We start from the raw sequence: 57,001 nt of genomic DNA on the forward strand, positions 1-57,001 counted from the left end.
CTCTGAGTCCCGGGCACGGCGAAGGCCGCACCCCACGTCCAAGGGTGCGGCCTCCGCGTACGCAACGACTGTCGTCAGACCAGCGTCACGGTGATGTTCCCGCGAGTCGCCTTCGAGTAGGGACACACGTCGTGGGCCTTCTCGACGAGCGACCGCGCGGTGCCCCGGTCCACCTTGGGAATGTCGGCGGAGATCTCCACGATGATCCCGAACCCGTCGCCGTTCTTCCCGAGGCCGACCTTGGCGGTGACGGTCGACCCGGTGAGGTCGGCCCCCTCCTGACGTGCGACGACGCCGAGAGCTCCCTGGAAACAGGCGCTGTAGCCGGCGGCGAACAGCTGCTCCGGGTTGGTCCCGGCGCCACTGCCGCCCATCTCCTTCGGCGGGTTGACGACGACGTCGAGCTTGCCGTCGTCGGTGGCGACCCGTCCGTCGCGCCCGCCCTCGGCGGTGGCGACGGCGGTGTACAGGACGTCGGACTGCTGGATGGGCATGCGGTTGTGTTCCTTCGGTCGTCCGCCGCGGCTCGCGCCCGGGCCGAGCGGATTCGGAAAAAACTTACCGCATACCGGAATGCATCAGAAGGTCAGAGCTTGACGATCATCTTCCCGGTGTTGTCACCGCGCAGCACACCCAGGAACGCCTCGAGGTTGTTCTCGATGCCCTCGACGACGGTCTCCCGGTACTTCAGCTCACCGGAGGCGACCCAGGGGGCGACCTCCTGCACGAACTGCGGCTGAAGGTCGTAGTGGTCGCTCACGAGGAAGCCCTCCATACGGCCACGGGTCGCGATCAGCCGGGGGAGGTTCTTCGGACCGGGAACGGGCTCGGTGTTGTTGTAGACGGAGATCATCCCGCAGATGGCGATCCGCCCGCCCTCGTTGAGCGCCCCGAGAGCGGCCTCCAGGTGATCACCGCCGACATTGTCGAAGTAGACGTCGATCCCGTCGGGAGCGGCGGCGCGCAGCTGCTCGCTCACGGGCCCGTCCTTGTAGTTGAAGGCGGCGTCGAAGCCGTACTCCTCCGTGAGGAGCTTCACCTTCTCGTCCGACCCGGCGGAGCCGATGACCCGCGAGGCGCCCTTCAGCCGGGCGATCTGCCCGACCTGGCCGCCCACGGCACCTGCGGCACCGGACACGAAGACGGTGTCGCCCTCCTTGAAGGAGGCGGTCCGCAGCAGCCCCGCGTAGGCGGTGAGGCCGGTCATGCCCAGCACGCCGAGGTACGTCGACAGCGGCGCGGCGTCCGGGTCCACCTTCACGGCGTTCTTCGCGGCCACGACGGCGTACTCGCGCCATCCGAGGAAGTGCAGTACGTGATCGCCGACGGCCAGCCCCTCCGCGTTGGAGGCGACGACCTCGCCGACGGCACCGCCCTGCATGGCCTTGCCGAGCTCGAACGGGGCGACGTAGGACTTCGCGTCGCTCATACGGCCGCGCATGTACGGGTCCACGGAGAGGTACTTGTTCCGCACGAGGACCTGACCTTCACCCGGCTGCGGAACCTCCGCCTCGACGAAGGCGAAGTCCTCGGGCTTCGGCCAGCCGACGGGGCGGCTGACCAGGTGCCACTCGCGGCTGACGGCGGGGAGGGTGGGGGTGTCGGTCATGATGCGCCTTACCTCACTGGCTCGATGCGAATGTTTCAGTACCTGAAACAACCATGCTCCTGAAAATTTCAGGTTGTCAAATAACCGGGTACCCTCGATTCCATGGCCTCCACCACATCCACCTCCCTGAACAGCCACCGCCCCGATCCGCTGACCCTTGAGGTCGTCGAGCTCATCGGGGAGGTCGTGGCGCGGTTCCATGAGGACTACGAGGAGGCGGCGGCGGAACATGCCCTGACCGGGGCGCAGGCCCGGTTGCTGAGCCTGCTGTGCCTTGAGCCGCTGCCGATGAGAAGGCTCGCCCAGCGGCTGAAGTGCGAACCGTCGAACGTCACGGGGATCGTGGACCGGCTGGAGGCGCGGGGGCTGGTGGAGCGGCAGCCGGATCCCGCGGACCGCAGGGTGAAGGTGGCGGCGGCGACGAGCGAGGGGCGGCGGGTGGCCCGCAGCCTGCGGGAGTCACTGCGGTTCGCCCGGGAGCCGCTGGCCGGGCTTTCCGAGGGGGAGAGGGTGGCGCTGCGGAATGCGTTGCGGGGGATGCTGGGGTGAGGCCGGGGTGGTGCGGGGTGTTGCAGGGTGCTCGGCGTAGCCGCTGAGGCCGGGTGGGTCCGCAGCCCGGCGGAACGGGGTGCTGCTGCGCCCACCCGTGCCGCCCTTAGCGGCACGATTGCCCGCAGCTAGGCGGGACCGGCGGCCTGCGGCAGCTGAGCCACCACGCACCCGCACCCGCCGACGCACGGAAGGGGACGTGTCGGGGGGTGTCCGCCCGCAGCGGTTGGCGCGTCAACGGACGGTTAGTCGGTATCCGACCCCATCGCGCCGTTCCGAGGACGGACACCCCCCGGCGCGGCCCCGACCCACCACCCGGCGTCAGGCGCTACGCGCACCACCACAGGAAGCGGTTGCACGTCTCCGAGGGGGACGGTTCCGGCGCCGGAGGCCGGGGCGTCGGGTCCTGGGTTCGGGTGGGTGCCGGGGCTGGGGCCGGCCGGGCGGTCGTAGGGCCCGATGTCGGGCCGCTGGCGGGCGTGTCCGTCGACGTCGAGTCGGAGCCCTTCGGCGTCTCGTCGTCCTTCGCGTCCTCGGACTTGTCCGGCTTCGGGGACTTGGAAGCCGACGGGGAGTCAGACACGCTGGGCGTAGGGGATGGTGATGACGCCTCAGCCCGGGCCCCCTCCCCCTGGCCGCCCGTCTCCCCCGCCTCCACCGACGCGTCGCCGTCCGCCGACTCACCCCCCGCCGCCGCCGGCTTCGGCGTCGACTTGGGCGCGTCCATGCCGAGCTCCGCGAGGCTCAGCCCACCCGCCGCCAGCACGAACCCCGCCGCGACGAACAGCGTCCGGCGCCGCCGCCGGCGATGCGCCGCGGCCTTCCGGTCCCGCCGGCTCGTCCCACCGCCCTGCCCCTCACCCGGACCCTCACCGACCGGCCCGTGCTCGCGCTCACGCCCGCGTCCACGTCCGCGCCGTCGAGCGGCACGCCCCAACGGCTCTCCCTCGTCGCCGAATTCACCATCGGGGCCGTCGGACTCATCGGGCTCACCAGACCCGTCGCCAGACCCGTCGTGCACGCCGTGCACATCATGCACGCCGCCCCCGCCATCCCCGCCATCCCCGCCCGCAGGAACGGCGTCATACCCGCCGTACTCCGGCTCACGCCAGCGCAGCGCATCGGCTGAGGTGCCACACCCCGGGCAGGCGAGCGCGCCGTTGAGGTGCCGTCGGCACGGGTCGCAATAGTCCATGACGCGGGAAGATTAAGTTCCGCGCCGGTCACGTTCCTAGATCCAGCTGTGAAGGTTCTGTAGGGACACGCCGCCGCCATGGTTTCGAAACTGTCGAAACCGTTATGCGCGCGACCCATTGACACCCCCACCGCCGCGTCCTTACTGTCACGCCAGCATTTCGAACGTGTGCCGAAATCTCGAACACGTCGAAGCTGAGCGACTGACAGAACCGAGCCGACGAAGCTGCGAGGGAAAACCGCCGTGCGCATCACCGGAATCAGCACACACGTGGTCGGGACGCCGTGGCGCAACCTGACGTACGTCCAGGTGCACACCGACGAGGGGATCACCGGAGTCGGCGAGACCCGGATGCTGGGACACACCGACGCCCTGCTCGGTTACCTGAAGGAGGCTGAGGTCAATCACATTCTCGGCTCCGACCCCTTCGCTGTCGAGGACCTCGTCAAGCGGATGAAGTACGGCGACTACGGCCGCGCCGGCGAGATCGTGATGTCCGGTATCGCCGTGATCGAGATGGCCTGCTGGGACATCAAGGGCAAGGCCCTCGGCGTCCCCGTCTGGCAGCTGCTGGGCGGCAAGGTCACCGACAAGGTCAAGGCGTACGCCAACGGCTGGTACACCACGGAGCGCACCCCGGAGGCGTACCACAAGGCGGCCCAGGGGGTCATGGAGCGCGGCTACCGGGCGCTCAAGATCGACCCCTTCGGCACCGGGCACTTCGAGCTCGACCACCAGCAGACCCTCTACGCCGTCTCCCTGATCGAGGCGGTCCGGGACGCCATCGGCCCCGAGGCCGAGCTGATGCTGGAGATGCACGGCCGCTTCTCCCCCGCCACGGCCGTACGCCTGGCCAAGGAGCTCGCTCCGTTCAAGCCGGCGTGGCTGGAGGAGCCGGTCCCGCCGGAGAACCTCAAGGCGCTGGAGAAGGTGGCCGCCAAGGTCGACATGCCGGTCGCCACCGGTGAGCGCATCCACGACCGGATCGAGTTCCGCGAGCTCTTCGAGAGCCAGGCCGTGGACATCATCCAGCCGGACGTCGGCCATATCGGTGGAATCTGGGAGACCCGGAAGCTCGCGGCGACGGCCGAGACCCACTACATGCTGGTGGCCCCGCACAACGTCGGCGGCTCGGTCCTGACCGCCGCCTCCCTCCAGGTGGGCTTCACCTCCCCGAACTTCAAGATCCTGGAGCACTTCAACGACTTCGCGGACGCGGAGATCAAGAAGGTGGTCAAGGGCGCCCCGCAGGTGAACCCGGAGGACGGCTGCTTCCACCTCTCCGACGCCCCCGGCCTGGGCGTGGAGCTGGACGTCGACGCCGCCGCCGAGTTCCCGCAGCAGCAGGCCCGCTTCGACCTCTGGGCGGACGGCTGGGAGCAGCGCAAGCCCAAGGGCGCCCAGTGACCGTCCGGCCCCCGGAAACCCGGAACCGGCAACCGAAAGCTTCGAAACTCCCAGGAGCGACGTGAGCACCGCCGTAGTGATCGACGCCCCGGGCGAGCACCGTCTCGTCCCGCACGAGCCCCGGCAGCCCGAGGCCGGCGAGGCGCTCGTCCGTGTCCACGCCTCCGGCATCTGCGGCAGCGACCGCGAGGTCTACCAGGGCAACCGCCCCGAGGGCTACGTCCGCTACCCGCTCACCCCGGGCCACGAGTGGTCCGGGACGGTGGAGGCCGTGGGCGCCGGTGTCCCCGGGTCCCTCGTCGGCCGCAAGGTCGTCGGTGAGGGGTTCCGCAACTGCCAGGTCTGCGACCGCTGCCACGCGGGCGACACGACCCTGTGCACGGCCGGTTACGAGGAGACCGGGTTCACCCAGCCGGGCGCGATGGCGGCCACGCTGACGCTCCCCGCCCGTCTCCTGCACGCCCTCCCGGACGACTGCGACCTCACGGCCGCGGCCCTCCTGGAGCCGGCAGCCTGTATCGCGGCGGCCGCGCTGAAGGGGAACGCACAGCCCGGCGAGCGCGTCGCCGTGGTCGGCACCGGCACCCTCGGTATGTTCGCCGTGCAGTTCCTGAAGGCGAGCTCGCCGGGCGAGCTGCTGGTCGTCGGCACCCGCCGGGACCGTGAGGCGCTGTCGCGGCAGTACGGCGCGACGGACTTCCGGACGAAGGACCAGGACCTCCCGGACGACTTCGACGTGGTGATCGAGACGGCCGGCTCCGCGGACGCCGCCCGGATCTCCGCCGCCCTGCTCCGGCGCGGCGGCCGGCTGGTCCTGACCGGGATCCCGGCGCCGGGCGCCGACGGTCTCGACCCGACCGATCTCGTCGTACGGCAGCTGGAGGTGCACACCGTCTTCGGTGCTCCGCCGGACGCCTGGGCGCACACGGTGCGGGTGTTCGCCGCCGGTCTGCTCGACCCGCTGCCGCTGGTGACGCACGAGCTGCCGCTCGCCGAGTTCTCGCAGGCCATCGAGCTGGTGGGAGCCGGCGATCCGAAGGTGGGCAAGGTGTTGCTCCGCCCCTAGACGTACGCCGGTACGGGGGCAACCTGACGGCTCCCGTACCGGCGTACACCCAGCCTTGTCATACCCAGAGCCGCGAACCTCGTCCGAAATATCGAACCGAAGGACTTTCCTGTGACCGACGCTTCCGCCACGGCAGCCCGCAGGCCCGGTGAGCAGGCGCTCACCACGCTGGGCCTGAGCGCGCCCGCCCTCGACCCCGCCGACGCCTCGCCGCACTCCTTCCCCGGCGGCGGCCGCTGGCGCACCGAGATCCCCTCGTGCGAGGGGCCCGAGGCGCTGGCGGTGGTCCTGAAGGAGGCCTCGCGGCTGGACGTGCCGATCCACCGGATCAGCCAGGGCAGCGGCGTGTGGATGCTGACCGACGCCGAGATCACCGAGATGGTCGAGGCGACGGCCGAGCGCGACATCGAGCTCTGCCTGTTCACCGGCCCGCGCGGCACGTGGGACATCGGCGGCTCCACGCGTACCGACTCGCGCGGCGGGGGCCTCAGAGCCCGCGGCCACGACGCCGTCGCCGGATGCGTCGAAGACGCCGTCCGGGCCACGGAGTTGGGCGTCAAGTGCCTTCTCGTCGCCGACGAGGGCGTGCTGTGGACACTGCACCGGGCGCGCGCGGCCGGCATCATCCCGGCCGACACGACCCTCAAGGTGAGCGCGCTCATCGGGCCCGTCAACCCGGCGGCGTACGCGGTGTACGAGCGCCTCGGCGCCGACTCCGTCAACGTGCCGAGCGACCTGACGCTCGATCACCTCACCGAGATCCGCCGGGTGTCGGGCGCCCCGATGGACATGTACATCGAGGCCCCGGACGACCTCGGGGGCTACGTCCGGATGTACGAGGTCGCCGAACTCATCAGACGCGGCGCGCCGCTCTACCTGAAGTTCGGCCTCTCCAAGGCGCCCGGGATCTACCCCTACGGGCACCACATGCGGGAGCTGACCCTGGCCACGGCCAAGGAACGCGTGCGGCGCGGCCGCCTCGCTCTGGACCTCCTGGCCCGCCACGGCGCCGACGGCGACATGGCGCCGCTCGGGTCACGGCTGCCGGGCGATCTGCAACGGTTCGAAATTTCGGCATAACGTTCCGGAAACTGAGCTTCACAAAAGAAGACACAGCCGACCACAATCCGACACATCTCTTCTCGGTCTTTCCGGCACGACCACCCGGAGCGACTTTCGCGCCTCCCAGACCGAGCCCTGCACACAGATCAAGGATGATCATCATGCGTAACCGCAGAGCCGCTCTCGCCGCCATAGCCGGAGCCGCGTCCCTCGCCCTCACCCTGTCCGCCTGCGGCCAGAACAGCGAAGGTGGCAGTGAGGAGAGCGGAGGCAGCGCCAAGGGCGGCACCATCGGCATCGCGATGCCGACCAAGTCCTCCGAGCGCTGGATCGCCGACGGCAACAACGTCAAGAAGGACCTGGAGTCCAAGGGCTACAAGACCCAGCTGGTCTACGGCGAGGACGACCCGGACCAGCAGGTCTCGCAGGTCGAGAACCTGATCACCCAGGGTGTGAAGGCGCTGATCGTCGCGGCCATCGACAACAAGTCGATGAACAACGTGCTCCAGCAGGCCAAGGACGCCAACATCCCGGTCATCTCCTACGACCGCCTGATCCTCGGCACGAAGAACGTCGACTACTACGCGTCGTTCGACAACGAGAAGGTCGGCGAGCTCCAGGGCACCTACATCGTCGAGAAGCTCGGCCTGAAGGACGGCTCCAAGAAGGGCCCGTTCAACATCGAGCTGTTCGCCGGCTCCAACGACGACAACAACACCCGCTACTTCTTCCAGGGCGCGATGAACATCCTGCAGCCCTACATCGACAAGAAGCAGCTCGTCGTCCGCTCCGGCCAGACCAAGCTGAACCAGGTCACCACCCTGCGCTGGGACGGCGGCACCGCCCAGAAGCGCATGGACGACATCCTGACCTCGGCCTACAAGAGCGAGCGGGTCGACGCGGTCCTCTCCCCCTACGACGGCATCTCCATCGGCATCCTCTCGGCGCTGAAGTCGGACGACTACGGCTCCAAGAGCAAGCCGCTGCCGATCGTCACCGGCCAGGACGCCGAGCTCGCCTCGGTGAAGTCGATCATCGCCGACCAGCAGTCGATGACCGTCTACAAGGACACCCGCCAGCTCGCCAAGGTCGCCTCGAACATGGTCGACGCGCTGCTGAACGACAAGAAGCCCGAGGTCAACGACACCAAGACCTACGACAACGGCGCGAAGGTCGTCCCGGCCTACCTGCTCGAGCCGGTCGCCGTCGACAAGACGAACTACCAGAAGGAAGTTGTCGACTCCGGCTACATCAAGGCAAGCGACCTCAAGTAACCGCCGGCTCACTCTGATTGGAAGGCACGACCATGGCGGGACCCGTCCTGGAAATGCGCTCGATCGTCAAGACCTTTCCCGGCGTCAAGGCGCTGTCGGACGTCACCCTGACCGTCCGGCAGGGCGAGGTCCACGCCATCTGCGGCGAGAACGGCGCCGGCAAGTCGACCCTGATGAAGGTCCTCTCCGGCGTCCACCCGCACGGCACCTACGAGGGAGACATCCTCTTCGAGGGGGAGGTCTGCCAGTTCAAGGACATCCGGGCCAGCGAAGAGCGCGGCATCGTGATCATCCACCAGGAACTGGCCCTGGTGCCCTACCTCTCCCTCGCGGAGAACATCTTCCTCGGCAACGAGCACGCCACCCGGGGGATCATCAGCTGGACCGAGACCCTTCGGCACGCCACCGAGCTGCTCCGCCGGGTCGGCCTCTCCGACCACCCGGACACCCGCGTCGCCGACATCGGCGTGGGCAAGCAGCAGCTCGTGGAGATCGCGAAGGCCCTGTCGAAGAAGGTGAAGCTGCTCATCCTGGATGAGCCGACCGCGGCCCTGAACGACGAGGACAGCGACAAGCTCCTCGATCTGATCCTGGAGCTGAAGAAGCAGGGCATCACCTCGATCATCATCTCCCACAAGCTCAACGAGATCCGCAAGGTCGCCGACTCGGTGACGATCCTCCGCGACGGCCAGACCATCGAGACCCTCGATGTGAAGGCGCCGGAGACCACCGAGGACCGGATCATCAGCGGCATGGTCGGCCGCGACCTGGAGCACCGCTTCCCGGAGCGGTCGCCGCACGAGCCCGAGCAGGGTGTGGCGCCCGCCCTGGAGATCCGGGGCTGGACCGTGTTCCACCCGATCGACCAGCAGCGCAAGGTCGTCGACGACGTGTCCCTCCAGGTGCGGCGCGGCGAGATCGTCGGCATCGCCGGCCTGATGGGCGCCGGCCGCACCGAGCTCGCGATGAGCGTCTTCGGGCGGACGTACGGCCGGTACGCGGACGGCACGGTCCTCAGGGACGGCAAGGAGATCCGTACGAAGTCCGTCCCCGAGGCGGTCAAGCACGGGATCGCGTACGTCACCGAGGACCGCAAGCACTACGGCCTCAACCTCATCGACACCATCAACCGGAACATCTCGCTGACCGCCCTGAGCAAGGTCGCCAAGCGCGGTGTGGTCGACGAGCACGAGGAGCGGCAGGTCGCCGAGGGCTTCCGCAAGTCCATGAACATCAAGGCGCCCACCGTCTTCGAGCCGGTGGGGAAGCTGTCCGGCGGCAACCAGCAGAAGGTCGTCCTCAGCAAGTGGATCTTCTCCGGCCCGGAGGTGCTGATCCTGGACGAGCCGACGCGCGGGATCGACGTCGGGGCCAAGTACGAGATCTACACGGTCATCGACCAGCTGGCCGCCCAGGGCAAGGCGGTCGTCTTCATCTCCTCCGAGCTGCCCGAACTGCTCGGCATGTGCGACCGCATCTACACGATGGCCGCCGGGCGGCTGACCGGTGAGTTCTCGCGGGCCGAGGCCTCACAGGAATCGCTGATGCGTCAGATGACGAAGGACAAAGAGGTAACCCGATGAGCACGGACGTGACCGCCAAGACGCCGGCCCCCGCGCCGCCCGGCAAGGGAGGGACGGCCACCGGCGGCGGACTGCTGCAGCTGATGCTGGACGGCATGCGCCGCAACATGCGGCAGTACGGCATGCTGTTCGCGCTCGGCCTGATCGTGGTGCTGTTCGCCGTGTGGACCGACGGCGACCTGCTGCTGCCGCGCAACGTCTCCAACCTGGTCCTGCAGAACAGCTACATCCTGATCCTCGCGATCGGCATGATGCTGGTCATCATCGCGGGCCACATCGACCTGTCGGTCGGCTCGCTGACGGCGTTCGTGGGCTCGATGGCCGCCGTGTTCATGGTCAAACAGGATATTTCCTGGCCGCTCGCCGTGGTGCTGTGCCTGGCCGTGGGCGCGGTCGCGGGTGCCATCCAAGGGTTCTTCATCGCGTACGGCGGCATACCGTCGTTCATCGTGACCCTGGCGGGCATGCTGATCTTCCGCGGTCTGACCGAGATCTTCCTCGAGGGCCAGACGCTCGGCCCGTTCCCGGACGGGCTGCAGAAGGTCGCCAACGGGTTCCTGCCCGAGGTCGGTCCGAACACCAACTACCACAACCTCACGCTGCTGCTGGGCTTCGCGATGATCGCCTTCGTGATCTTCCAGGAGGTCCGGGACCGCAGGCGGCAGCAGGAGTTCAACCTGGACGTCCCGCCCTTCAAGCTGTTCCTGCTGAAGCTGGTCGCGATCGGCGCCGCCGTGCTGACGCTGACGATGCTGCTGGCCAGCTACAAGGGCGCCCCGATCGTCCTGCTGATCCTCGGTGTGCTGCTCGTCGGCTTCGGCTACGTGATGCGCAACGCGATCATCGGCCGCCACATCTACGCCATCGGCGGCAACCTGCCCGCGGCCAAGCTGTCGGGTGTGAAGGACAAGAAGGTCACCTTCCTGGTCTTCCTGAACATGGGCATGCTCGCGGCCCTGGCGGGTCTGGTCTTCGCCGCCCGCTTCAACGCGGCCTCTCCCAAGGCCGGCCTCAACTTCGAGCTGGAGGCGATCGCGGCCTCGTTCATCGGCGGCGCGTCGATGAGCGGCGGTGTCGGCACCGTCCTCGGCGCGATCATCGGTGGCCTGGTCCTGGGCGTGCTGAACAACGGTATGAACCTCGTCGGCATCGGCACCGACTGGCAGCAGGTCATCAAGGGCCTGGTGCTTCTGGCGGCGGTCGGGTTCGACGTGTGGAACAAGCGCAAGGTCGGTTCGTAAGTCAGATCGGGGCCCCGCCGGAAGGCGGGGCCCTCTCCTTATCGGGAGCCGCACGCATGGAACTGAACAGACGCACGGTCATCGCGGGAGCCGCGGCGGCGGGAATGGCCGCCACCACGCTCGGCGGCACGGCGCACGCCACGGGAGGCAGGAAGCCGGTGAAGAAGCTCTTCGGCAAGCTCGCCGACGGCACCAAGGTCTACAGCTGGTCGCTGGAGAACGGCGGCACCCGCCTCAAGGTCCTCTCCTACGGCGGCATCGTCCAGTCGCTGGAGATCCCCGACCGCCGCGGCCGCTACGCCAACGTCTCCGCGGGCTTCGACAACATCGAGGACTACGTCGCCAAGAGCCCGTACTTCGGCGCCCTGATCGGCCGCTACGGCAACCGGATAGGCAAGGGCAAGTTCACCCTCGACGGCAAGAACTACCAGCTCTCCGTCAACGACGGCGAGCAGAGCCTGCACGGCGGCGCCAAGGGCTTCGACAAGCGCGTATGGGACATCGAGCCGTTCACCAAGGGCTCCGACGTCGGCCTGTACCTGTACTACACGAGCGTCGACGGCGAGATGGGCTACCCGGGCACGCTCAAGACGAAGGTGACGTACACGCTCACCCGGCACGGCGACTGGCGCATCGACTACGAGGCCACCACGGACAAGGCCACCGTCGTCAACCTCACCAGCCACGTCTACTGGAACCTGGCCGGCGAGGGCAGCGGCACGATCGAGGACCACGAGCTGCAGATCGCGGCCTCCCGCTTCACGCCCACCGACTCGGGTCTGATCCCGACGGGCGAGCTGGCGAAGGTCGCGGGCACGCCCTTCGACTTCACCCGCGCCAAGGCGATCGGCCGCGACATCCGCACCTCGCACCCCCAGCTGGTCACCGCCAAGGGCTTCGACCACAACTGGGTCCTCGACAAGGGCATCACCGCCCGGCCCGAGCACGTCGCCACCCTGCGCGACCCCGCCTCCGGCCGCAGCCTGAAGATCGCCACGAACGAGCCGGGCCTGCAGTTCTACTCCGGCAACTTCCTCGACGGCACGCTGACCGGCCCGTCCGGCCGCACCTACCGGCAGGGCGACGCGCTCTGCCTGGAGACGCAGCACTTCCCGGACTCGCCGAACAAGCCGTCGTTCCCGTCGACGGTGCTGCGGCCCGGGCAGACGTACCGGACGACGACGGTCCACACGTTCGGCTGCTGATCGTCTTCACAGGTGGCGCACAATTTTCTGAGGGGACCTTCAGTGGTTGAACAGCGCCACCACAGCCTCCGTATGTAAGGGCGGCCCGCGCTCCCCCGCGCGGGCCGTCCTCAAACGTCGGATCCGGTCGTCCCCAACGGATCCGCCCTATACGGAGGTTCCATGGCCGACAACGTCACGTCGCTGTTCCGCAGCACCGCGGCGCACAGCCCGTCGATGGCGGCGTTGACACGTGAGGGCGGCGAAGGCGCGGGGCCAGTGGACTTCTGTATCCCCTGCAACCCGTACTTCCCCACCCCGGCCATGTTCGACGACATGTCGGCCAGACTCCGCGACATCATCACGTACTACCCGAGCAGCGCCGACACCATCACGGCCGAGCTGTGCAGCCTGCTCCAGCTGCCGCCGCAGTGCGTGGCGATGGGCAACGGCTCCACCGAGCTCATCACCTGGATCGACCACCTGCTCGTCCGCGAGTCCCTCGCCATCCCCGTCCCCACCTTCGGCCGCTGGACCGACCAGCCCATGGAGACCGGCAAGCGGGTCGACATGTTCCCGCTCCAGGAGTCCAGCGGGTTCGCCCTCGACCTCGCGCAATACGCCGAGTTCATCCGTGCCCGGGGCACGCGCGTCGCCGTCATCTGCAACCCCAACAACCCCGACGGCGGCTTCCTGCACAAGCACGCCATCGTCCAGTTCATGGACGCCATGGCCGACCTCGACCTGGTCGTCATCGACGAGTCGTTCCTGGAGTTCGCGGACGCCGAGGCCGAGCCGAGTGTCGTGCAGGAGGCGATGCTGCGGCCCAACGTCATCGTGCTGCGCAGCCTCGGCAAGAACTTCGGCCTGCACGGCATCCGCTTCGGCTACCTGGTCGCCAACCCCGCGCTCGCCGGGCGGGTCCGCTCCATGCTGCCCAAGTGGAACCTCAACTCCTTCGCCGAGCACGTCGTCTTCATGCTCAAGGAGCACGGCGCCGAGTACGCGCAGAGCCTCCAGCAGGTCCGGCGCGACCGGCTCGACATGGCCAGCCAGCTGTCCTCCCTGCCCGGGCTGACGGTCTACCCGTCGCAGGGCAACTTCCTCTTCGTGCGCCTCCCCGTGGGCGCCGAGGGCACCGTGGTCCGGGACCGGATGCTCACCGAGCACCGGATCCTGGTCCGCGAGTGCGGCAACAAGATCGGTTCGTCCAGCCGCTTCCTGCGTCTCGTCGTGCGCCCCCAGGTGGACGTGCGTCGCCTGGTGTCCGGCCTGGAACAGGTGCTCTACGGGACGTCCAGGAGGGGAGCCGCCGTACCCGAGCTGGGCAATGGGACCAGCTACAGCTCGGGTACGGCGGCAGTGGACCGTCTGGTGAGCGAGACCAACGGATCCGGCATGCGGGGCCTTGCCGCACAGGCCACCGGCGGTGGCGCTCCAGGGCCCGCCGTCGCTCCCGCTGCCGCCGGCACCGGTATGCCGCTCCCCGCCGCCGCGTCCGCCGTGCCGGCGGGTGCCGTGCCCGCCGGGCCGGGCGGTGGGATGCCGATGCCGGCGGCGGCGCAGGTCGGGCAGGGCGGGCAGACAGGGCTGGGTGGGCAGACAGGGCTGGGTGGGCACTTCGGGCAGATGGGGCAGCAGCAGATGCCGCAGGCCGTCCCGCAGTCCATGCCTCAGCCGGTTCCCCAGCCCGTCCCGCAGCCTGCCCCGCAGTCCGTGCCGCAGCCGGCGCCCCAGCCGATGGCCGCGCCGGCACCGCCGCTGGCGCCTGTGGCGCAAGCGCCCGCTCCGGTCCCGGCGCCTGCCCCGGCGCCCGTGCCGGCCGCCACCGGGCCCACGCCGCCGGGGGTTCCCGCGCGGGGCGGGTTGACGGCGGCGCAGGTCAGGGGGACGAACGGGTTGTCGCCTGCGCCGGCGACCGGGTGGCCGGGGGCGCAGGCGTGGCCCAACGCGGCGGGGATGGGGCAGGCCGGGTAGTGCCCTTCTCGCCTTCCCCGCGCCCCTGGGGACGTCGTACTAAACCGGGTTCAGTCTCCACTGTTGGCAGGTGTTGTTGAGCCAGGTCCACTGGCGTACGTCCGCGCTGTCCGCCGTCGAGCAGTTGGCCACGTCGGCCACCTTGCCGGTGGCCTTGTTGACGATGCGGACGTAGCCACCGTCCGTGGCGACGAACTGGTACCGCTGGCAGGTGTTGTTCAGCCAGGACCACTGGCGTAGGTCGGCGCCGTCCGCGGCGGAGCAGTCGGCCGTGTCGAGGACCTTGCCGGTGGCGGCGTTCACCAGTCGGTGGGTGTCGTCGCCCAGGTCCTCCAGGCGCCAGCGCTGGTTGGTTCCGCCGTTGCAGGTGTACTGCACGACGTTGGCGCCGTCGGCCGCCGAACCGCCCACGACGTCCAGGCACTTGCCGCTGTTGCGGTTGGTCACCGTGTAGGTCGTGGCGGCGGACGCCGGTTCGCCCGACGGCCCGGGCTGGGACGCCCCGAGCCGGACGGGCGTGCCGAAGTTGGGGGTGCCGTCGGAGTTCCAGGTGAACTTCTGGGCCCGGGTCGTCCGGCCGTTGTCGCAGCCCTCGGAGGCGGAGTCGTTGGCGTGGTAGACGATCCAGTTCTCGCGGCCGTCCGGTGAGGTGAAGAAGCCGTTGTGGCCGGGCCCGTACACCCCGTTCGCGTCACTGCGCTGGAAGACGGGCGTGGACTTCTTCGTCCAGGAGGACGCGGACAGCGGGTTGGAGCCGGTGAGCTCCAGTTGCCCGAGTTTGTAGTCGGGCGTCCAGCAGCCGCTCGCGGAGTAGATCAGGAAGGTCCGGCCGCCGCGTTGCAGCACCTCCGCACCCTCGTTGACGGTGCCGCCCTGCCGCTCCCAGGAGTGCGTCGGTGTCGAGATCGTCGAGTAGGAGCCGCTGACGGTGTACGGGTTGGACATCGGCGCGATGACGAGGTTCTGCGTCCCGCCCGTGGTGATCGCGCTGCCCAGCATGTACAGCCGGCCGCCCACGTTCATCAGGCTCGGGTCCAGCATCCAGGCGGAGCTGAGCTGCCCCTTGTAGGTGTAGGGGCCCATGGGGTCGGAGCCGGCGCTCTCCAGGACGTGGCTGCGCTGCGTCGGGTTGTAGTCGGACACGTTCTGTCCGGCGACGTAGTACAGGTACCAGCGGCCGCCCACGAAGTGCAGCTCGGGTGCCCAGATGTTGCAGCACCGGGAGGCGGCGTCGCCCTTCCACACCTGCACGCTGGGCGCGGTGGCGAGCCCGGCGAGGGTGGCGGACTTGCGGATGGTGATGACGTCGGTCCAACTGGTCGTCACCAGGTAGTAGTTGCCGTCGTGGTAGGAGATCCAGGGGTCGGCGCCCTTGACGGACTTGACCGGGTTGGCGAACGAGGCGGCGCTCGCGGTGGGCTGGCCGACGCTGAGGGCGAGCAGCAGGGCGGCCAGCAGGGTCAGTAGGCGACGGGCCATCCGCTGCTCCAGTTCAGGAGGTTGACGCCGAGCTTGGGGGTGCCGTTGTCGTTGCCGTCGTAGTAGTGGTAGACGATCAGGTCGCCGTCGGTGTCCTTCAGGATCGACTGGCCGCCCGGGCCGATGATGCTGCCGTGCGACTCCAGGACGGGCGTGCCGCCGTTGTTCATCATGTCGACGCCGTTCTTGTCGCGGTACGGCCCGGTGACGCTGGACGCGCGGCCGACCTTGACCTTGTACGTCGAGCTGGTCCCGTTGCAGCAGGTGTCGTACGAGGCGAAGAGGTAGTAGTACCCGCCCCGTTTGACGATGAAGGGTGCCTCGACGGCTTTGGTCCCGGTGGGGCGGGAGGCGAGCGAGTGGCGGGTGGTGTTGGTGGAGAGCTGCTTTCCGGTGGCGGGGTTGATCTGGATCATCTTGATCCCGGTCCACCAGCTGCCGAAGGACAGCCACCACTTGCCGTCGTCGTTCACGAAGAGGTTCGGGTCGATGGCGTTGAAGTCGCTGGCGGAGTTCGACGTGTAGACCGTGCCCTGGTCGGTCCAGCTGCCCGGCTGGCCGGTGCTGGAGGTCGCGAGGCCGATGGCGGAGGTGTTCGAGCCGAACTTCGAGACGGAGTAGTACATCAGGTACTTGCCGCCGTGGTACGAGATGTCCGGCGCCCAGGCCTCCGGGACGGAGGAGTAGTTCCGCCACCAGCCCGGCCGACTGGAGAAGGCGTCGCTGCCGTTGCGGAAGGCCGTGCGGTCACCGGACGTCTTGCTGGCGATGCCGCCGCCGGTCGCGTAGAGCAGGTACTGACCGGACGAGGTGCGGACCATCGACGGGTCGTGGGTGACGATGTCCCCGGTGACCCGGCCGGGGTTGGGGTACGCGGACGCCGCACTCGGCATCAGGGCGAGCAGGGCTGCGGCGGGGAGTGCGAGCAGGGCGGTTCTCTTGCGCAGGATGGAGCGGCTCATACAGTCCTCCTTGCGGCGGGGGGTAACACTGGCCGACATTTCGAACAGCGATCGCAAGTTCGAACGGACCGTAGAATCGAACCTCTTCCGCGTCAATGGTCCGCGCAGCAACAAACCGTTCGGCTGACGTCGGAACATGGACCGGCCCACTGCCCGGAACACGCACCGGCGTTCGTCACCGCCGTCCGCCGAACTCCCACGCATGCGCCTCGACCTCGGCATACCGGCCCCGCGTCAGCACACCGCGCGCCGTCTCCCCGTCCGGGGCCCGGACCAGCGCTGCCGTGCCCAGCCAGGCGGAGCCGTCGTCGGAGAGCAGGGGGCCGTAGGCGATCAGGTCGTCCGAGTCGGGTGGCGTGTCGAGGCCGGGCGCCGCCGGGGCCGAGCCCAGGCCGAGCACGAGGTAGCGGTGGCCGGTCGTCGGGCCGCCGGGGAAGTCCCACATGGTGCGGCCCAGGAGGTTGCGCCAGCGGCGCAGCATCACGTCCCGGTACGCGCCGGCCTGGTAGTTGGGCTCGTCGAAGGCGAAGGCCCGGGCGGCGGCGGGGTCCGGCAGATCGAGGATGTGGACGCTGCCGGTGGGGGTTTCGCCGTCACCGGCGAAGGTCGGGCCGCGGGCGATCATCTCGGCCGCGTACCGGTCCATGTAGGACCAGTGCCGCTCCAGTAGCTCCTGGCGCAGCGGCAGCGAGCCGGGGCGATCGCGGTGGTAGCAGAAGAACTCCATGCACGCAGACACTTCCCCAAGGCCCGGCAGCGGCTCAAGCGGGTTTACGGGTCGGGCGTCGGCGTACAGTCGGTCGGGCAGCAGCGCCGGTTCGATTCGGGGGGATCATGACGGCAGTCGACGGGACGCCCATCGTCTTCGTGCACGGGACCCGGTTCAGCGCGGGACAGTGGAGCCCGCAACTCGCCGCCCTGCGGGGCGAGTTCCCCGTGGTCGCCGTCGATCTGCCAGGGCACGGGTCCCGTTCCGCCGAGGCCTGGAGCCTGAAGGCGGCAGTGGAGGTCATCGCCGGTGCCGTGGAGTCGCTCGGGAAGGGGCCTGCCCTGGTGGTGGGGCACTCGCTCGGGGGTTACGCCTCACTGGAGTTCGCGCGGGTCCGCCCGGAGCTGTTGCGCGGGCTGGTGCTCGCGGGTGCCAGCGCCTCGACCCGTGGGGCGTGGGCGGTGCCGTACCGGTGGGTCGCCGGGCTCGTCCCGCGGCTGCCCGCGGACCGGCTGGCCGGGTGGAACGACTCGTTGCTGCGCAGGATGTATCCGGCCGAGGTCGTCGAGGCCACCATCCGTGCCGGTTACGCCTTCCCCACCCTGCCCGCCGCCTGGGGAGAGGTGCTGGGGCGTTTCGACGCGGAGGCGATGCGTGACGTGGCGGCTCCGGTGCTCATCCTGAACGGGGAGAAGGACAGCGTCTTCCGGTCCGGCGAGGCGGAGTTCGCCCGGGCGCATCCGCGCGCCCGTGTCGAGCTGATCCCGAGAGCCGGGCATCTCTCGAACTTCGACGACCCGGTCGCCTTCAGCGATGCGGTTCGCCGATTCGCCCGGCAGCTGAGCAACAGCACATGAACGGGGCGGCCCACCCGGCCCGACGACCCGGTGGGCCGCCCCCATCCCGTCAGGACTTCCCCGGGCACTCCTTCCACGCCATGTGGTACACCGTGCTGATGTCCCCGTCCGTCGAGTCCATCGTCATGAAGCTGACCTTGTCGGCCGACTGCGTACCGGCGTTGACCCGGAGCTCGGTGTTGATGTTGAAGTTGCGCTGGACTCCGCAGGGCGCGTAGACCAGTTGGGCCCAGTCCGTCTCGTCGGTGGCCTGCCAGTTGTCGTTGTAGGGGCCGCTGAAGGGGTGGTTCCTGGCCACCGTGCTGGGCGAGCCCTGGAAGTAGTACGAGGCTCGCTGGGAGCCGCTCGCGCCGCGCTGGAGTGAGGCGAAGCCCCGGTAGTCGGCGCTGGCGATGGCGTACGTGAAGCCCTGGGGCACGTGGACGATCAGGCTGAGCTGGCAGTTCCTGCGGAACGCGGTCGGGTCGGAGCTCCCGCCGGCCTGCGCGAGGTAGTCGCTGTAGGTGACCGTGAACGCCGTGTTGTCCTCGGAGACGGCGACCGCCGCCGTGCCCTGCGGACAGCCGGAGCCGTTCACCGTGGCGACCTTGATGACGATCTTGTCCGGGGGCGGGTCGACGAACCCGGAGGACGGGGATTGTGCGGGGAGTGCGCTGGTGAGGAGCGCGGCTACCGCGCCGCTCAGGAGCAGGCCACCGGCCATGGTTCTCCCATCCGTTCGTGGGGGGTGGAACTTGGAGTAGACATGGGCATGTCAAGACGACAGCGCATGCGCGCCCGACCTGTGACCATTCGATGAAGGAGCTGTGAAGGCCGGGAGCGGTCGCATCGTACGCAGGGCGGAAGGGGTCGGCCAGGGCGGTCTCCGGCCATTCACAGTGGCGGGATCACACCCGGGGAAGGGGCGTACCGCCCTTCCACGCGGGCCCCGTCGGCACCACCGGTACCGGAGGGCGCATAAGGTGCGTTAGCAGTGCGTCAGACCAGGACACCCCGAGGACGCGATGAGGATCACCCACCGGCTCCCCCGCGGACGCGGCCCGTCACGGGTTCTCCCAGGCCCCGGCCCGCTACGGGTTCTCCCAGGCCGCCGGCTCCGCCGCCAGCCGCTCCACCGGCTCGGGCAGCGCGCCGGCCGCGAGGTCGGCGATCGTCACGCCCTCCAGGATCCTGCGCACATTGGCCCGCAGGGCGATCCACAGCGGCAGCAGCGGCTCGGCCGTGCCGGAGTAGGCGAGGCCGGTCGGACGCTCTCCGCGCACCGAGACGATCGGCCCGTCCACGGCCCGGATCACGTCCGCAACCGTGATCTGCGCAGCCTCCCGGGCCAGCCGGTAGCCGCCGCCCCCGCCGCGCCGGCTGTCGACGACACCGCCGCGCCGCAGGTCGCCGAGGATCCCCTCCAGGAACTTGTGGGGGATGTCCTGCGCGGTGGCGACGGCTTCCGCCTTGACCGGCCCTTCGCCCTGCCGGACGGCCAGTTCCACGACCGCTCGTACCGCGTAGTCCGCACGTGCCGAGATCCTCATACGACCATTGTCGCGGTCGGCCCGTAGACAATGACCCACCAGCACCACGTACGGCACGGCAGCACAACAGGAGGCGCTCCCTTGGAGCTCAGCAGGCGTACCTTCCACGCTCTCGCCGGCACGGCGGCGCTCGGCTTCGCGCTGACCGGCAGCGGGTCGCCGACCTCCGCCAACCCGGCACGGACCGTGCCCACGGGCCCGCCGCCCCCGGTGCCGAGCGCGGACGGCCGGCGGCACGAGGTCGGCTTCGACCGGTACTCGCTGCTGGTCGACGGCCGGCGCCTCGTCCTCTGGTCGGGCGAGCTGCACCCCTTCCGGCTGCCGAGCCCGTCCCTGTGGCGGGACATGCTGGAGAAGATGCGTGCCCACGGCTACAACGCCGTCAGCGTGTACGTCGCCTGGAACTACCACTCCCCCGCCCCCGGCCGGTACGACTTCACCGGTGTGCGCGACCTGGACCTGTTCCTTCGCATGGCCGCCGAGACCGGTCTGTACGTGATCCTGCGGCCCGGCCCGTACATCAACGCCGAGGTCGACGCCGGCGGCTTCCCCGGCTGGCTGACCGCGACCGAGGGCGCGGCCAGGACCTCCGACCCGACGTATCTGCGGTACGTCGACGAGTGGCTGACCGCCGTCAACGCCATCGTCGCCAAGCGCCTGTTCACCCGGGGCACGGGCACGGTCCTGCTGTACCAGATCGAGAACGAGTACGACGCGCACGTCGACGAGCCGGCCGGGCGCGCCTACATGTCGTACCTCTACGAGAAGGTCCGCGCCGACGGCATCGACGTACCGCTGTTCCACAACGACAAGGGGCGGAACGGGGACTGGGCCCCGGGGTCGTTCGGCACCGGCGGTGAGAAGGGGCGCTGGCTGTACGGGTTCGACGGCTATCCGGAGCCGGACGAGGTGCCGCCCGACTGGGGGTCGTTCGGGACCGGCGGCAGGAAGGGCGGGGCCACGGCCAGTCCGAAGACGCCCGGGTTCGTGCCCGAGTTCGGCGGGGGCTGGTTCGACCCGTGGGGCGGGTCCTGGTTCGGCGGGAAGGGCTACGCCGAGGCCCGCCGGACCCGGGACGCGGCGTACGAGCGGCGCTTCTACCTCACCAACCTCGCCAACGGCATCACGCTGCACAACGTCTACATGACGTACGGCGGCACCTCCTGGGGCTGGCTGCCCGCGCCGGTCGTCTACACCTCGTACGACTACGGCGCGGCCTTCGACGAGGCCCGCAACGCCACACCCAAGCTCGCCCCGATGCACCAGATCGGGCAGTTGCTGCGGTACGTGCCGGACCTCGCCAGGCTGGACCGGGCGAAGGCCGTGCGGGCCACCGACGAGCGGATCAGGGTCTACCACCTGGCCAACCCCGACACCGGCGCCCACTTCTACGTCCTGCGCAACGACTCCGGGAAGGCGGTCACCTCGACACTGCCGGAAGCCGGGATCGACGTGCCGGTCACGGTCCCGGCGCGGGACGCCAAGCTGATCGCCGCCGGGCTGAAGCTCGGGAAGCGGACGCTGGTGCACGCCACCGTGCAGCCGATGCTGAGCCTGACCGCCGGGCGCCAGGAGATCGCGGTGTTCGCGGGCCGGCGGGGCGATCTGGCCCAGGTCGTACTGGACTGCGCGGACGAGCCGACGCCCATGCGGCTGGACGCGGAGCCCGCGTGGTCCTGGAACCTCGGCAAGCTCAACGTCACCGCTCCGCTCGGTGCCGGCGGGCTGAGCCGGGTGCGGGTCGAGGGCGACGGCGTGGACACACCGATGCTGCTGCTGTTCGCCGACGACGCGACGGCCCTCAGGCTGTGGCCGTACGAGACGCCATCCGGCCCGCTCCTCGTCTACGGCCCCGCCCTGCTGCGGTCGGCCACGCTGCGCGGCTCCACGGTCCACCTCACCGGCGACACCACCGCCCAGACCGGCCTGGAGGTGTGGGGGCCGCGCGGGATCACCCATGTCACGTGGAACGGGCGCCCGGTGCCCACCCGGATCAGCGCCTCCGGCAGTCTGCTGGCGCTGAAGCCGCTGCCCGGCGTGACCCGGCCGGCCCTGCCCGCCCTCGACGGCTGGCGGCGGCGGGCCGAGAACCCGGAGGCCGACCCCGGCTTCGACGACTCCGGCTGGACGGCGGCCGACAAGAAGACGTCGTTCAGCACGACGCCCGTGCCCGACGGGCAGCCCGTCCTGTTCGCCGACGACTACGGCTTCCACTACGGCGACGTCTGGTACCGGGGCGAGTGGACGGACGCGAGCGGCCTGGAGTCCGTGTCCCTCGACTACAGCACGGGCACGCAGGGCCTGCTGATGGCCTGGCTGGACGGCGAGCCGCTGGGCACGCACCGGATGCCGGTGCCGGACAAGGACCGGGCACGGCAGGGCACTTGGACGGCTAAGGCCACCTTCGCCCTGCCGGAGGACCTGCGCGAGAGGCTGGGTGAGGAGCGCCGCGAGGGTGGTGGCCGGCATGTGCTGTCCGTGCTCGTCCGGCCGATGCAGCACGACATGGACGGCAGGGCGCTCGACACGCACAAGGCCGCGCGCGGACTGACCGCCGTCACCTTCGGGGGCGCCTCCCCGAAGGTGACCTGGCGGATCCAGGGCGCATCCACGCCCGACCCCGCACGCGGGCCGATGAACAACGGCGGGCTGTACGGGGAGCGCGAGGGCTGGCACCTGCCGGAGTACGACGACGGGGACTGGGACGAGACCGACTCCCCCCGGGCCGGCCGTAGGCAGGGCGTCACCTGGTACCGCACCGGCTTCCGGCTGGACGTCGACCCGGGCGTGGACGCCTCCGTCGGACTCGTCCTCGACGACGACCCGAAGCGGGCCTACCGCGTCCAGATCTTCCTCAACGGCTGGAACATGGGGCAGTACATCAACGACGTAGGGCCGCAGCACACGTTCGTGCTGCCGAACGGGATCCTGCGCACACGTGGCGCCAACACACTGGCCCTGGCGGTGCTGTCCGACGGGACCACACCGTCCGGTCCGAGGGATGTGCGGCTGACGCTGCTGGGCGCGGCGGCCGGAGGGGTGCCCGTCAAGCCGGTGTGACCGGATCGAGCCGTACCCGTGCCTTGCCTTCTCCGGGACGCTGGTTCACCGTGTGGGCCCTTCAGGGCTTTCCGACAGGGAGGGGAACCTCGTGCGAAGACGGCGTTTCATCAGCGGATTAGGCGCAGTGGTCGGTGCCGGGGCCGGGTTCGGGCTCGTCTCGGCGCGGGGCGGGACGGCGTGGGCGGCTCCGGGTCTTCTCGGTGAGGCCCGCGAGTGGCAGGCCGTGACGGCCCCGGAGGCCGCACCCGCGGCGCAGTTGCGCGGTGTGGCGGCCTCGGGCCCCGGCCTCGCCTGGGCCGTGGGCGAGGAGGGCCGCAACGGCGGCGTACGGGGGACGGCGCTGGCCCTCGTGTGGGACGGCACGGCCTGGCAACGCGCCAGCCCCGGCTTCAGCGGTTACCTGGCCTCCGTCGCCGCCGCGTCCGACGGATCCGCCTGGGCCGTCGGCTCCGACACCTCCGGCACCGCCCGGCTCCTCGCCTGGGACGGACCGGCCTGGCGGGAGACCGACTTCCCCGGTCGCGGGGCGCCCGGAACGTCCCTCGCCGCCGTCACGACCGGCCCCCGGGGCCACGTCTGGGTCTCCGGCCGGAACAGCGACGGCTCGGTGCTGCTGCACGGCCACCGGGGCAAGTGGACCTGGCTGGAGGCACCCCCGGCCACGACCACCGTCCCGCCCTACGGCATCCACCGCGCGCTCTGCGGTGACATCTGGGTCTACGGCAGCGAACTCGTCGCCCGCTGGGACGGAGCGGCCTGGACCGTGCTGCCGGCGCCCGGCGGCATCCGCGCCGGCTTCACCGGCCTGCTCGCGGTCGCCCGCGACGACCTCTGGATGACGGGCTACGACTACGGCGTGGGCGGCCCGCCCGGAAAGCCCCCGGGCGTCCGGCTGCTGCACGGGGACGGCGGCTCCTGGGAGCACGTCAAGGCACCCTTCGGCGTGGGCATGCTCTCCGGCATCGTGGGCGACGCGCAGGGGCGGCCCGACCGGATCGCCGGGTGGGACTTCTGGGACCAGACCCGGGCCCACTACCTGCGCTGGGACGGCACGGCCTGGGTGAGCGAGCGGGGGCCGGTGGCCACGACCCCCGTCGTCTTGAACGCCCTGGCGAAGGTGCCGGGTTCGGACGGCTACTGGGCGGTGGGGACGACCTCGTCCTCGCCGGACCCGACCGCCCTGCCGCGCATCGAACGCTGACCGGGGCCGGTTACGCCAGCCGGATCACGTTCCAGGACAGCGGCTCCAGGACGGCGCTCAGCGTGCCGTCCTGGAGTGCCGTGCCGTCGACCGCGTGCGGGGCCACCCGCTCGGGCTCGTCGAGGGTGTTGCGGGCGTCCGGGTCGGCGTCCGCGAGGGCGCTGTGCTCGACGACCGACGAGAGGTCGAGCCCGTTCAGCGCGACCTCCAGGGGCAGTGCCTCGGTGCGGCTGCGGTTGACGGCGAAGACGGTGACCGTGCCGTCCTCGGCGCGCACGGCGGTGGCGTGCAGCAGGTCGGTCTCGCCGTACTTCTTGGTCTCGTACGTCGGCGAGTCCACGCGGACGTCGAGGACCTGGCCGCGGCCGTACTTGCTCGCCTGCGCGAAGGGGAAGAACGTGGTCTGCCGCCAGGCCGGGCCGCCCGGCTCCGTCATGATCGGGGCGATGACGTTGACGAGCTGGGCGAGGCAGGCGACGGTGACGCGGTCGGCGTGCCTCAGCAGGGCGATGAGGAGCGAGCCGAAGACGACCGCGTCGGTGACGCTGTAGTTGTCCTCCAGCAGGCGCGGGGCCTCGGGCCAGTCGTCCTGCTCGAAGGTCTTGGCGCGGGCCTCCCACTCGGGCAGGTACCAGACGTTCCACTCGTCGAAGGAGAGGTTGATCTTCTTCTTCGACTTGAGCCGGGCGCCCACGTGGTCGGCGGTCGCGACGACGTTGTCGATGAAGGACTCCATGTCGACGGCGGAGGCCAGGAAGGAGTCGAGGTCGCCGTTCTCGGGCCAGTAGTAGGCGTGCAGGGAGATGTAGTCGACGAGGTCGTAGGTCTCCTTGAGGACCGTCGCCTCCCACTCTGCGAAGGTGGGCATGGACTGGCTGGAGGAGCCGCAGGCGACGAGTTCGACGCCGGGGTCCAGCTGGCGCATGGCCCGGGCCGTCTCGGCGGCGACGCGGCCGTACTCCTCGGCGGTCTTGTGGCCGGTCTGCCAGGGGCCGTCCATCTCGTTGCCGAGACACCACAGGCGGATGCCGAAGGGGTCCTTGTCGCCGTGGCTGACACGGAGGTCGGACAGGGCGGTGCCCTCGGTGTGGTTGGCGTACTCCTGGAGTTCCAGGGCCTCGGCGACGCCTCGGGTGCCGAGGTTGACGGCCATCATGGGCTCGGCCTGGGGGCCGATCTTGCGGAGGAAGTCGATGTACTCGGAGAGGCCGAAGCGGTTGGACTCCGTCGAGTGCCAGGCGAGGTCCAGGCGGCGGGGACGGTCTTCGGCGGGGCCGACCGAGTCCTCCCACTTGTAGCCGGAGACGAAGTTGCCGCCGGGGTAGCGGACGGCGGTGACGCCGAGTTCCTTGACGAGGTCGAGGACGTCCTGGCGGAGGCCCTTGTCGTCGGCTGTGGGGTGGTCGGGTTCGAAGATGCCGGTGTAGACGCAGCGGCCGAGGTGTTCCACGAAGCTGCCGAAGAGGCGAGGGTTGACCTCGCCGACTGTGAAGGCGGGGTCGAGGGTGAAGCGGGCCGTGTGCATGCTTGCCTTTCGAGGTTCGGTTTCGTCTGCGGGTGGTTCGTGGTTGCTCGCGCAGTTCCCCGCGCCCCTAAAGCAAACTCGGCCAACCCTTCTTGTTCCAGCTCAGGGTGTTCAGCCCCAGCTTGGGGGTGCCTTCGTCCTGCGCGTCGTAGTAGTGGTACGCCAGGACATCCTTGCCCCTGTCCCTGAAGACCGACTCGCCGCCCGTGCCGATGTAGCGGCCGTGGCCCTCCAGGAGCAGGTCGCCGCCGCCCTCCAGCAGGGGCTTGCCCGTGCTGTCGGCGTAGGGGCCGGTGACCTTCAGGGACCTGCCGACCTTGATCTTGTACGTGGAGTTCACGCCCTGGCAGCAGGCGTCGTAGGACGCGAACAGGTAGTAGTAGCGGCCGTGTTTGACGATGGCGGGGCCCTCGACGGCGTAGGGGGCGTCGGGGCGGGTCGCCAGGTGGTGGACCTCGGCGCCGGGGATCGCCTTGCCCGTCTTCGGGTTCAGTTCGACCATGCGGATGCCGGTCCAGTACGAGCCGAAGGCCATCCACAGCTTCCCGTCGGCGCGGACGATCGCCGGGTCGATGGCGTTCCACGTGTCGGTCGTCTCCGAGGCGAAGACCTTGCCGTGGTCGGTCCAGGTGCCGGGCAGACCCGTGCGGGACGTGGCGACGCCGATCGCGGAGTGGTTGCTGCCCCAGGAGGAGACGGAGTAGTAGAGCCAGTAGCGGCCGTCGCGGCGGGAGAGGTCGGGGGCCCAGGGGTCGGCCTTGTCGTTGTACTCGTACCACCAGGCGGGCGGCTCGGCGAAGGCGTTGCCGGCGTCGGTCCAGTGCCGGCCGTCCTCGGACAGGCGGGCGCCGATGATGCCGCCGGTGGAGTAGGCGACGTAGCCGCCGGACTTCAGGCGGGAGACGGTCGGGTCGTGGATGATCTCCTGGCCGGTGATCGGGCGGGGGTCGGGGTAGGTCTCCGCCGCCTGTGCGGTGTGGGGCAGCAGGGCCAGGAGCGTGGCCGCCGCCGTGGCGGTGAGGGTTCTGCGCAGGGTCACTGTCCCGCCAATCCCGTGTGGGCGACGCCCGCCACGATCTGACGCTGGAAGAAGACGAACACGATGATCAGCGGCAGGCCCGCCATCAGGCCGCCGGCCATGAGCTGGGCCCACTGGATGCCGTAGGAGTTCATGACGGTCGCGATGCCGTTCGGCATGGTCATCAGGTCGGGGTTGTTGGTCACCATGTACGGCCACAGGAAGTTGTTCCACGAGGCGATGAAGGTGAAGATGCCGACCGCGGCGAGGGAGGGGCGGGAGAGCGGCAGGACGATGGTGAAGAACACCCGCCAGCGTCCGGCGCCGTCGATGAACGCGGCCTCCTCCAGCTCGCGCGGGATGCCCTGGAAGAACTTGTAGAGGATGTACACCATCGCGGCGGGCGCGCACTGCGGCAGGATCATGCCCCAGTAGGTGTCGACCATGCCCATCTGCTGCACGGTGGTGAACAGCGGCACGCCGAGGACGGCGGGCGAGATCATCAGGCCCGCCATGACCAGGCCCATCAGGGCGTTCTTGCCGCGGAACTCGGTGCGGGCGAAGCCGTAGCCGGCGAGTGCGCTGACGAGGAGCACCACGGACGTCACGCAGACCGAGACGACCAGGGAGTTCACGAACCAGTTGGTGATGTTGCCGGACTCGAAGAGGGCCTTCCATGCCTGGCCCGTCCAGTCCTTCGGCAGCCAGTGCGGCGGTACCTCGACGGCCTCGGTCTCCGACTTGAGGGAGGTGAACAGGCCCCAGGCGAAGGGGGCCAGGAAGACGGCCGAGACGGCCGTGCCGATCAGGGTGAGGACGATCTGGCTGGGGGTCCAGGGCTTGCGGGACTTCACCGGCGGTACGGCGGTGGTCATCGGGCGGCCTCCTCACGGTTGCGCAGCAGCCACATCCGGGCGAGGGCGACGGCCGCGATGAGCACGAAGAAGATGACGGAGATCGCGGAGGCGTAGCCCACGCGGTAGCTGGTGAAGCCCTCTTCGAGGGTGTACTGCACGAAGGTGCGGGTCGATCCCTCGGGCCCGGGGAGGAAGTCGAACATCACGACGGCCTGGTCGAAGACCTGGAGCGAGGCGAGGATCTGCAGGGCGATGACCAGGCCGGTGATGTTGCGCAGCATCGGCAGGGTGATGTGGACCATGCGGTGCCAGGCGTTCGCCCCGTCCAGCTTGGCGGCCTCGTAGAGGTGGTCCGGGATGCCCTGGAGGGCGGCGAGGTAGAGCAGGAAGCTGAAGCCGACGGTCCACCACAGGGTCGTGATGACGACGGCGAGCATCGCGTAGGACTTGTCGGTCAGCCAGGGCGTCTCGCCGCCGAAGACGTGGTTGATCATTCCGGTGCCGGGGTTGAACAGCCACTGCCACAGGTTGGCCGCGACGGTGGACGGCAGCAGGAACGGGGCGAAGAAGCAGAGCCGCCACAGCCACTTGCCGCGCTCGATGTGGTGGGCGAGCATCGCGAGGAAGAAGGCGAGGACGGTGATGCAGGGGACGACCAGGAGCGTGAAGTACGCGCTGTGGCCGAGGGATTCCCACACCAGGGGGTCCTCGATGGCCTCGCGGTAGTTGTCGAGGCCGACGAAGCTCGCGCCCTCGCCCGTGATGTTGGCGTCGGTGAAGCTGAGGTAGATGCCGCGCAGCAGCGGCCAGATCACGAACAGGGCGAAGAGCAGCAGGAACGGGGCGACGAACCAGCCGCCGTGCTGGAAACCCTGCTTGCGGCGGAGCGTGGCACTGTCGGCGGCGGTCTTCGCGCGTGCGGGTGCGGCGATGGTGGGGGCACTGGTCGCCATCAGACGGCACCTCCTTCTGCGGCGGTCTTCCCGTCCATGGGGTTCTTCGTGGCGAGGAGCTGAGTGAGCGTCTTCTTCATGCGGTTCGCCGCGGCCTCCGGCTTGGCGGAGCCCATCGTCGAGGAGACGACGATCGGGCCGACGCGCTGGGCGAGGATGCCGGTGGAGCCCGCGAACCACACCTTGGGCTCGGTGGCCTGGTGGTCCATGGCGGAGACGTACTCGTTCTGCGGGTCCAGCTTCCGGTACGCCGCCGTGGACAGGGTGGGTGTGTAGGCGGGGATGTGGCCGCCCGCCGCCCACTGCTGGGCGTGCTGGACGACGTAGGCGGCGAGTTGGTGGGCCGCCTCGTTGGCGGCGCCGCCGCGGTCGGCCTGGTGCGGCAGGACGAAGGAGTGCGACTCGGCGTGGGTGGCCTGCTTGCCGAAGACCGGCGGCAGCGGGGTGGCCCCGTAGTCGAGCTTCGCTCCGGAGTAGACGGGCACCGACCAGTTGCCCTCCCAGACGAAGGGGGAGCCGTTGAGGAACTGCTCGGCGCCCGCGCCGCCGCCGAAGCCCGGGTTGGCGTACCCGTCGCTGACATGCCGGCGCAGGAACTCCAGGACCTGGACGGCCTTGTCGGTGTCGAAGGTGACCTCGGTGTCGTCGGCGTTGAACCAGGTGCCGCCGAGCTGGGTGTAGAAGGCGACGAAGAACCACCACTGGAAGTTCTGGTCGTTGTGCCAGAAGCCGATGGTCTGCAGCCCCTTCTTGGTGGCCTTCCTGGCCTCCTTGAGCACGTCGAACCACTCGTCGGTCGACGTCACGGGCACGATCCGGCCGTCGTCGCCGAGCAGTCCCGCCTTCTTCAGCACGTCCTTGCGGTAGAAGCAGAGCTGGACGTGGATGTCGAGCGGGAGGGCGTAGAGCTTGCCGTCGATGACGCCGCGCTTCCACAGGGTGGGGTTGTAGTCCTGCTCCCGTACGCCGTACTTGGCGAGCAGGTCGGTGTCCCAGGGGTCGAGGAGGCGGCCGGGCGCGAAGCCGGTGACGCGGCCCAGGTGCATGACGCCGAGGTCGGGGGCGCGGTTGCCCGCCGCCGCCATGGCGAGCTTGGTGTAGAAGGGGCTGCCCCACTGGAGCGTGGAGTCCTTCACGGCGATGTCGGGGTTGTCCTTACGGAAGGCGTCCAGCATCGCGATCATGTTGGAGCCGTCGCCGCCGCTGAAGAGGTTCCAGTAGCGCACGCGTGTGTCGGCGCTGGAGGCGAGGGCGTCGGCTCCGGTGCCGAGTGCGGCGAAGCCGAAGCTGCTCGCGACGAAGAGTCCCCCCAGTCCGCCCAGAAGCTGCCTGCGGTTCAGGTCAGGTCGTCCCATCCCCTGCCCTTACTGTTCGATATTCCGAATGACGCTCGTAACTTCGAACGGGACCGTAAGTTCGAAGCGCTCGCGCGTCAATGGGTCGGACACGAAGTTCACGCAGGACTTTTGGGCGAGTTCGGTCATTCCCCGTTGAACTACGGACATCGGATCGCATGACGCGCCCACTTTCCGGCGCGTAGTCTCGGACGCGCTGCCGAAGCCGCCGGCCGGTGGTGAGAAGGGGGAGCGATGGACATCGCGGGCGCGCGGACGATGGCCGCCCGAGTCACCGCCGCGCTCAGGCGCTCACGCCGCGGCTCCGCCATGCGCGGCCTGGCCGCCGAACTCGCCGCGGCGGTCCGGGCGAGACCCCAGCGCCCCACCGACGTACGGTCGTTGTGCCGGGCGCTGTGCGAGGAGATGAGCGCGCGGCGCGGCGGGCGGCCGGTCGAGCTGCGTTTCGAGCGCTTCCCCGACGAGATCGAAGTGACCGGCCTGTGGGTGGAGTTCCAGGACTTCGACCTCGTCATCGTCGAGGAGCGGGCCGAGGCCGTGCAGCAGCTGGTCATCCTCGGGCACGAACTGTGGCACCTGCACGCGGGGCACGGGCATCACCACGGGGCGGGTGCGGCGGCGGCCCACGCCTTCGCCGACCGGCCGGGGTGGGACGACGCCGCGCTGGCGGTGGCCGCCCGCAACGGCTCCCGGGAACGGGACGAGGCCGACGCCGACGCCTTCGGACATCGGCTGGCGGCGGGGTGCCGGGCGCTGCTGCCGGGCGGGCGCGGACCGGACGAACCCCTCGATCCCGTGCAGCGGTCGCTGTACTACCGGGGGCCGCGAGGGGGTGCGGCACCGTGACGACGGTGGCGCTGACCCCGGTCGAGTTCGTCAACCAGTTCTATCCGAACTTCTGGTGGATCCCCGCGGGGGTGCTGGCCGCTGCCCTGGCCATCAAGCTGCCGAGCATCATCCGGCTCTGGAAGGACCCGATGCTGCGCGCGGTCGGCGGGCTGCTGCTGCTCGCCTGCGCGGTGTTCGTCTTCGTGGCGCCGTCGACGATCGCGCGGGTCAACCGGCTCACCGGGGTGGCGAACTTCTCAGGACCCTGGGTCTACTCGCTGCTCACCGCGTTCTGCGCCTTCTGCCTGCTGCTGATCATCTCCTGGCGCAGCGGCCCGTCCGACCGCTCGGACCGCACCCGGCGCGCGATGCGCGGGGTCGTGGCGGTCTACTCGGGTGTGATCCTCGCGATGTGGGTGCTGTTCGCTCTCGCGGACGTGCCGGTGGAGCGGCTGCGGGATCTCGACACGTACTACGCGAACACCCCGTACATGCGCGAAGTGATCGTGCTCTACCTGCTCGCGCACACCGCGGCCGCGCTCGTCACCAACGGGCTGATCTGGAACTGGGTGCGCACGGACGGGCTCGATGCGCTGCTGCGCTGGGGGCTGAAGTTCCTCGGCGTCGGCTACACGGCGCAGTTGCTCTTCGACGCCGCCAAGATCAGTGCCGTGGTGGCCCGTTGGTCCGGGCGGGACCTGGACTGGCTGAGCACGGCCGTCGCCCCGCCGCTCGCCTGCCTGTCCGCCGTGCTCATCGCGATCGGCTTCATCCTCCCGCACGCCGGGCAGTACCTGCACGGACGCTGGCACGTCCGGCTCGCCCACCACGAACTGCGGCCGCTGTACCTGCTGATGAAGACGGTCAACGGCACGGGGGTCCCGTTCCTGCTGCGTGCGACACCGGAGCTGCGGCTGGTCCGCCGGGAGACGTTCATCCGCGACGCGCTGCTGCCGCTCGCGCGGCACATCGACGAGGACCGGCGCGAACGGTTCCACGACGCCGCCCTCACCCTCGGCCACCCGCCCGACCTGGCGAAGGTGCTCGCCGCCACCGCGGCGATCCAGGACGCGGCCGACGCCGGGACCCGGACCCAGGAGGACGACGGCACCGGTGCCCGTGACACCACGGAACTGCTGCGCGAGATCGGCGCCCTGTCCCGGGCCCTGCGCCGCACGGAGGACCTCCGGGCGATCCGCGCCCTGGCGCACGACCACACGGAGGGCAGGTCGCTCACCGGCTGACCGCACCCCTCGGGCCATTCGGCCGATTTTCGACCGGCCCCGCACAGGGGGACGCGCGCACGCTGCGTGAAGGTACGGTGAGAGCCGTCCGGGACGAGGCCCGCATGGCTCGAAAACCGGTGCCGGCGCACGGCGTTGTGGGCTGCCCGGCCGTGGCCCGCGCCGGACGTCGGGGAATGCCCGCAGGGCAAAAGGAGCCTTCATGGCTGAGTGCGAGGAGTCGCATGTCGCGTAGAGCTGTCGTCATCGGTGCGGGTCTGGCCGGCATGCTGGCCGCGGCGGCCCTGTCCGCCGTCGCGGACGAGGTGGTCGTGCTCGACCGCGACGACCTGCCCGAGGGGCCGGAGCACCGCAAGGGCCTGCCGCAGGGACGTCACGCGCATCTCCTCATGGCCGGCGGCCTGGCTTCCATGGAGAACCTCGTGCCGGGGGTGAGCATGCGCAAGCACCTGCTCGCCGCCGGTGCGCACGAGATACCGCTCGGCTCGGGCATGGTCGCCCTCACGCCCGAGGGGTGGTTCCGGCGCTGGCGCCACCCCGGACCGCGGATGCTGACCTGCACCCGGGCGCTGCTCGACTGGGCGGTGCGGGGGGCGGTGCTGGACAGCACCGGGGTGGTGATCCGCAAGGCGCGGGTGCTGGAGCTGACGGGGTCGCGGCAGCGGGTGACCGGGGTCCGTCTCTCGACGGCCGCCGGGGAGGAGGACCTCGCCGCCGACTTCGTGGTGGACGCGAGCGGACGCGGCTCGCGGATCGTGAACTGGCTGGCGCAGCTGGGCGTCGACGACGTGCGCGAGAAGACGGTGGACGCCGGCCTGGTGAACGCCACCCGTCTCTACCGCACTCCCGAGGGGGCCGGGCGCTTCCCCCTGACCATCGTGCAGTCCGACCCGTACCAGGGGCGGCCCGGCCGCAGCGGCATGGTGCTGCCGATCGAGGGCGACCGCTGGATGGTCAGCCTCGCCGGCACGCGGGGCGGTGGCGAACCGCCGTCCGACCCCGACGCGTTCCTGCGGTACACCCTGGAGCTGCCCGACCCCATCGTGGGCCGGCTGATCTCCGGCGCGGAGCCGCTCACCGACGTCCACGTCAGCCGCAGCACCAGCAATCACCGCCGGTACCTGGAGAAGGTGCGCTCCTGGCCCGAGCGCCTCGTCGTCCTCGGTGACGCGCTGGCCACGTTCAACCCGGCCTACGGGCAGGGCATGTCGGTGGCCGCGCTGGGCGCCCGGGAGCTGGACCGCGAGCTGCGGCGCTCCGGCCTCGACGCGCCCGGGCTCGCCCGGCGCGTGCAGCGGCGGACGGCCAGGCCGGTGGAGTCCGCGTGGACGATGGCGGTGAGCCAGGACGTCTGGTACCCCGGGACGCGCGGCGGCTCGCCCGGGATCGCCGACCGTCTGGTCACCGCCTACACCCGCCGCATGATCCGCACGGCGACCGGCTCGTACACGGCGGCGTCGGCCGTCTGGGACGTGATGAGCATGACGACGGGGCCGACGCGGCTGCTGCGGCCCTCGACGGTCCTGGCGACGCTGAGCGGGCCGCCGTTGCCGGCGGCGGTGGGGGCGCCGCTGACGGAGGACGAGCGGGCGGTCCTGCGGCGGCTGGACCGGACGGGACGCTGAGACCCGGGCGCTCCGATCCCGGGCGCTCCGCGCCGCGTGCTCCGCCGCCCGCCCCCGCGTGTCAGCCGGCGAACGCGGGCTGCAGGAGCCCCTTGCCCGCCCCCGGCACCACGAACAGCGACCCCGCCAGCGCGGGCGGCTCGCTCAGGCCCGTACGCGCCGTCGTGATGTACAGGTCGCCCAGCCCGGCCCCGCCGAACGCGCAGGCCGTCACCCGCGGCACCGGCAGCTCGATCACCCGGTCCAGCCGCCCGTCGGGCGTGTACCGCCGCACCGCCGCGCCCTCCCACAGGGCCACCCAGACACACCCGTCGGCGTCGACGGTCAGTCCGTCGGGGAAGCCCGCGCCGTCCTCGATCTCGGCGAGGGTGCGCCGCCCGGAGATCCGCCCGTCCGCGTGGTCGAAGACGTCGACGCGCCGGGTAGGCGTGTCGATGTAGTACATGAGCCGCCCGTCGGGGCTCCACCCCGTGCCGTTGCTGACGGCCACGTCGTCGAGCACGACCTCGGCCGAGCCGTCCCCGGTGACGCGGGACAGCGTGCCGCCCCCGGGCGCCTCGTCGTAGCGCATCGTGCCGGCCCACAGCGAGCCGTCCGGCGCGACGGCGGCGTCGTTGGCGCGGCGGCCGGGCACGGGCTCGCGGTGCAGCCAGCGGAAGCCGCCGTGGGAGTCGCCGTCGGGGTCGAGGAGACCGATGCCGTCGCGCAGGTTGAGCACCAGCCCGCCCCCGGCCCGCGGCTTGACCGCACCCACGTGCTGTTCCGTCCGGCGGACCGTGCGACGCCCGGTGGCCGGGTCGTACGTGTGCACCCGGCAGCCGAGGATGTCGATCCACAGCAGCCGGCCGGCCGCCGCGTCCCAGGTCGGCCCCTCGCCGAGCTCGGCCTCGGCCCGTACGGCGACCTCGTACGGCGTCGTCATGCCAGGCTCCGGTGGCCGAGGTGCTCGGACAGCTCGGCGGCGCCCTTCGCGGCGAGCTGCTCCAGCTCGGCGCGGCGCTCCTCGCTCCAGCGGATCATGGGCACGGAGATCGACAGGGCGGCGACGACCTGGCCGGTGCGGTCGCGCACCGGCGCGGCCACGCAGCTCACGTCCGGGTTGGACTCGCGGTTCTCGACCGCGATGCCCCGCTCACGGATCTCGGCCAGGGTCTCGCGCAGGGCGGCCGGGTCGGTGATGCTGTTGGGGGTCATCGCGACCAGCTTGGCGCCGTCGGGGAGCCGCGCGGCGAGCTCGTGCTCGGGAAGGGAGGCCAGCAGCATCTTGCCGACGGAGGTGCAGTGGGCGGGCAGCCTGCGCCCGGCCGCCGACACCATCCGCACGGCGTGCGTGGAGTCGACCTTGGCGATGTAGATGACGTCCGTGTCCTCGAGGATCGCCACGTGCACCGTCTCGTCGCAGGTCTCGGCGACGGACCGGGCGACGAGCTGCCCCTCGGCCGCGAGGTCGAGCTGCTCGGCGTAACGGGCGCCGAGCTGGTACGGGCGTACACCGAGCCGGTAGCGTCCGGGCTGGCCGGGCACGGGGACGATGTACTTCCGGGCGGCGAGCGTGGTCACCAGCTCGTGCACGGTCGTGCGCGGCAGCTGGAGCTTGCGCACGATGTCGGGGGCGGAGAGCGTTCCGTCCCCGTCGAGGAAGAGCTCGAGAATGTCGAGAGCCCGGGTCACGGCTGGTACGAGGCGTCCCACGACCGGCCCCCTCCCTATATGTCTCAGGCGCCTGTGTTTCGAGATATCAACGTTCGAGATATCAACAGGCGATCGGCATGACGAACACAGGCTAGCCACAGAGGTTTGCCCGGGCAATGGGCAGAGGCCGGCGGGCGGAAACCCGTGAGCACACCACAGACACGTGGCGTGCACATTAAAGTGCCCTGTGTGCGACACGTCACAGGTGTCGCAAGGGTGGGGGGAATCTCTGTGCGTGACATGACCATGGGCTCGAACGTGTCTCTGACGGCCCTGAGCGAGAACACCGGATCCGCGATCGTGAGCCTGGGCTGGTCCAGCCCGACCGGTGAGGGCGACGCCGACGTGTCCGTTCTGCTGCTGGGCGCGGACGGCAAGGTACGCAGCGACGCCGACTTCTACTTCTACAACAACCCGGTGGCCGCCGACGGCAGTGTGCAGCTCCTCGGCAAGGAGCCGACGGGGGACGGCAGCGAGGACCGGATCAGCTTCGACCTGACCGCGGTCCCGGCCGAGGTGGAGCGGATCGTCGTGGCCGCGAGCCGCTACGAAGGCGCGCGCTTCGGCGAGCTGGACGACGTGCGGGTCACGCTGGCCGACGCGGTGGGCGAGGGCCTCCTCCGGTTCGTCATCGAGGATCCCGGCCAGGTGAGCGCGATCATCTTCGGTGAGCTGTACCGGCGGGGAGAGGAGTGGAAGTTCCGGGCCGTCGGACAGGGCTACGAGAGCGGGCTGGCGGGACTGGCGACGGACTTCGGCGTCGACATCGAGGACGACGAGGCGGAGTCCGCGGCGGCGATCGCGGAGCAACCCGCCGCCCCCGGGCCCGATGCCCAGCAGCGAGCGGCGCTGGAGGCAGTCCCCGCACCGCGTCCGCCGGCCGACGAGGAAGCCGCCCCGAAGAAGCGGACGGCCAGGCCCCGGACGGCGAAGGCGAGGGTCACGCCGCCCAGGGCGCCCGCGAAGAGCCTCGCCGAGAACGAGTCCTGGAGACAGGCACGACTCTTCCCGGTCTCGGCGCTCAAGGGCGACCGGGACCGGGAGATGCGCGCCACGTCGGTCCTGTTGTCGGTGATGGCCCAGGTGCCCCGGTTCGGCAGGCGGATCACCGCCCCGTTCGGCGCACCATCCGGCCGCATGGAGACGTTCACCGAGGTCTCCCTGCCGCACGGTGACACGCCTCGGCGTCCCGACGGAGTGATCCGCGTCGAGCGCGCCGGCAAGTTGTGGACGGCACTCGTCGAGACCAAGACCAACGGCAACGCCCTCAAGTCCGAGCAGGTCCAGGCCTATATGGACATCGCCGCCCGGCGCGGCTACGAGGCCGTGATCACCCTGTCGAACGACGTAGCCCTGGAGGGCAGCCCGCTGGTCGACGTCAAGATCGACCGGCGGCGCAAGCACCAGGTGGCGCTCTGGCACCTGTCCTGGGCCGAAGTCGCCCACCAGGCCCAGATGCTGATCCGGCACGAAGGCGTCGGCAACGCGGCCCGCACCTGGCTGCTCCAGGATCTTCTGCACTACCTCCAGCACGACAACTCCGGCTGCCACGGCTTCCAGAACATGGGCTCGGCCTGGGTGCCGGTGCGCAACGGCATCGACGACGAGACCCTCTGCCAGGGCGACTCGCGCGCCCTGGAGGTCGTCGAGAGCTGGGAACGGCTCATCCGCCAGGTGTGTCTGCGGCTGGGCGGCGAACTCGGGCAGAAGGTGCTGCCCGCCCAGCGCACCAGGCGCGGCACCGATCCCGGGGCCCGCCGCGCCCGCCTGGCGGACCAGCTGTGCGTGGAGGGCAGGCTCCAGGCCGAGCTGCGCGTCGAGGGCGCGCCCGGCCTGCTCGGCATCAGCGCGGATCTGCGCACCGCCAAGCTGCGCACCTCCGTGGAGATCCCGGCTCCCGAGCAGGGCTATCCCCTGACCTGGGCCAAGCGTCTGATCCGCCGTCTCGCCGAGGCCCCGGCGGACCTGCACGTCGAGACGCTGGTGGAGGGCGAGGCGGGTGGTCCCCGGGGCACGCTGGAGCGGCTGCGCCCCGAACCGGCCGATCTGCTCCCCAAGGACAGCGCCACCCGCATCACCGGCTTCCGCCTGTCCCTCTTCAAGGGCATGGGCAGTGGCCGGGGCAACGCGGAGTCCGGCTTCATCCGCAGCGTCGACGACGCCGTGCACCGTTTCTACACCTCGGTGGTGGTCCACCTGGACGCTCCCGCATCCGGGCGTGCTGCGGCGAAGGAGCGGGCCACGGTGTGACGGCGCGGCGGCGGTGAGCCCCGCCGGGCGCACCGGCCCGGCTCACCGCCGCCCCCGCACCACCCCCAGCTCCCCCCGCAGCCGCTGCGCCCGCAGCACCAGTTCCAGTTCGAAGCGGCGGTCGGGGTCGTCGATCTCGTCGCCCCACAGTTCGCGGATCTGGCGGAGCCGGTAGCGGACGGTCTGGGGGTGGACGCCGAGCCGGGCCGCGACCTCGGGTGCTCCGCCCCGGGTCTCCAGCCAGGCCAGGAGGGTTTCCGCGAGGCGGCGGCCGTGGGTGGGGCCGCAGTGGGTGAGGGGGGCCAGGCATCTCAGGGCCAGGTCGTCGATGAGTTCCTCGGGCTGGAGGAGGACCAGCGCCTCGGTGTGCTCGGTGCAGTAGAGGACCTCGCCGGTGGGGAGCAGGTCCCGTTCCATGAGGCGTACGGCGGCCTCGGCCCAGCGCAGCGACTTCGCCGCGTCGGTGAGCGGGACCGGCGGGCCGATCGCGCCGGACCAGCCGGCCAGGGCCCGGTGCAGGAGTTCGGGGCGGCCTGCCGCGTCCGGCTCGGGCACGACCATGCGGGGCTGCTCGTACTCCATGTCGAGCAGCACGCCCTGGCCGACCGCGGGGGCCATGGCCTCCCGGGCGGGGCGCAGCAGGACGCCGACCGCGACCTTCTCGGGTAAGGGCCAGCCGATCCGGGCGGCGCGTTCGGTGAAGGCCTCGGTGGGGTCGCCGCGGTGGTGCTCGGCCAGCAGGAGTTCCATCAAGCGGCGTTGCAGGCGCAGGCGTTCCCCGGCCTGGCGGGCCGCGGCCTCGGCGTACCCGCGTACGGACTGGTCGACCAGGCCGTCCAGGTACTCGTAGCCCGCGTCGACGAGTTCGTACATCGCCGGCGGCGGGATCTCCACGCGCTGGCCGATGTCGGCGAAGCGGCGCCAGGCCAGGCGTACGCCCATGCGGTAGATGGCCTGGAGTGAGTCGAGCGAGCGGCCGTTGAGGCCCTCGCCGCGGCCGAAGTCCTGGAAGACACCGGGCGGGACGGTGGGCCGGCCCTCCGAGTGCTCCAGGTGCTGCACGAAGACCTCGATGGCGCGGCGGATGCCGACCAGGGCCATGGGCTCGCCTGAGTCGTCGAGGACGACGGGCAGATGGGGGTACTCGCGCTGGATCTCGCTGAGGATCTCCTCGGCGAGCGCGGGCGCCTCGGCCATGGCGATCGCCGCGAACCGGCGCACCTGGAAGCGCGGTACGTCGTGCCAGGCCGAGCGAGACGTGACGGTTCCGGTGCGGGCGGCCGTCACGGTCAACTCCCCTGCCCGGCCTGCTCGTAGGTGATCAGGGGGGTGTTCGGCTGGTCGGGCGTGGCTTCGAGCAGCGCGACGACGCCCAGCGCGGCGCCCACGGCAAGGGCGGCGGCGAGCGCGACGGTCAGCGCGGCAGCGAGCAGTCTCGACATCGCAGGGTCAGCCTCTCTGTCCGGATTCGTCCGGAGATCGTCCGGAGGTTGTCCCCACCCCGGCATCCCGTCCCTGCCTGTCGCGCCCAGTCTCGACAAGCATTGACACCCCGTCAAGAGCGGCCTACGGTTCCCGGCCCAGCCGCACACGCGCTGTTTCCCGCCGTGCCGGCCCTCTCGTACGTCGAGCCGTCCCAAGCCACTGGAGTGCCCGGATGCGCCGTACAACCTCTCCTTTTTCCCTGGTCCTGCTGGGTCTCGGCACGTTCCTGCTGGTGCTGGCGCCCCTGCTGGCCTGGTACGTCCAGCCGCGTGCCGCGGTGAACCCGATCGACATCGACACGACCGCCGTCTACACCGGCCGGGGCAGCGTCTTCGACACTGACCGGATCGAGACGGTCCCCGACCGGAAGATCACGGTGACCCAGCGGGTACGGGGCAACGTCGAGGACAGCGAACGCAGCGGCAACGCCGTCTGGGACGTGACGACCACGGTCGACACGGACAAGTCGCTGCCGGCCGCCGACCCGCACGATGCCCTGGACTTCACGCCGCACCGCTGGGTGATGGACCGCAAGACCACCCGGCCCGTGCACTGCTGCGGGGAGAAGCCGTACATCGAGGGCGAGGCCTATCTGAAGTTCCCCTTCGACGTGCAGAAACGCTCGTACCAGTGGTGGGACAACACGCTCGGCGACACGGTCGTCCTGCGCTACGACGGCACCGAGAAGATCCAGGGCTACACGGGCTACAAGTTCACCGGCTCCGTGCCGCCGACCAGGACCGGCACGCGGATGGTGCCCGGCAGCCTCGTCGACCAGCCGGGCCGGCCGCAGGTGCTGGCCGAGGAGTGGTACTCCAACCACGGCTTCGAGCTGGTCGTCGACCAGGCCACGGGCCGCGTGATCTACGCGCAGACCGGACCGAAGCGGACCCTGCGGGCGCCGGGCGGGAAGAAGGACGCGGCGGTGCTGCTGGACAGCCGGAAGATCTCGTTCACGACCGGGACGCAGAAGGAGGCCGTACGGCAGGCGAAGCGCGACAGCGGCCAACTGCGCCTGGTCGGCACGACGTTGCCGATCGGGGCCGGTGTGGCGGGTGTGGTGCTCGCGGCGGTGGGTGGCGTTCTGGTGGCGCGTGGGCGGAAGGAGCCGGAGCAGCCCGCTCCGTCCGATACGTCCGGTACGCCCCAGCCCACCCTCACGATGTGATGTGACGTCAGCTCTAACAAAGCCCGAAATTGTCACGCCGGTGAGTAGCCGTGGAGAACGTCCGGGCGAAAACTGTCCAACCCCACCCGAGCACAACCCGTCCACACTCCCCTCCCAGGAAGGGCTCAGGCCCCCACAGCCAGACCCCCCAGAGCCACACCTTCCCCACGCTGAGTTCCGCACCCCGAGACGAGTTGGAGCACCCATGCCCCAGCACGTACCGTCCTCGCTGCATACCGCGTCCCCCAGCGCGGAGCAGCATCTTCCGGCGCTCCCCCCACATCCGCGCCGGATCGTCTTCCTCGCCCATCGCGATCTGGACAACCCGTCCGCCGGCGGCTCCGAGCTGCTGGTCGACAAGCTCGCCGACGGCCTGACCCGGCTCGGCCACCAGGTCACCCTGCTGTGCGGGGGCCCCGCGGCCTTCCGGGACTACCGGGTCGTGTCGGCGGGCGGCCCGTACGGGCACTATCTGCGCGCCCGGTCCGCCTTCACCCGTCAGGTCGGTGACTGCGATCTGCTGGTCGAGGTGTGCAACGGCATGCCGTACCTGGCGCCGCTGTGGCACCCCGGGCCCACGCTGTGCCTGGTCAACCACGTCCACACCGACCTGTGGAAGATGCGCTTCGGCGGGCCGCTGGCGCCGGCCGCGCGGATCGGCCGAAGACTCGAGCACTGGGCACTGACCGGGGCCCAGCAGCGCAGTCTGCTGGTCGCGGTCTCCTCCTCCACCGCGCACGCCCTGCGCGCGATCGGCGTGGAGCGGGACCGGATCCGGGTCGTGCACAACGGGGTCGAGGAGCCGGGGCCGCGGGCCGAGCGGTCCCCCGAGCCGTTGTTCGTCGCCGTCGGCCGGCTTGTCGAGTACAAGCGGATCGATCTGCTGCTGCGGCTGTGGGAGCGGGTGCGGCCCGTCACCGGCGGGCGGCTGGTCATCGTCGGGGACGGTCCCGAGCGGGCACGGCTGGAACAACTCGCCGGTCCCGGGGTGGAGTTCACCGGATACGTGTCGGAAGCCGAGAAGCACCGGCTGCTATGCGCGGCCTGGTTGCTGCTGCATCCCTCCGCCGTGGAGGGATGGGGTCTGGTCGTGACGGAGGCCGCGGCGCGACAGACGCCGACCGTGGCGTTCGACGTGCCGGGGCTCAAGGACTCCGTGGTGGACGGTGAGACCGGGGTACTGGCGCGCGGTGAGTCGTCGTTCGCGGCGGCGTGGTGCGCGCTGGCCCTGTCCGGGCGGGACCGGGAGTTGATGGGGAAGGCCGCGCAGGACCGGGCCGCTTCGTATCGGTGGGACCGGACCGTGCGGCAGTTTCGGGTGGTGGCCGCGGAGGCGGTGAGGGGCTGGGAGCCGTGACGTCGCCCCTGCGCCGTGTCGGTGACGTCGTGTCGCGTGTGCGGGTCACGCGTGGCTGGTCGCGCAGTTCCCCGCGCCCCTCCACAGGCGATTCCCCGCACCCCGACGTGAAGGATCCCTCCCTTCGGCGCTCCCTCGCCCTGTTCCGGGCCTTCCTCCACGAGCAGGACGATCCCGAAAGCTGCTACTCGCTGCTCGCCCGGGACGCCGTCGATCAGGTGGAGGCGTACGACGGGCCCGTTGCCGGGCGTACCGTCGTCGACGTCGGCGGCGGCAGCGGCTACTTCACCGAGGAGTTCCGGCGACGCGGAGCACACGCGCTTCTCTTCGAGCCGGACATGGCCGAACTCGGCGAGAAGCCCCCGGACTCGGCCGTCGTCGCCGACGGATACCTGCTGCCCCTCCGGGACGGTGCCGCAGACGTCACCTTCTCCTCGAACGTGCTGGAGCACGTGGCCGACCCGGAGACGTTCCTGAGCGAGCTGGCCCGGGTGACGCGGCCCGGCGGGCTGATCTACGTGTCGTTCACCAACTGGCTGTCGCCGTGGGGCGGGCACGAGTGGGCCCCGTGGCACTACTTCGGTGCGGAGCGGGCCCGGGCCCGCTATCTGCGGCGGACCGGCAGGCCCGCCAAGCACACGCTCGGCGAGAACCTGTTCGCGGTGCACATCGGATCCACCCTGCGGCAGGTGCGTGCCCGGGACGACGTCACGGTCGTCTCGGCGCGCTCCCGCTACTGGCCGTTCCTCGCGGAAGCCGTCGTCAAGGCGCCCGGCATCCGTGAATTCGCCACCTGGAACCTCCTCCTCATCCTGCGGCGGTGTCCTCCATGACAACCACGGTCCAGGCTCCTCCACCGGCAGCCGTCCCCACCACCGCGACCGCGGCGGGTCCGCCCGAGGGCCCGCGGTCGCGGCGCTGGCTGCTGGGCTTCTGGGCCGTGGTGTTCGTGCTGTTCCTGGCCGTGCAGCCAGGACGGCAGACCTTCGACACCAAGCTCGGTGTGACGGTCGACCCGGGTCAGTTCCTCGCCGACCTGGGGCAGTTGTGGCACGACCGGGCCGGGTTCGGCGGGATCCAGGACCAGTACGTCGGCTATCTGTGGCCGATGCTGCCGTTCTACTGGCTGTGCGACCTCGTACGACTTCCGGTGTGGCTGGCGGAGCGGCTGTGGATGTCGTTGATCGTGTCCGTCGCCTTCTGGGGTGCGCTGCGGCTGGCCGAGCGGCTGCGCGTGGGCAGTGGCGCCTCCCGGCTGCTGGGGGCCGTGGCGTACGCGCTGTGGCCGGTGTTCACCACCGTGATCGGGTCGACGTCGGCTGCCGCGCTACCCGGCGCGTTCCTGCCGTGGGTGCTGCTGCCGCTGACGAACGAGCGGTACGCCGCCCGGGTCGCGGCCCTGCGGTCGGCGCTGCTGGTGCCGTTCATGGGCGGCGTGAACGCCTCGGCGACGCTGGCGTCCCTGCTGCCGGCCGGGCTGTATCTGCTGTCCCGGCCGCCCGGGCCACGGCAGCGCAAGCTGATCGCCTGGTGGGCTCCGGCCGTGCTCGTGGTGACGGCCTGGTGGTGGGTGCCGCTGCTGCTGCTCGGGGTCTACGGCGAGAACTTCCTCCCCTATATAGAGACGTCGCAGACGACGACGGACACCATGTCGGCGACCGAGGCGCTGCGCGGCGCCGGGAACTGGGTCGCCTATCTGCACTTCGGTGAGGCGTGGCTGCCCGCGGGGTGGGCCGTGGCCTCGTCGGTCGTCGTGATCGTGTGCTCGGCGCTCGCGGCCGGGCTCGGCCTCGCCGGGCTCGCCCGGCGGGACATGCCCGAGCGGCGGTGGCTGGTGCTGACGGTGCTCGTCGCGGCGCTGGTGCTGCTCGCCGGGTACGGCGGCGCGTTCGGGGCGCCGTTCCACGGGGTCGTGCAGGGCTGGCTGGACGGGTGGCTGTCGCCGTTCCGGAACATCTACAAGTTCCAGACGGGCCTGGCGCTGGCGTTCGTGCTGGGCCTGGCCCATCTGGTGGGCGTGGCCGCCGAGCCGCGCGGGGCCCGCCCGCTGCGCGGACGGCGCTTCGCCCCGCTGGTCGCGGCGGTGCTGATCCTGCCGGGGCTGCTGTGGCCGTACCTCAACGGCTCGATCCTCAATCCGGGTTCCTTCCAGAAGCTCCCCGCCTACTGGCAGGCCACGGCCGACTGGCTGGAGAAGTACTCGCCCGACTCCCGCGCCCTGGTCGTCCCGGCGACCGCGCACGGCATCTACACCTGGGGCTCGCCCATCGACCAGCCGCTCGACGTGCTCGCCGAGTCGCGGTGGGCGCAGCGCGACTACGTCCCGTTCGGCACGCCCGGCAACCGGCGCGCCATGGACGCCGTCGAGCAGGCGCTGCTGTCCGGTGCCGAAGTCCCGGGGCTGGCCGACTACTTGAGCCGGGCGGGGCTGTACTACGTCGTCGTACGCAATGATCTCGACCCGGACCAGATCGGCCATGTGCCGACGGCGACCGTCAAGCGCACCCTGGAACAGTCGGGGTACGAGCGCGTGACGGGGCTGGGGCCGGTGATGACCGGCGGGCGGATCGCGCACGACGCCCCGCTCCAGGTCGAGGGGCTGTACCCGCGGCAACGGGCGGTGGAGATCTACCGGCCGGCCGGGCAGGAGGTGCTCCGGCCCGGGCAGGCCGGACTCATGCCGGTCTCCGACACGGCCGTGGTGTCCGGCGGCCCGGAGGCGCTGCTGCCGCTGGCGTCCCGGCTGCGCGGGCGGGCGACCGTCCTGACCGGCGACAACCACCCGGGGCTCGGCACCCCGGCGGTGCAGGTGGTGGGCGACGGGATGCGGCGCGCCGACACCCGGTTCGGCGTGGTCAACGCCGGTACGTCGTACACGTACACGCGCGACGAGCGCAACGCCCCCGACGCCCAGCAGGACCCGGGCGAGAAGCCGCGCCAGATCCTGCCGACCGAGGGCGCGGACCACCAGACGGTGGCCGAACTGCGCGGCGCCCGCTCGGTGACGGCCTCCTCGTACGGCAACTGGCTCTTCCACCTGCCGCAGTACGACCCCGTGAACGCCTTCGACGGCAACCCGGACACGGCGTGGACGGAGGGCGCGCCGGACACGCCGGACGGGCAGTGGCTGCGCATCGGCTTCACCGGCTCCTACGACATGCCGTCCTCCTTCAAGGTCACGCCGTTGCCGCAGGAGAGCGTGCGGGCGGCGGCGACGAAGGTGCGGGTGGAGACGGAGAAGGGCGAGCGGACGAGCTTCCTGCGGCCCAACGGCACGGCGCAGAACGTCAGGGCGCCCGAGGGCGGCACGCGGTGGATGAAGCTGACGATCGTGGACTCGGTGGAGCGCCGGGCCGGGCTCACGGGCGCGGGCTTCTCCGAGATCGACCTGCCGGACGTGCAGGTGACGCGCCTGCTGCGGCTCCCGGCGGACGCGGCCGACGCGACCGCGGACGCCACGGTCGTCTCCCTGCACCGGACCTCCGACCCGACCGGCCTCTCCGCGACCGGCACCGAGGCCGGCCTGCACCGCCGCTTCACGACACCGGCCGCCGGGACGTACGAGGTGACGGCGAGCGCGGTGCCCGTGCCGGGCGAGGAACTCGACCGGCTGCTCTACGAGGTCGCACCCGAGCAGCAGTCCCGGATCGTCGCCACCGCCGACTCCACGGCGAGCCTCGGCGCGGGCCTCACGGCCCGCAACCTCACCGACGGCGACCTGACGACGGCGTGGATCGCGGGCGACCGGCCGGTGATCCACCTGAGCTGGGATGGCAAGCAGCCGGTCGGCGAACTGGTCCTGGCCCCCGCGGGCGGCCTGTCCACGCGCGCGTCCCAGGTGCACATCAGCTCCCCGGACGGCGCGACGATCGCCGGCGTCGACGAGAACGGCTGGGTCCGCTTCCCGCCGATCACCACGGACCGGCTCGACATCACGATCACCGAGACCGCCCCGCTGACGCTGCACAACCCGGTCGCCGACGAGGATCTGCGGCTCCCGGTGGGCCTCACGGAGGCGTACATCCCCTCTCTCGACCAGTACCGCACCCCGCAGCCGGACGGCACCCGGAAGTTCTCGCTGCCGTGCGGGAAGGGGCCCGACGTGGCGCTGGACGGCGAGCTGTACCGGACGAGCGCCAAGGGCACCGTGCGGGACCTGGTGGAACGGCGGCCCGTCGAGGTGACGCTCTGTCAGCAGAACAGGAAGGACGCCGAGGTGGAGCTGGCCTCGGGCGACCACCGGCTGGAGGGCGGCGACGCCGGCCCGCTGACGCTGACGGACGTCGAACTGACCCGCGGGACGGTCCCGGAGGCCGCCGCGGCCGGGCGTGAGCTGCGGGTCCGGGACTGGCTGGGCGACCAGCGCCAGGTGACGGTCGGCTCGGGCGCTGCCTCCTACCTCACGACGTACGAGAACTACAACGACGGCTGGAAGGCCACCCTCAACGGCAAGGAGCTCACCCCGCTGCGGCTGGACGGCTGGCAGCAGGGCTGGCGGATCCCGGCCGGGGCGGGCGGCACGGTCAAGCTGTCCTACGAACCGGCCACCACGTACGACGCCGGGCTGATCGGCAGCGGCGCCGGCATCGCGGTGCTGCTGGGCCTGGCACTCTGGCGCCGCCGCGCCCCCAACCCCGACGCACCGCAACCGGCCCCGCCGCTGCCCGGCCTGTGGCTCGGCACGGTGGCGCTGACGCTGGTCGCAGCGGTGATCGCGGGCTGGCCGGCGCTGCTGGTCCCGGCGCTGGCGCTGCTCGCGGCCCGGCGGCACGCGCTGCTGGTGCCGATCGCGTTCGTGGCGCTGGCGGGAGCGGGGGTCGTTGCCGCGTTCGGGGCCGGGGAGCCGGTGGGCGCGGGCGCGGGTGCGTTCGGCCGTACGGCCCAGCTGCTGGCGCTGATCGGCCTGTTCGCGGGCCTGGTGAGTCTGCGCGAACCGGAGAAGGGCGAGCCCGTATGACGACACCGGTACGCATCCCGTTCCCGGTGGTGGACGAGGTGTCCCGGCACTGCCTCCAGGAGGAGGAGCCGGAAACGGTCCACATCGAGGTCCACCTCCCCGGCCCGGTCGACCAGACCCGGTTGCGCAAGGCGTTCACGGAGGCCCTGCACCGGCATCCGCGGATCCTGATGCGCGAGGCGAAGGGGCCGTGGTACCGGCGCCGCTACGAGTGGGAGCTGACGCCGGAGCCCGATGTGGAGGTGGTGGCCTTCCCCCCGGCGGGGCCGCGCGCGCTGCAGGACGCCAGGACCCGGGCCCTGGCGGAGGCGCCACCGCTGTCGTTGTCGCCGCCGATACGGCTCGAAGTGGTGGGCTCGGTCCTCTTCCTCACCATCAACCACACCGCTCTCGACGGCCCGGCCTGCCTCCGCGTCCTGGCCACGGCCGCCGAACTCTACGGAGGCAGGGACAACGCTCCGGCGGCACCCCCGGTCCGCCCCGCGGAGCCCCGGCAGGAACCCCCGGACACCCCGGCCAACTGGTCACCCCCCGCCCGGGTGGCACCAGGCACCCCGGACCCCTCCCCCGGCAACGGCATGCTCGTCACCGAGCTCCCCCTCCCCCACCGCCCCAAGGGCTCCCCCTACACCGTCAACGACCAGCTCATGGTGACCACGGCCCTGACCATCGCCCACTGGAACAGGGAGCACGGCGCCCGACCCCGCCCCCTCCGCATCACCATGCCGGTGGACGACCGCCCCCGGGACACGACGATGCCCATCGGCAACGGCACCCGCCTGGTGGAAGTCCCCTTCTCACCAGCCGAGTTGGACCACCCGGACATGTCCGGCCTCCTCCGGCGCACCGCGGAGCGGACCCGCGCGCTGAAGTCCCTGCCCCGCCCCCAACTGGGCCACGGCGCCGCCCTCCTCACCGCCCCCTGGGCCCCCGTCGCCGCCCGTGCCGCCCTGACCCGCGCCCTGCGCCGGGCCGCCGCGCCGTGGACGTCGACGACCCTGCTCAGCAACATCGGCCGTATCCCGTACCCCCTGGACTTCGGCGAGGAGACGGGCCGCGCGCACGCGGTCTGGTTCTCGGCGCCGGCCCGGATGCCGCGCGGCCTCACCGTGACCACCGCCTCCACCGCCGGCCGCCTCCACTTGGCACTGCGCTGGTCCCGGGCCCTGCTCAGCCACGGCGACGGTGCCCACCTCCGCGACCTGTTCGAGCACTATCTGCACACCACGGAGGTGACCCCGTGACGACCACCACCGGCCCCCCGCCCTCCGGCCTTCGGGACTTCTACGAGAACCCGGCCGTCCCCGTCGCCTCCGGCACCCCGCGCAGCCTCCGCCAGGCCCGCATGCTGGCCCGGGCGCTCGGCCCGGCGGGCCGAAAGCCGCGGACGATCCTCGACATCGGCTGCGGGGACGGCACCGCCGCCGCCACCGCCGCCCCGCTCCTGCCCGGCCACCGCGTCATCGGCGTCGACTGGTCCCAGGACGCCCTGCGGCGCGCCCGCACCCGCATCCCGTACGCGGTCCGAGGTGAACTCAGCGGCGGTGGACTGCCGTTCGCGCCGGAGTCGGCCGACGCCGTGCTGTTCAGCGAGGTGATCGAGCATCTCGTCGACCCGGACGCGGCGCTCGACGAGATCCGCCGGATCCTGCGGCCCGGCGGGCATCTGATGCTGTCCACGCCGAATCTGGCCGCCTGGTACAACCGCGCCCTGCTGCTCGCCGGCGTCCAGCCGGTCTTCTCGGAGGTCAGCCTGCGCGGCATCCACGGCCGCCCGGGCACGGAGGTCGTGGGCCATCTGCGCCTGTACACCGCCCGCGCGCTGCGGGAGTTCGTCACCGCGTCCGGATTCACGGTCGTACGGCTTGAAGGCGCCCCCTTCCACGGCGTGCCGCGCCCGCTGCGGCCGCTGGACCGGCTGGCCTGTGCCCGGCCGCAGCTCGCGTCGATCCTGCTGCTGCACGCCAGGAGGACGTAGCCCATGTGGTGGGGAGTGGCCGCGGCCCTGCTGGCGAACACCCTGTACAGCCTGGGCTTCGTGCTGGAGAAACGGGCGCTCACCGCGCTGCCCGAGGTGACGATCCGGCAGCCGGCCCGGCTGTTGCGCCTGGTCCTCGGCAGCCCCCTGTGGATCGGCGGCTCCCTCGCCCTCGCGGCCGGGTTCGCCGCGCAGCTCGTCGTGTACCGCACCCTCCCGATCGCCGCCGCGCAGGGCATCTTCGTCTCCGGCCTGGTGCTGCTGGTGCTGCTGTCGGCCCGGCTTCTCGGGGAGGAGACGAGCGGCCGGGAGCGGTACGCACTGGGTGCGATCCTGCTCGCGCTGCTGATGGTCGTGCTGTCGCTGCGCGAGGGCTCGGACACCGTCAGCCAGGAGGCGCCGTACCAGTTGATCCTGCTGGTGTGCGTGCCGTCCCTGGCGGCCGGGCTGTGGCTGTACGGCTCCGCCGAGCGGCGGGCCCGCAACCGGCACCGGCGGCCCACGACCGGCGTCGAGTACGGCGTGGCCGTGGGGCTGCTGTACGGCGTCAGTTCGCTGGCCATCAAGGGCGTGTCGAGTCATCTGACGACCAGCGGGATCGGCGGTGCGGTGCTGGACCTGCTGAGCTCCCCGTATCCGTATCTGCTGCTGTTCACCGGGGTGTTCGGCCTGGTGATGTCACAGGCCGCGCTCCAGCGCTGCCGGGCCTCGCTGATCGTGCCGGTGTGCACGACCGTGACGTCCCTGTTCACGGCGGTGCTCGGCACGCTGTCGTTCGGCGAGGCCCTGCCGGACGAGCCGCTGCGGCTCGCGCTGCGGGTGGCGGGCACGGCCCTGGCGGTCGCCGTGCTGCTGACCATGCCGAAGCACGACCCTGCTCCCCAACCCACCGCACCAGCCAAGGAGTTGGCCTCCCCATGAAGCCCGACGACCCGCTGCTGAAGATCCTGGCGTGCCCGCTCGACAAGGGGCCGCTGCATCTGCTGGCCGAGGATGCCGAGCAGGAGGAGGCGCTGTACAACCCGCGGCTGCGCCGCCGCTATCCGATCGTCGACGGCATTCCGCAACTGCTGCCGTCCTCCGGCGAGCAGGTCTCGGACGACGAGCACGAGGAACTTCTCCAGAGGATGACCCCATGACCAGCCTGGCCGCCCGCCTCGCCCCCTTCCTGCCCACCCGCCTGGTGGCCGCGACGGCCCGGGCGCTCTACCCCCGGTTCGAACCGGAGCTGGCCCGGCTCGCCGAGCTGTGCCCGCCAAACTGCGGTACGGCGGTGGACGTCGGCGGCTGGTACGGGCCCTGGACGCACCGGCTGTCCGGCCTGGCCGAGCACGTCGTGACGATCGAACCCGTGCCCCATCTGGCCCGTCTGCTGGCCGCCGCCGTCCCGCCGAACGTACGCGTGATCCGTGCCGCGGCCTCGGACCGCCCGGGCATCGCCCGCCTGTGGCTGCCGTCGGACGACTCGGGCGACCGGGGCGTGTCGTCGCTGGTGCGGCGCGACATCCACGGCCGGGCGCTGGACGTCCCCTGCGTCACGCTGGACGAGCTGGGCCTGCGGAACGTCGGCTTCATCAAGATCGACGTGGACGGCAACGAGTCGGCGGTCCTGCGCGGGGCGACGGGCCTGCTGGCCCGCGACCGGCCCGCCCTGTTCGTGGAGCTGGAGTCCCGCATCCAGCCGATCGCCCCGGTGGTGACCTACCTGTCCCTGCTGGGATACGACGGCTGGGTCCTGCCCGGCGACAAGTGGGTGCCGCTGACGAAGTTCCCCCTGGAGGAGCACCAGGCGGACGCCTCCTACGTCGTCTCGCACGGTCTGCTGCGCCGCGTCCTGCCGTCCGACGTCCTGCGCGGCCCTCGCTACGTCAACTCGGTCCTCTTCCTCCCGGACGGCCGCCGCCCGGGCACCGCGCCGGTGGGCGACGATGGTTCCCATGCCCTCCGGAAAGCGCCCCGCTAGCCCCTTCACACCGCTCGACTTCCAGCTGGTGCTGCTGCGCCGCATGGCCGACCACAACCCCGGCCCGGTGGAGGACGCCCGGCGCGAGCTGGGGGTCTCCCTCGCGGACATGCGCGAGGCCAACAAGCGCTGGCAGGCGATGGTCCGCTCCCCGCGGTCGCGCTCACCCCTGTCCCGCTACCGCTCGGTGCTGGGCGAACCCGAGTCCCGTACCGCCCGCCGGATCGGCGACCTCGACTGCGAGGCCTGGCTCTGGCCCGTGCCGCTCTGGCGCGACCTGCGCTTCGAGGTGCTGACCGCCCCGAACGGCGCGGTGTGGAACGAGTGGCTGGTCCGCGCCCCGGGCGCCGCGGGGCCCGGGCTGCGCACGCTCGACGATCTCACCCCCTGGTCCTGCACGGTCGACGAGGCGGCCCGCGCCTTCGCCCCGGCCCGTCCCCTTCAGGGCACGGCCCCGACCCGCTGGGGACTGACGTTCACCGCGCCGGACGCGCAGGGGGCGCGGTGGGAGGTCGTCGCGGAGTTCACCTGGGGGCTGTTGCAGCGGGTGGCCGTCACCGGCCGTCAGGACTGAGGGGGCTCCTGGGCCTCGTCGGGCCGCCGGGCCTTCGCGGGCACGCAGCGACACGCGAGGCCCGCGGCGGCCAGGTAGGCCAAGGCCCCGATGAGCATGCTGGTGCGGATCCCGGTGCCGTAGTCGGTGGCGGAGGCGAGCAGGCTGCCGCCGAGAGCGACGCCGGTGGCACTGCCGATCTGGCGGGTGGTGTTGAACAGGGCGGAGGCGGCCCCCGAGTACGCCTCGGGGGCGGCGCCCATCACGGTGGTGGTCGAGCCGGTGAGGGCGAAGGACGTACCGAATCCCGCGGCCATCATCGGGGCCACCAGCAGGGCGTAGGCCGGGTCGGCGCCCGCCGCGGCCCAGGCAGCCAGCCCCAGGGCGGCCAGCAGCATCCCGGAGACCACCAGCGGACGGTCGCCGGTACGGCGGGCGAGCCGCCCGGACAGGACGGAGGCGAACATGGTCATCGCCACCGCCGGGAACAGTGCGAGTCCGGTGCCGAGGGCGCTGTAGCCGCGCTGGTGCTGGAACTCCAGGCTGGCGGTGAACACCATGCCGTAGAAACCGAAGTTGAACAGCAGGCCGACGGCGGCCCCGCCGCTCATGGCGCGGGAGCGCAGCAGGGCGAGCGGGAGGACCGGGGACCGGGCGAACCGCTCGCGCACCACGAACGCCACGGCGGCCAGCAGGGACGCGCCCGCACCGGCGAGCACGGCCGGATCGGTCCAGCCCCGCCGTCCGGCCTCGTTGAGCGCCCCGGTCAGCAGCGCCACCGCCGCCACGACCGCGCACTGCGCCGGCCAGTCCAGGGCCCGGCCGGCGCGCCGGGGCGAGCGGGCCACGTACCGCAGCGTCAGCACCAGGCAGACCACGCCGACGGGCAGGTTGACGAGGAACACCCAGCGCCAGCCCGCCGTCGAGACGAGCAGCCCGCCCAGCAGCGGCCCGGCCGAGGCCGCGATGCCCGCCATGGAACCCCAGAGCCCGAAGGCCCGCGAGCGTGCGGCCCGCTCGGGATAGGCCTGCTGGAGCAGGGCCAGGGAACCGGGCACGATCAGCGCCGCGCCCAGCCCCTCCACGAGCCGGGCCACCACCAGGAACAGCGCGCCGGGGGCGAGCGCGCACGCCGCGGAGGACACGGTGAACACCGCCACGCCCGAGCAGAACACCCGGCGGTTGCCGAGCCGGTCCCCCAGCGCCCCACCGGTCAGCAGGAACCCGGCGAAGACCAGGGTGTACCCGTCGGTGATCCACTGGATGCCGGTGAGCGAGGCCGACAGCTCCCGCCCGATCACCGGCACGGCGACGTTGATGACCGTCACGTCCAGGATCACCATGAAGTACCCGGCGCACACCGCGAGCAGCGGTGCCCAGGACCGTCGCTCGGAGGGCATGGCCCTACCACTACACCAAAAGCCGCACGGAAGGGCCCATGGCCCACCGGTCGCCGACCGGTGCCGCAAAAGCCCAGGAACAGCGGGGGGAATCAATTGCTCCGCACCGGCCGCGGCACTGCGCCGGCAGCGCCCGGCGGGATCAGCCGGCGGCGGCCAGGACCGCCTCGACCACCCTCGGCACGGACTCCGGGTGCAGCCGCAGGAACAGGTTCGGCTCGATCAGCTCCAGCTCCATCACCCACGGCTGCCCGTCCGGCCCGGTGACGAGGTCCACTCGCGCGTACAGCAGCTCCGACCGACCGGGGACGGCGGCCAGCGCCCGCTCGGCGACGTCGAGTTCGGCGGCGACCGGCTCCCAGGGCCGGAGGTTCGGGTGGGCGACCTTCTCGGCGTCGTACGGTGTGCCCGGCGCAAGGACCGCGCCCTTGCGGCTGGCGTGCAGCAGGCGTCCGCCGAAGAACTGCAGGGCCCGCTCGCCGTGCGTGTCGATGCTGGTCAGGTAGGGCTGGAGCATGACCGTGAAGCCCTCGGCGTGCATCCGCTCGACCTGGCGTACGGCGGCGTCCCGCTCCCCGGCGGGGTAGCGGGCGGCGTACCGGGCCCCCGCCCCCGAGGTGGGCTTCAGGACGTACTCGTGGTCGGCGGGCAGCTCGACGGGATCGCCGGGCGCGAAGTAGCGGGTCGGTACGGCGGGCACCCCGGCCTCGGCGAGCCGGCCCAGATACCTCTTGTCGGCGTTCCACCGCACGACGTCCACCGGGTTGGCCAGCCGCGTCACCGTCCCGCACCGCTCGGCCCACGCCGTGAACTCCCCGGCCCGCCAGCTGTAGTCCCAGGTGGACCGTATGAGGGCCAGGTCGTAGCCGGCCCAGTCGGCCGACGGGTCGTCCCAGTGGACGGCGGCCGCCTCGGCCCCGGCCTCCCGCAGCGCGTCCACCAGCACCGGCAGATCCTGGTCCTTGCTCTGCACGCCACCGGGGTCGTAGGTGACGAGCGCTATGCGCGGGGTGCCGGCCACGGCGACTCCATCCTCGGACGAACGATCGATTCGATTCCGGCGCAGGCTAACAATTGCGCGCGGAACCACGACACCGTGTTTGACCTTCACCTTCGGTGAAGCCCCAGCATCGGTGGCGGAACCAGGAAGCGCGAGGAACGCGCGGAGCGCAGGGGAATCGCATGGACGTCTCGCACGGGGATCGCAATGGGGATCGCAACGAGGATCGCATGGACATGCTGACGATCGGCGCGTTCGCGAAGGCGTGCCGGCTCTCGCCCAAGGCGCTGCGCCTGTACGACGAGCTGGACCTGCTGCGGCCCGCCCGGGTGGACCCGGACACCGGATACCGGTACTACGCGGTCGGGCAGCTGGAGCAGGCCCGGCTGGTGGCGTGGCTGCGGCGGCTGGGCATGCCGCTGGCCGAGATCCGCCAGGTGTGCCGGCTCCACGACCGCGACTCCACGGCCGCCGCCCGGGAGATCCGCGCCTACTGGGCGCGTGTCGAGGCGCAGACGGCGGTACGGCGGGACCTCGCCGCGTTCCTGGTCGATCACCTGACGGCGGACTCGGACGAGTCCGGAAAGGACACCGCCATGCTGGAACTGCGTTACTCCGCCCACTCGGACACCGGTCGCGTCCGCCCTGCCAACCAGGACACGGCATACGCCGGCACCCGGCTGCTCGCCGTCGCCGACGGCTTCGGACCGGGGGGCGCGCCCGCGAGCGGCGCCGCCGTGGAGGCACTGCGCTTCCTGGACACGGACGAGGTCCCGGCCGGCGGGGTCCTCGACCTCCTGGAGGACGCGGTGCGGGGCGCGTCCCAGGCCGTCCGGGACGTGGCCGGCGGCGCCGACGACATCGGCACGACCCTGACCGCCCTGCTGTGGACGGGCTCACGGCTGGCCCTGGTGCACATCGGCGACTCCCGCGCCTACCTGCTGCGCGACGGGGAGCTGTTCCTCATCACCCACGACCACACGGTCGTCCAGTCGATGATCGACGAGGGCCGTCTGACGCCCGAGGAGGCCGTCTCCCACCCCCAGCGGTCCTTCCTCCTGAAGGCCCTGACGGGCGACGGGGCCACGACGATCCCGGACCTCCGCCTGCACGACACGCTCCCGGGCGATCGTTACCTGCTGTGCTCCGACGGCCTGACCGGTGTGGTCCCCGAGGACCGGATCCGGGAGCTCCTCGCCTACCCGGCCGCCCCCGGCGAAACGGTTCAGGCCCTGGTCACGGCGGCGAACGAGGCCGGCGGTCCGGACAACGTCAGCTGCGTGGTGGCGGACGTGGTGGAGCGGCAAGAGGGCGCGGCCACCGCCTAGGTCGTGTCCGCAAAGTCCCGTCGTCCGCCCGGAGGGCGGGCCCCGCGGCGTCTGGTGCGTGCTCTCGGCGTGCCGGGCGGAGACCCTCGTACTGGATGTACTTGGGGCTTCGCCCGGTGCGGCGAGAGCATGTGCCAGGCGTCGCGGGGCAGGCGGGACTTTGCGGACACGACCTAGGACTCCTCGGACTCCTCCGGCTCCCAGTCCAGCAACCGCACCTTCGCCACCGTGCGGACGTGCCGTCGCATGGCCGTGGCCGCCTGGCGTGGCTGCTGTGCGGCGATCGCGTCGAGGATGGCCTGGTGCTGGGAGAGGGAGCGGGACGGGCGGCCGGGCTGGCGGAGGGACTCGGTGCGGCTCTCGGCGATCTGCTCGGCGATGGAGCGCATGAACTCCGCGAGCAGAGCGCTGTGGGCCGCCGCCGTCACGGCCGCGTGGAACAGCCGGTCGCCCTCGACGCCGTGCCCGCCCGCCGCGATCTCCTCGGACATGTGCGCGAGCGCCGAGCGCATCGCGGTCAGGTCCTCCTCCGAGCGCCGCTCCGCGGCCAGTTCGGCGAGCTTCGTCTCCAGCGCCTCCCGGGCCTCCAGGACATCGGGCAGGCGCCGGCGGCGTTCCACCATCCGATCGACCGGCTCGGTGTCGAGGCTGTCGCGCACGAGGTAGGTGCCACCCCCGTGCCGGGCCTCCACCAGGCCCTGGACCTCCAGCACCACGATCGCCTGCTTCACCGAGGCACGGCTCACTCCGAGCCGCTGGGCCAGATCGCGCTCGGGCGGCAGCCGGTCGCCGGCGCGCAGGCCGCCCTCGGCGACGTACTGACGCAGCCGCTCCAGCACCTGTTCGTAGAGGCGCTGTTTGGCCATGGGGCGCAGGGCGTCGGTCACGGAGTCCCCCTCTCGCCGGGAGCGTAACACCGGCACCTCACGGTGGCCGAGTGGCTGAACCAATTCTTACGCACCCCCTTGACGGACGCCCGGGCCGCACCCACGCTGTTCAGCCAACGCACCTCAAGTGGCTCAGCCACTCGGCCACTCTCCTGGTGCTCCCAGCCGCTCCGGGGCCCAAAGACGGGAGCCCGTATGTCCCCCGAACTCATCTCGATCCTCGTCCTCGTCGTGGTGTTCGTCATCGCCACCACCCGTTCCGTCAACATGGGCGCGCTCGCCTTCGCCGCCGCCTTCGGGGTCGGCGGGCTCGTCGCCGATCTCGACGCGGACGGCATCTTCGCCGGCTTCCCCGGTGACCTGTTCGTCGTCCTGGTCGGCGTCACGTACCTCTTCGCGATCGCCCGCGCCAACGGCACCACCGACTGGCTGGTGCACGCCGCCGTCCGGCTCGTGCGGGGACGGGTGGCGCTCATCCCCTGGGTGATGTTCGCGCTGACCGGCGCGCTCACGGCGATCGGCGCGGTCAGTCCGGCCGCGGTGGCGATCGTCGCCCCGATCGCCCTGAGCTTCGCCGCCCGGTACGGGATCAGCCCGCTGCTGATGGGCGCGATGGTCGTGCACGGCGCCCAGGCCGGCGGCTTCTCGCCCATCAGCATCTACGGCTCGATCGTCAACGGCATCGTGGAACGCGAGAAGCTCCCCGGCAACGAGGTGGTGCTGTTCCTGTCGTCCCTCGCGGCGAACCTGGTCATCGCTGCGGTGGTGTTCGTGGTGTGCGGGGGCCTGAAACTGCGCGGGGACATGGCTGCGGGCGATCGTGCCGCCGGTGCGGCACGGGTGGGCGACGGGGGTCCCGCCTCTTCGAGCGAAGCCGGGAACTCAGGGGAGGCACCTCACTCCGCCGGGCTGCGGACCGCCCCGGCCCCAGCAGCCACGCCGGGCACGGAAACGACCGGCCTCACTCCCTCCCGCATCGCAACCCTCGCCTCTCTCCTGGCCCTGGTGGTCGCCGTCCTCGTCTTCGACCTGGACGCCGGCCTCACCGCCATCACCCTCGCCGTCGTCCTCAGCACGCTGTGGCCGGAGGACAGCCGCAAGGCGACCGGCCAGATCGCCTGGCCGACCGTCCTCCTCATCTGCGGCGTCCTCACCTACATAGGCGTCCTCGACGAGATGGGCACCATCACCTGGGCGGGCGAGGGCGTGGGCGGCATCGGCATCCCCCTGCTCGCCGCGGTCCTGCTCTGCTACATCGGCGCACTCGTCTCGGCCTTCGCCTCCTCCGTGGGCATCATGGGCGCCCTGATCCCCCTGGCCGTGCCGTTCCTGGAACGGGGCGAGATCGGCGCGATCGGCATGGTCGCCGCGCTCGCCGTCTCGGCGACCGTCGTGGACGTGAGCCCGTTCTCCACGAACGGCGCACTCGTCCTGGCCGCCGCGCCGGACGTGGACCGTGAGCGTTTCTTCCGGCAGTTGATGGTGTACGGAGGGATCGTGGTGGCGGTCGTACCGGCGGCGGCGTGGCTGGTGATGGTCGTGCCCGGGTGGGGATAGACAGCCCCCACCGCCCACGGACAACCGCAGGCAACAGCTAAGGAGATGTGTCGCGTGACCCCCCTCTTCCCGGC

General features: G+C 71.2%; 50 protein-coding genes (2 of these 50 running past the window's edge). 30 read left to right on the forward strand and 20 right to left on the reverse strand.

Features of this window, described 5'->3' with window-relative positions:
• Window positions 1-6 carry the final stretch of a serine hydrolase domain-containing protein gene (locus tag ACH4G3_RS07055; protein ID WP_397623527.1) on the forward strand. The gene continues 1,140 nt to the left of window position 1, outside the view, so 6 of the gene's 1,146 nt are visible here — the last part of the coding sequence; its start codon lies off the left edge, out of view; the stop codon is at window positions 4-6.
• A gap of 68 nt (window positions 7-74) precedes the next feature.
• Here the strand turns inward: ACH4G3_RS07055 and ACH4G3_RS07060 are convergent, their stop codons facing one another.
• The gene (locus tag ACH4G3_RS07060; protein ID WP_397623528.1) at window positions 75-494 is read right to left on the reverse strand and encodes an organic hydroperoxide resistance protein; all 420 of its coding nucleotides are present in this window, start codon (window positions 492-494) and stop codon (window positions 75-77) included.
• 92 nt (window positions 495-586) lie between these two features.
• Window positions 587-1,609, reverse strand: a complete 1,023-nt coding sequence (locus tag ACH4G3_RS07065; RefSeq protein ID WP_397623529.1) for an NADP-dependent oxidoreductase — start codon at window positions 1,607-1,609, stop codon at window positions 587-589.
• Between the two features lie 102 nt (window positions 1,610-1,711).
• On the opposite strand from ACH4G3_RS07065, the gene ACH4G3_RS07070 reads away from it, so the two are divergent.
• Complete coding sequence (locus tag ACH4G3_RS07070) at window positions 1,712-2,158, forward strand: MarR family winged helix-turn-helix transcriptional regulator (protein ID WP_397623530.1); 447 nt, start codon at window positions 1,712-1,714, stop codon at window positions 2,156-2,158.
• Window positions 2,159-2,486: 328 nt separating this feature from the next.
• Here ACH4G3_RS07070 and ACH4G3_RS42375 read toward each other — a convergent pair whose 3' ends face one another.
• A complete protein-coding gene (locus ACH4G3_RS42375; RefSeq protein ID WP_449657596.1) occupies window positions 2,487-3,353 on the reverse strand; it encodes an SCO2400 family protein in 867 nt (288 codons plus the stop codon).
• 243 nt (window positions 3,354-3,596) lie between these two features.
• Between ACH4G3_RS42375 and ACH4G3_RS07080 the strand changes: the two genes are divergently transcribed.
• The 8 genes from ACH4G3_RS07080 to ACH4G3_RS07115 all read left to right on the forward strand — a co-directional run bounded on the left by ACH4G3_RS07080 (window position 3,597) and on the right by ACH4G3_RS07115 (window position 14,147).
• A complete protein-coding gene (locus ACH4G3_RS07080) occupies window positions 3,597-4,760 on the forward strand; it encodes a mandelate racemase/muconate lactonizing enzyme family protein (protein ID WP_397623532.1) in 1,164 nt (387 codons plus the stop codon).
• 61 nt (window positions 4,761-4,821) lie between these two features.
• Window positions 4,822-5,826, forward strand: coding sequence for a zinc-dependent alcohol dehydrogenase (locus tag ACH4G3_RS07085; RefSeq protein ID WP_397623533.1), 1,005 nt, complete (start codon window positions 4,822-4,824; stop codon window positions 5,824-5,826).
• A gap of 111 nt (window positions 5,827-5,937) precedes the next feature.
• Window positions 5,938-6,906 (forward strand): hypothetical protein, encoded by a 969-nt coding sequence (locus tag ACH4G3_RS07090; protein ID WP_010042363.1) that lies wholly within the window; start codon window positions 5,938-5,940, stop codon window positions 6,904-6,906.
• A gap of 143 nt (window positions 6,907-7,049) precedes the next feature.
• Window positions 7,050-8,162 carry a multiple monosaccharide ABC transporter substrate-binding protein gene (gene chvE, locus ACH4G3_RS07095; RefSeq protein WP_354735416.1) on the forward strand — a complete coding sequence of 371 codons (1,113 nt, stop codon included), beginning with the start codon at window positions 7,050-7,052 and terminating at the stop codon, window positions 8,160-8,162.
• 32 nt (window positions 8,163-8,194) lie between these two features.
• Window positions 8,195-9,745, forward strand: a complete 1,551-nt coding sequence (gene mmsA / locus ACH4G3_RS07100) for a multiple monosaccharide ABC transporter ATP-binding protein (protein ID WP_397623534.1) — start codon at window positions 8,195-8,197, stop codon at window positions 9,743-9,745.
• Entirely contained in the window at window positions 9,742-10,986 is a 1,245-nt protein-coding gene (gene mmsB / locus ACH4G3_RS07105; protein ID WP_397623535.1) for a multiple monosaccharide ABC transporter permease, read from the forward strand. Before mmsA ends, mmsB begins: the two co-directional genes overlap by 4 nt.
• A 56-nt stretch (window positions 10,987-11,042) precedes the next feature.
• Window positions 11,043-12,191: an aldose epimerase family protein gene (locus ACH4G3_RS07110; RefSeq protein ID WP_397623536.1), complete on the forward strand. Its 1,149-nt coding sequence runs from the start codon at window positions 11,043-11,045 to the stop codon at window positions 12,189-12,191.
• Between the two features lie 162 nt (window positions 12,192-12,353).
• Entirely contained in the window at window positions 12,354-14,147 is a 1,794-nt protein-coding gene (locus ACH4G3_RS07115; protein ID WP_397623537.1) for a pyridoxal phosphate-dependent aminotransferase, read from the forward strand.
• A gap of 39 nt (window positions 14,148-14,186) precedes the next feature.
• Here the strand turns inward: ACH4G3_RS07115 and ACH4G3_RS07120 are convergent, their stop codons facing one another.
• From ACH4G3_RS07120 to ACH4G3_RS07130, 3 genes are all read right to left on the reverse strand, one after another.
• The gene (locus ACH4G3_RS07120; protein WP_397623538.1) at window positions 14,187-15,626 is read right to left on the reverse strand and encodes a family 43 glycosylhydrolase; all 1,440 of its coding nucleotides are present in this window, start codon (window positions 15,624-15,626) and stop codon (window positions 14,187-14,189) included.
• On the reverse strand, window positions 15,608-16,588 hold the full coding sequence (locus ACH4G3_RS07125; protein WP_397623539.1) for an arabinan endo-1,5-alpha-L-arabinosidase: 981 nt from the start codon (window positions 16,586-16,588) through the stop codon (window positions 15,608-15,610). The genes ACH4G3_RS07120 and ACH4G3_RS07125 overlap by 19 nt, the downstream gene beginning before the upstream one ends.
• 175 nt (window positions 16,589-16,763) lie before the next feature.
• Window positions 16,764-17,315, reverse strand: coding sequence for a YciI family protein (locus ACH4G3_RS07130; protein WP_397623540.1), 552 nt, complete (start codon window positions 17,313-17,315; stop codon window positions 16,764-16,766).
• A gap of 107 nt (window positions 17,316-17,422) precedes the next feature.
• Between ACH4G3_RS07130 and ACH4G3_RS07135 the strand changes: the two genes are divergently transcribed.
• Window positions 17,423-18,154, forward strand: a complete 732-nt coding sequence (locus ACH4G3_RS07135; RefSeq protein ID WP_397623541.1) for an alpha/beta fold hydrolase — start codon at window positions 17,423-17,425, stop codon at window positions 18,152-18,154.
• A 49-nt stretch (window positions 18,155-18,203) separates the two neighbouring features.
• On the opposite strand, the gene ACH4G3_RS07140 is transcribed toward ACH4G3_RS07135, so the two are convergent.
• Window positions 18,204-18,857 carry a DUF4360 domain-containing protein gene (locus tag ACH4G3_RS07140; protein WP_397623542.1) on the reverse strand — a complete coding sequence of 218 codons (654 nt, stop codon included), beginning with the start codon at window positions 18,855-18,857 and terminating at the stop codon, window positions 18,204-18,206.
• Window positions 18,858-19,224: 367 nt separating this feature from the next.
• Entirely contained in the window at window positions 19,225-19,683 is a 459-nt protein-coding gene (locus ACH4G3_RS07145) for an RrF2 family transcriptional regulator (protein ID WP_030836803.1), read from the reverse strand.
• A gap of 81 nt (window positions 19,684-19,764) precedes the next feature.
• Here ACH4G3_RS07145 and ACH4G3_RS07150 point away from each other — a divergent pair, with 81 nt between their 5' ends.
• Window positions 19,765-22,743 carry a glycoside hydrolase family 35 protein gene (locus tag ACH4G3_RS07150; RefSeq protein WP_397623543.1) on the forward strand — a complete coding sequence of 993 codons (2,979 nt, stop codon included), beginning with the start codon at window positions 19,765-19,767 and terminating at the stop codon, window positions 22,741-22,743.
• Window positions 22,744-22,870: 127 nt separating this feature from the next.
• Complete coding sequence (locus ACH4G3_RS07155; RefSeq protein ID WP_397623544.1) at window positions 22,871-23,947, forward strand: NHL repeat-containing protein; 1,077 nt, start codon at window positions 22,871-22,873, stop codon at window positions 23,945-23,947.
• Between the two features lie 10 nt (window positions 23,948-23,957).
• On the opposite strand, the gene arfA is transcribed toward ACH4G3_RS07155, so the two are convergent.
• The 5 genes from arfA to ACH4G3_RS07180 all read right to left on the reverse strand — a co-directional run bounded on the left by arfA (window position 23,958) and on the right by ACH4G3_RS07180 (window position 29,655).
• Complete coding sequence (gene arfA / locus ACH4G3_RS07160) at window positions 23,958-25,472, reverse strand: arabinosylfuranosidase ArfA (protein ID WP_397623545.1); 1,515 nt, start codon at window positions 25,470-25,472, stop codon at window positions 23,958-23,960.
• A gap of 67 nt (window positions 25,473-25,539) precedes the next feature.
• Complete coding sequence (locus tag ACH4G3_RS07165; protein ID WP_397623546.1) at window positions 25,540-26,511, reverse strand: arabinan endo-1,5-alpha-L-arabinosidase; 972 nt, start codon at window positions 26,509-26,511, stop codon at window positions 25,540-25,542.
• A complete protein-coding gene (locus ACH4G3_RS07170; RefSeq protein WP_397623547.1) occupies window positions 26,508-27,365 on the reverse strand; it encodes a carbohydrate ABC transporter permease in 858 nt (285 codons plus the stop codon). The genes ACH4G3_RS07165 and ACH4G3_RS07170 overlap by 4 nt, the downstream gene beginning before the upstream one ends.
• Complete coding sequence (locus ACH4G3_RS07175) at window positions 27,362-28,300, reverse strand: carbohydrate ABC transporter permease (RefSeq protein WP_397623548.1); 939 nt, start codon at window positions 28,298-28,300, stop codon at window positions 27,362-27,364. Before ACH4G3_RS07175 ends, ACH4G3_RS07170 begins: the two co-directional genes overlap by 4 nt.
• Window positions 28,300-29,655: an extracellular solute-binding protein gene (locus tag ACH4G3_RS07180; protein WP_397623549.1), complete on the reverse strand. Its 1,356-nt coding sequence runs from the start codon at window positions 29,653-29,655 to the stop codon at window positions 28,300-28,302. The genes ACH4G3_RS07175 and ACH4G3_RS07180 overlap by 1 nt, the downstream gene beginning before the upstream one ends.
• A 234-nt stretch (window positions 29,656-29,889) precedes the next feature.
• Between ACH4G3_RS07180 and ACH4G3_RS07185 the strand changes: the two genes are divergently transcribed.
• The 3 genes from ACH4G3_RS07185 to ACH4G3_RS07195 all read left to right on the forward strand — a co-directional run bounded on the left by ACH4G3_RS07185 (window position 29,890) and on the right by ACH4G3_RS07195 (window position 33,352).
• A complete protein-coding gene (locus ACH4G3_RS07185; protein ID WP_397623550.1) occupies window positions 29,890-30,501 on the forward strand; it encodes a toxin-antitoxin system, toxin component family protein in 612 nt (203 codons plus the stop codon).
• The gene (locus ACH4G3_RS07190; protein ID WP_397623551.1) at window positions 30,498-31,727 is read left to right on the forward strand and encodes an MAB_1171c family putative transporter; all 1,230 of its coding nucleotides are present in this window, start codon (window positions 30,498-30,500) and stop codon (window positions 31,725-31,727) included. The genes ACH4G3_RS07185 and ACH4G3_RS07190 overlap by 4 nt, the downstream gene beginning before the upstream one ends.
• A 224-nt stretch (window positions 31,728-31,951) precedes the next feature.
• Window positions 31,952-33,352, forward strand: a complete 1,401-nt coding sequence (locus ACH4G3_RS07195) for an FAD-dependent oxidoreductase (protein ID WP_397623552.1) — start codon at window positions 31,952-31,954, stop codon at window positions 33,350-33,352.
• A 61-nt stretch (window positions 33,353-33,413) separates the two neighbouring features.
• Here the strand turns inward: ACH4G3_RS07195 and ACH4G3_RS07200 are convergent, their stop codons facing one another.
• Together ACH4G3_RS07200 and ACH4G3_RS07205 are read right to left on the reverse strand one after the other, a co-directional pair.
• Window positions 33,414-34,274: an SMP-30/gluconolactonase/LRE family protein gene (locus ACH4G3_RS07200; RefSeq protein ID WP_397623553.1), complete on the reverse strand. Its 861-nt coding sequence runs from the start codon at window positions 34,272-34,274 to the stop codon at window positions 33,414-33,416.
• A complete protein-coding gene (locus ACH4G3_RS07205; protein ID WP_397623554.1) occupies window positions 34,271-35,044 on the reverse strand; it encodes an IclR family transcriptional regulator in 774 nt (257 codons plus the stop codon). Before ACH4G3_RS07205 ends, ACH4G3_RS07200 begins: the two co-directional genes overlap by 4 nt.
• Window positions 35,045-35,284: 240 nt before the next feature.
• On the opposite strand from ACH4G3_RS07205, the gene ACH4G3_RS07210 reads away from it, so the two are divergent.
• On the forward strand, window positions 35,285-37,294 hold the full coding sequence (locus tag ACH4G3_RS07210) for a TerD family protein (RefSeq protein ID WP_397624083.1): 2,010 nt from the start codon (window positions 35,285-35,287) through the stop codon (window positions 37,292-37,294).
• A gap of 42 nt (window positions 37,295-37,336) precedes the next feature.
• Here the strand turns inward: ACH4G3_RS07210 and ACH4G3_RS07215 are convergent, their stop codons facing one another.
• Window positions 37,337-38,581 carry a PucR family transcriptional regulator gene (locus tag ACH4G3_RS07215; protein ID WP_397623555.1) on the reverse strand — a complete coding sequence of 415 codons (1,245 nt, stop codon included), beginning with the start codon at window positions 38,579-38,581 and terminating at the stop codon, window positions 37,337-37,339.
• A 2-nt stretch (window positions 38,582-38,583) separates the two neighbouring features.
• Window positions 38,584-38,736: a hypothetical protein gene (locus ACH4G3_RS07220; RefSeq protein WP_010042314.1), complete on the reverse strand. Its 153-nt coding sequence runs from the start codon at window positions 38,734-38,736 to the stop codon at window positions 38,584-38,586.
• Window positions 38,737-38,951: 215 nt separating this feature from the next.
• Between ACH4G3_RS07220 and ACH4G3_RS07225 the strand changes: the two genes are divergently transcribed.
• The 10 genes from ACH4G3_RS07225 to ACH4G3_RS07270 all read left to right on the forward strand — a co-directional run bounded on the left by ACH4G3_RS07225 (window position 38,952) and on the right by ACH4G3_RS07270 (window position 50,776).
• The gene (locus ACH4G3_RS07225; RefSeq protein ID WP_397623556.1) at window positions 38,952-39,947 is read left to right on the forward strand and encodes a cell envelope lipid trafficking protein PgfA; all 996 of its coding nucleotides are present in this window, start codon (window positions 38,952-38,954) and stop codon (window positions 39,945-39,947) included.
• A 205-nt stretch (window positions 39,948-40,152) separates the two neighbouring features.
• Window positions 40,153-41,304: a glycosyltransferase family 4 protein gene (locus tag ACH4G3_RS07230; RefSeq protein WP_397623557.1), complete on the forward strand. Its 1,152-nt coding sequence runs from the start codon at window positions 40,153-40,155 to the stop codon at window positions 41,302-41,304.
• Between the two features lie 107 nt (window positions 41,305-41,411).
• The gene (locus ACH4G3_RS07235; protein WP_397624084.1) at window positions 41,412-42,137 is read left to right on the forward strand and encodes a class I SAM-dependent methyltransferase; all 726 of its coding nucleotides are present in this window, start codon (window positions 41,412-41,414) and stop codon (window positions 42,135-42,137) included.
• A complete protein-coding gene (locus ACH4G3_RS07240; RefSeq protein ID WP_397623558.1) occupies window positions 42,134-46,261 on the forward strand; it encodes an alpha-(1->3)-arabinofuranosyltransferase in 4,128 nt (1,375 codons plus the stop codon). Before ACH4G3_RS07235 ends, ACH4G3_RS07240 begins: the two co-directional genes overlap by 4 nt.
• Complete coding sequence (locus ACH4G3_RS07245; RefSeq protein ID WP_397623559.1) at window positions 46,258-47,505, forward strand: condensation protein; 1,248 nt, start codon at window positions 46,258-46,260, stop codon at window positions 47,503-47,505. The genes ACH4G3_RS07240 and ACH4G3_RS07245 overlap by 4 nt, the downstream gene beginning before the upstream one ends.
• Window positions 47,502-48,239 (forward strand): class I SAM-dependent methyltransferase, encoded by a 738-nt coding sequence (locus ACH4G3_RS07250; RefSeq protein ID WP_397623560.1) that lies wholly within the window; start codon window positions 47,502-47,504, stop codon window positions 48,237-48,239. Before ACH4G3_RS07245 ends, ACH4G3_RS07250 begins: the two co-directional genes overlap by 4 nt.
• A gap of 15 nt (window positions 48,240-48,254) precedes the next feature.
• The gene (locus ACH4G3_RS07255; RefSeq protein ID WP_397624085.1) at window positions 48,255-49,160 is read left to right on the forward strand and encodes a hypothetical protein; all 906 of its coding nucleotides are present in this window, start codon (window positions 48,255-48,257) and stop codon (window positions 49,158-49,160) included.
• Entirely contained in the window at window positions 49,157-49,378 is a 222-nt protein-coding gene (locus ACH4G3_RS07260) for a Trm112 family protein (protein WP_354735478.1), read from the forward strand. The genes ACH4G3_RS07255 and ACH4G3_RS07260 overlap by 4 nt, the downstream gene beginning before the upstream one ends.
• Window positions 49,375-50,202 (forward strand): FkbM family methyltransferase, encoded by an 828-nt coding sequence (locus ACH4G3_RS07265; protein WP_397623561.1) that lies wholly within the window; start codon window positions 49,375-49,377, stop codon window positions 50,200-50,202. Before ACH4G3_RS07260 ends, ACH4G3_RS07265 begins: the two co-directional genes overlap by 4 nt.
• Complete coding sequence (locus ACH4G3_RS07270; protein WP_397623562.1) at window positions 50,168-50,776, forward strand: hypothetical protein; 609 nt, start codon at window positions 50,168-50,170, stop codon at window positions 50,774-50,776. Before ACH4G3_RS07265 ends, ACH4G3_RS07270 begins: the two co-directional genes overlap by 35 nt.
• On the opposite strand, the gene ACH4G3_RS07275 is transcribed toward ACH4G3_RS07270, so the two are convergent.
• A complete protein-coding gene (locus ACH4G3_RS07275) occupies window positions 50,767-52,155 on the reverse strand; it encodes an MFS transporter (RefSeq protein ID WP_397623563.1) in 1,389 nt (462 codons plus the stop codon). The two genes, ACH4G3_RS07270 and ACH4G3_RS07275, sit on opposite strands and share 10 nt — an antisense overlap.
• A gap of 142 nt (window positions 52,156-52,297) precedes the next feature.
• Entirely contained in the window at window positions 52,298-53,176 is an 879-nt protein-coding gene (locus ACH4G3_RS07280) for an ATP-grasp domain-containing protein (RefSeq protein WP_397623564.1), read from the reverse strand.
• 209 nt (window positions 53,177-53,385) lie between these two features.
• Here ACH4G3_RS07280 and ACH4G3_RS07285 point away from each other — a divergent pair, with 209 nt between their 5' ends.
• Entirely contained in the window at window positions 53,386-54,483 is a 1,098-nt protein-coding gene (locus tag ACH4G3_RS07285; RefSeq protein ID WP_397623565.1) for a MerR family transcriptional regulator, read from the forward strand.
• Between the two features lie 173 nt (window positions 54,484-54,656).
• Here the strand turns inward: ACH4G3_RS07285 and ACH4G3_RS07290 are convergent, their stop codons facing one another.
• On the reverse strand, window positions 54,657-55,370 hold the full coding sequence (locus ACH4G3_RS07290) for a FadR/GntR family transcriptional regulator (protein ID WP_397623566.1): 714 nt from the start codon (window positions 55,368-55,370) through the stop codon (window positions 54,657-54,659).
• 195 nt (window positions 55,371-55,565) lie between these two features.
• On the opposite strand from ACH4G3_RS07290, the gene ACH4G3_RS07295 reads away from it, so the two are divergent.
• Complete coding sequence (locus tag ACH4G3_RS07295) at window positions 55,566-56,927, forward strand: SLC13 family permease (RefSeq protein ID WP_397623567.1); 1,362 nt, start codon at window positions 55,566-55,568, stop codon at window positions 56,925-56,927.
• Window positions 56,928-56,981: 54 nt separating this feature from the next.
• On the forward strand, window positions 56,982-57,001 hold the beginning of the coding sequence (locus ACH4G3_RS07300; RefSeq protein WP_397623568.1) for an acyl-CoA synthetase. Its footprint extends 1,426 nt past the window's final position; only the first 20 of its 1,446 coding nucleotides appear in the window; the start codon lies at window positions 56,982-56,984; the stop codon falls past the right edge of the window.

The organism is Streptomyces afghaniensis (assembly GCF_044327915.1).
In the GTDB taxonomy this organism is placed as follows: Bacteria; Actinomycetota; Actinomycetes; order Streptomycetales; family Streptomycetaceae; genus Streptomyces; species Streptomyces afghaniensis.

Bases quoted from the DNA above. Each gene is read 5' to 3' on its own strand.
- ACH4G3_RS07060 (WP_397623528.1), bottom strand. From the start codon at position 494: ATGCCCATCCAGCAGTCCGACGTCCTGTACACCGCCGTCGCCACCGCC.
- ACH4G3_RS07065 (WP_397623529.1), bottom strand. From the start codon at position 1,609: ATGACCGACACCCCCACCCTCCCCGCCGTCAGCCGCGAGTGGCACCTG.
- ACH4G3_RS07070 (WP_397623530.1), top strand. From the start codon at position 1,712: ATGGCCTCCACCACATCCACCTCCCTGAACAGCCACCGCCCCGATCCG.
- ACH4G3_RS42375 (WP_449657596.1), bottom strand. From the start codon at position 3,353: ATGGACTATTGCGACCCGTGCCGACGGCACCTCAACGGCGCGCTCGCC.
- chvE (WP_354735416.1), top strand. From the start codon at position 7,050: ATGCGTAACCGCAGAGCCGCTCTCGCCGCCATAGCCGGAGCCGCGTCC.
- mmsA (WP_397623534.1), top strand. From the start codon at position 8,195: ATGGCGGGACCCGTCCTGGAAATGCGCTCGATCGTCAAGACCTTTCCC.
- mmsB (WP_397623535.1), top strand. From the start codon at position 9,742: ATGAGCACGGACGTGACCGCCAAGACGCCGGCCCCCGCGCCGCCCGGC.
- ACH4G3_RS07110 (WP_397623536.1), top strand. From the start codon at position 11,043: ATGGAACTGAACAGACGCACGGTCATCGCGGGAGCCGCGGCGGCGGGA.
- ACH4G3_RS07115 (WP_397623537.1), top strand. From the start codon at position 12,354: ATGGCCGACAACGTCACGTCGCTGTTCCGCAGCACCGCGGCGCACAGC.
- ACH4G3_RS07120 (WP_397623538.1), bottom strand. From the start codon at position 15,626: ATGGCCCGTCGCCTACTGACCCTGCTGGCCGCCCTGCTGCTCGCCCTC.
- ACH4G3_RS07125 (WP_397623539.1), bottom strand. From the start codon at position 16,588: ATGAGCCGCTCCATCCTGCGCAAGAGAACCGCCCTGCTCGCACTCCCC.
- ACH4G3_RS07130 (WP_397623540.1), bottom strand. From the start codon at position 17,315: ATGGAGTTCTTCTGCTACCACCGCGATCGCCCCGGCTCGCTGCCGCTG.
- ACH4G3_RS07135 (WP_397623541.1), top strand. From the start codon at position 17,423: ATGACGGCAGTCGACGGGACGCCCATCGTCTTCGTGCACGGGACCCGG.
- ACH4G3_RS07140 (WP_397623542.1), bottom strand. From the start codon at position 18,857: ATGGCCGGTGGCCTGCTCCTGAGCGGCGCGGTAGCCGCGCTCCTCACC.
- ACH4G3_RS07145 (WP_030836803.1), bottom strand. From the start codon at position 19,683: ATGAGGATCTCGGCACGTGCGGACTACGCGGTACGAGCGGTCGTGGAA.
- arfA (WP_397623545.1), bottom strand. From the start codon at position 25,472: ATGCACACGGCCCGCTTCACCCTCGACCCCGCCTTCACAGTCGGCGAG.
- ACH4G3_RS07170 (WP_397623547.1), bottom strand. From the start codon at position 27,365: ATGACCACCGCCGTACCGCCGGTGAAGTCCCGCAAGCCCTGGACCCCC.
- ACH4G3_RS07175 (WP_397623548.1), bottom strand. From the start codon at position 28,300: ATGGCGACCAGTGCCCCCACCATCGCCGCACCCGCACGCGCGAAGACC.
- ACH4G3_RS07180 (WP_397623549.1), bottom strand. From the start codon at position 29,655: ATGGGACGACCTGACCTGAACCGCAGGCAGCTTCTGGGCGGACTGGGG.
- ACH4G3_RS07185 (WP_397623550.1), top strand. From the start codon at position 29,890: ATGGACATCGCGGGCGCGCGGACGATGGCCGCCCGAGTCACCGCCGCG.
- ACH4G3_RS07195 (WP_397623552.1), top strand. From the start codon at position 31,952: ATGTCGCGTAGAGCTGTCGTCATCGGTGCGGGTCTGGCCGGCATGCTG.
- ACH4G3_RS07200 (WP_397623553.1), bottom strand. From the start codon at position 34,274: ATGACGACGCCGTACGAGGTCGCCGTACGGGCCGAGGCCGAGCTCGGC.
- ACH4G3_RS07210 (WP_397624083.1), top strand. From the start codon at position 35,285: ATGACCATGGGCTCGAACGTGTCTCTGACGGCCCTGAGCGAGAACACC.
- ACH4G3_RS07220 (WP_010042314.1), bottom strand. From the start codon at position 38,736: ATGTCGAGACTGCTCGCTGCCGCGCTGACCGTCGCGCTCGCCGCCGCC.
- ACH4G3_RS07225 (WP_397623556.1), top strand. From the start codon at position 38,952: ATGCGCCGTACAACCTCTCCTTTTTCCCTGGTCCTGCTGGGTCTCGGC.
- ACH4G3_RS07230 (WP_397623557.1), top strand. From the start codon at position 40,153: ATGCCCCAGCACGTACCGTCCTCGCTGCATACCGCGTCCCCCAGCGCG.
- ACH4G3_RS07240 (WP_397623558.1), top strand. From the start codon at position 42,134: ATGACAACCACGGTCCAGGCTCCTCCACCGGCAGCCGTCCCCACCACC.
- ACH4G3_RS07245 (WP_397623559.1), top strand. From the start codon at position 46,258: ATGACGACACCGGTACGCATCCCGTTCCCGGTGGTGGACGAGGTGTCC.
- ACH4G3_RS07260 (WP_354735478.1), top strand. From the start codon at position 49,157: ATGAAGCCCGACGACCCGCTGCTGAAGATCCTGGCGTGCCCGCTCGAC.
- ACH4G3_RS07265 (WP_397623561.1), top strand. From the start codon at position 49,375: ATGACCAGCCTGGCCGCCCGCCTCGCCCCCTTCCTGCCCACCCGCCTG.
- ACH4G3_RS07270 (WP_397623562.1), top strand. From the start codon at position 50,168: ATGGTTCCCATGCCCTCCGGAAAGCGCCCCGCTAGCCCCTTCACACCG.
- ACH4G3_RS07275 (WP_397623563.1), bottom strand. From the start codon at position 52,155: ATGCCCTCCGAGCGACGGTCCTGGGCACCGCTGCTCGCGGTGTGCGCC.
- ACH4G3_RS07285 (WP_397623565.1), top strand. From the start codon at position 53,386: ATGGACATGCTGACGATCGGCGCGTTCGCGAAGGCGTGCCGGCTCTCG.
- ACH4G3_RS07295 (WP_397623567.1), top strand. From the start codon at position 55,566: ATGTCCCCCGAACTCATCTCGATCCTCGTCCTCGTCGTGGTGTTCGTC.